Source organism: Actinoplanes subtropicus, from assembly GCF_000721705.1.
GTDB classification, from domain to species: Bacteria; Actinomycetota; Actinomycetes; order Mycobacteriales; family Micromonosporaceae; genus Actinoplanes; species Actinoplanes subtropicus.
Window position 1 is genome coordinate 1 of the sequence record NZ_JOJL01000056.1, and the last position, 57,671, is coordinate 57,671.

51 protein-coding genes and 2 pseudogenes (1 of these 53 running past the window's edge) are annotated in these 57,671 nt (G+C 66.6%); 27 read left to right on the plus strand and 26 right to left on the minus strand.

The window, feature by feature from the left end:
* Positions 1-291: 291 nt before the first annotated feature.
* The 4 genes from IH26_RS0148470 to IH26_RS0148480 all read right to left on the minus strand — a co-directional run bounded on the left by IH26_RS0148470 (position 292) and on the right by IH26_RS0148480 (position 2,270).
* Positions 292-1,047 (minus strand): methyltransferase domain-containing protein, encoded by a 756-nt coding sequence (locus IH26_RS0148470; RefSeq protein WP_030443099.1) that lies wholly within the window; start codon positions 1,045-1,047, stop codon positions 292-294.
* Between the two features lie 213 nt (positions 1,048-1,260).
* A complete protein-coding gene (locus IH26_RS60720) occupies positions 1,261-1,500 on the minus strand; it encodes a hypothetical protein (RefSeq protein ID WP_157437788.1) in 240 nt (79 codons plus the stop codon).
* A 36-nt stretch (positions 1,501-1,536) separates the two neighbouring features.
* Positions 1,537-1,794: a hypothetical protein gene (locus tag IH26_RS0148475; protein ID WP_030443100.1), complete on the minus strand. Its 258-nt coding sequence runs from the start codon at positions 1,792-1,794 to the stop codon at positions 1,537-1,539.
* A 209-nt stretch (positions 1,795-2,003) separates the two neighbouring features.
* Complete coding sequence (locus IH26_RS0148480) at positions 2,004-2,270, minus strand: hypothetical protein (RefSeq protein ID WP_051809892.1); 267 nt, start codon at positions 2,268-2,270, stop codon at positions 2,004-2,006.
* Positions 2,271-2,928: 658 nt separating this feature from the next.
* Here IH26_RS0148480 and IH26_RS0148485 point away from each other — a divergent pair.
* The 8 genes from IH26_RS0148485 (at position 2,929) to IH26_RS0148520 (ending at position 14,648) form a co-directional block, all read left to right on the plus strand.
* Complete coding sequence (locus IH26_RS0148485) at positions 2,929-4,413, plus strand: hypothetical protein (RefSeq protein ID WP_030443102.1); 1,485 nt, start codon at positions 2,929-2,931, stop codon at positions 4,411-4,413.
* A 260-nt stretch (positions 4,414-4,673) separates the two neighbouring features.
* Entirely contained in the window at positions 4,674-6,968 is a 2,295-nt protein-coding gene (locus tag IH26_RS0148490) for an argonaute/piwi family protein (protein WP_030443103.1), read from the plus strand.
* On the plus strand, positions 6,965-8,263 hold the full coding sequence (locus IH26_RS0148495) for a PD-(D/E)XK nuclease domain-containing protein (RefSeq protein ID WP_030443104.1): 1,299 nt from the start codon (positions 6,965-6,967) through the stop codon (positions 8,261-8,263). The genes IH26_RS0148490 and IH26_RS0148495 overlap by 4 nt, the downstream gene beginning before the upstream one ends.
* Positions 8,264-9,258: 995 nt before the next feature.
* Positions 9,259-9,462: a hypothetical protein gene (locus IH26_RS0148500; RefSeq protein ID WP_030443105.1), complete on the plus strand. Its 204-nt coding sequence runs from the start codon at positions 9,259-9,261 to the stop codon at positions 9,460-9,462.
* A 124-nt stretch (positions 9,463-9,586) separates the two neighbouring features.
* Positions 9,587-10,222 carry an RNA polymerase sigma factor gene (locus tag IH26_RS0148505; RefSeq protein ID WP_084599802.1) on the plus strand — a complete coding sequence of 212 codons (636 nt, stop codon included), beginning with the start codon at positions 9,587-9,589 and terminating at the stop codon, positions 10,220-10,222.
* Positions 10,219-12,249: an ATP synthase subunit B family protein gene (locus tag IH26_RS61740; protein ID WP_051809894.1), complete on the plus strand. Its 2,031-nt coding sequence runs from the start codon at positions 10,219-10,221 to the stop codon at positions 12,247-12,249. The genes IH26_RS0148505 and IH26_RS61740 overlap by 4 nt, the downstream gene beginning before the upstream one ends.
* An 88-nt stretch (positions 12,250-12,337) precedes the next feature.
* Entirely contained in the window at positions 12,338-13,447 is a 1,110-nt protein-coding gene (locus IH26_RS0148515; protein WP_245666032.1) for a helix-turn-helix domain-containing protein, read from the plus strand.
* Positions 13,448-13,565: 118 nt separating this feature from the next.
* The gene (locus IH26_RS0148520) at positions 13,566-14,648 is read left to right on the plus strand and encodes a hypothetical protein (RefSeq protein WP_051809898.1); all 1,083 of its coding nucleotides are present in this window, start codon (positions 13,566-13,568) and stop codon (positions 14,646-14,648) included.
* 31 nt (positions 14,649-14,679) lie between these two features.
* Here IH26_RS0148520 and IH26_RS0148525 read toward each other — a convergent pair whose 3' ends face one another.
* Both IH26_RS0148525 and IH26_RS59065 read right to left on the minus strand, forming a co-directional pair.
* Entirely contained in the window at positions 14,680-15,294 is a 615-nt protein-coding gene (locus tag IH26_RS0148525) for a hypothetical protein (RefSeq protein WP_030443110.1), read from the minus strand.
* On the minus strand, positions 15,291-15,623 hold the full coding sequence (locus IH26_RS59065; RefSeq protein WP_084599804.1) for a hypothetical protein: 333 nt from the start codon (positions 15,621-15,623) through the stop codon (positions 15,291-15,293). The genes IH26_RS0148525 and IH26_RS59065 overlap by 4 nt, the downstream gene beginning before the upstream one ends.
* A 323-nt stretch (positions 15,624-15,946) precedes the next feature.
* Here IH26_RS59065 and IH26_RS0148530 point away from each other — a divergent pair, with 323 nt between their 5' ends.
* Positions 15,947-16,507: a DDE-type integrase/transposase/recombinase gene (locus IH26_RS0148530; protein WP_030443111.1), complete on the plus strand. Its 561-nt coding sequence runs from the start codon at positions 15,947-15,949 to the stop codon at positions 16,505-16,507.
* 17 nt (positions 16,508-16,524) lie between these two features.
* On the plus strand, positions 16,525-16,773 hold the full coding sequence (locus tag IH26_RS0148535; protein WP_157437789.1) for a hypothetical protein: 249 nt from the start codon (positions 16,525-16,527) through the stop codon (positions 16,771-16,773).
* Between the two features lie 116 nt (positions 16,774-16,889).
* Here IH26_RS0148535 and IH26_RS0148540 read toward each other — a convergent pair whose 3' ends face one another.
* Together IH26_RS0148540 and IH26_RS0148545 are read right to left on the minus strand one after the other, a co-directional pair.
* Positions 16,890-18,185 (minus strand): hypothetical protein, encoded by a 1,296-nt coding sequence (locus IH26_RS0148540; protein ID WP_030443113.1) that lies wholly within the window; start codon positions 18,183-18,185, stop codon positions 16,890-16,892.
* Between the two features lie 179 nt (positions 18,186-18,364).
* Positions 18,365-18,787: a hypothetical protein gene (locus tag IH26_RS0148545; protein WP_157437790.1), complete on the minus strand. Its 423-nt coding sequence runs from the start codon at positions 18,785-18,787 to the stop codon at positions 18,365-18,367.
* A gap of 1,512 nt (positions 18,788-20,299) precedes the next feature.
* On the opposite strand from IH26_RS0148545, the gene IH26_RS60725 reads away from it, so the two are divergent.
* On the plus strand, positions 20,300-20,503 hold the full coding sequence (locus tag IH26_RS60725; RefSeq protein WP_157437791.1) for a hypothetical protein: 204 nt from the start codon (positions 20,300-20,302) through the stop codon (positions 20,501-20,503).
* Positions 20,504-20,655: 152 nt separating this feature from the next.
* On the opposite strand, the gene IH26_RS56810 is transcribed toward IH26_RS60725, so the two are convergent.
* From IH26_RS56810 to IH26_RS0148565, 4 genes and pseudogenes are all read right to left on the minus strand, one after another.
* Positions 20,656-21,042 (minus strand): hypothetical protein, encoded by a 387-nt coding sequence (locus IH26_RS56810; protein ID WP_157437792.1) that lies wholly within the window; start codon positions 21,040-21,042, stop codon positions 20,656-20,658.
* A 60-nt stretch (positions 21,043-21,102) separates the two neighbouring features.
* Positions 21,103-21,306, minus strand: a pseudogene (locus IH26_RS64845) (DUF6431 domain-containing protein); the annotation flags it as partial.
* Between the two features lie 279 nt (positions 21,307-21,585).
* A complete protein-coding gene (locus IH26_RS56815; RefSeq protein ID WP_051809901.1) occupies positions 21,586-23,190 on the minus strand; it encodes a recombinase family protein in 1,605 nt (534 codons plus the stop codon).
* Between the two features lie 476 nt (positions 23,191-23,666).
* Positions 23,667-24,212, minus strand: a complete 546-nt coding sequence (locus tag IH26_RS0148565) for a peptidase inhibitor family I36 protein (RefSeq protein WP_169789931.1) — start codon at positions 24,210-24,212, stop codon at positions 23,667-23,669.
* Positions 24,213-24,538: 326 nt separating this feature from the next.
* Between IH26_RS0148565 and IH26_RS0148570 the strand changes: the two genes are divergently transcribed.
* Together IH26_RS0148570 and IH26_RS0148575 are read left to right on the plus strand one after the other, a co-directional pair.
* A complete protein-coding gene (locus IH26_RS0148570) occupies positions 24,539-25,108 on the plus strand; it encodes an RNA polymerase sigma factor (RefSeq protein WP_030443119.1) in 570 nt (189 codons plus the stop codon).
* Positions 25,105-26,154 (plus strand): hypothetical protein, encoded by a 1,050-nt coding sequence (locus IH26_RS0148575; RefSeq protein ID WP_030443120.1) that lies wholly within the window; start codon positions 25,105-25,107, stop codon positions 26,152-26,154. The genes IH26_RS0148570 and IH26_RS0148575 overlap by 4 nt, the downstream gene beginning before the upstream one ends.
* Positions 26,155-26,258: 104 nt before the next feature.
* On the opposite strand, the gene IH26_RS0148580 is transcribed toward IH26_RS0148575, so the two are convergent.
* Complete coding sequence (locus tag IH26_RS0148580) at positions 26,259-26,660, minus strand: hypothetical protein (RefSeq protein ID WP_030443121.1); 402 nt, start codon at positions 26,658-26,660, stop codon at positions 26,259-26,261.
* Positions 26,661-27,032: 372 nt separating this feature from the next.
* Here IH26_RS0148580 and IH26_RS0148585 point away from each other — a divergent pair, with 372 nt between their 5' ends.
* From IH26_RS0148585 to IH26_RS0148600, 4 genes are all read left to right on the plus strand, one after another.
* Complete coding sequence (locus tag IH26_RS0148585) at positions 27,033-29,780, plus strand: HD domain-containing protein (RefSeq protein ID WP_169789932.1); 2,748 nt, start codon at positions 27,033-27,035, stop codon at positions 29,778-29,780.
* A gap of 447 nt (positions 29,781-30,227) precedes the next feature.
* Positions 30,228-31,577, plus strand: a complete 1,350-nt coding sequence (locus tag IH26_RS0148590; RefSeq protein ID WP_030443123.1) for a radical SAM protein — start codon at positions 30,228-30,230, stop codon at positions 31,575-31,577.
* Positions 31,574-31,969 carry a hypothetical protein gene (locus tag IH26_RS61745; RefSeq protein WP_030443124.1) on the plus strand — a complete coding sequence of 132 codons (396 nt, stop codon included), beginning with the start codon at positions 31,574-31,576 and terminating at the stop codon, positions 31,967-31,969. Before IH26_RS0148590 ends, IH26_RS61745 begins: the two co-directional genes overlap by 4 nt.
* Entirely contained in the window at positions 31,966-32,601 is a 636-nt protein-coding gene (locus tag IH26_RS0148600) for a hypothetical protein (RefSeq protein ID WP_030443125.1), read from the plus strand. Before IH26_RS61745 ends, IH26_RS0148600 begins: the two co-directional genes overlap by 4 nt.
* Here IH26_RS0148600 and IH26_RS60730 read toward each other — a convergent pair.
* From IH26_RS60730 to IH26_RS0148615, 4 genes are read right to left on the minus strand one after another with little or no spacing between them, the layout of a single operon-like run.
* The gene (locus IH26_RS60730) at positions 32,563-32,988 is read right to left on the minus strand and encodes a hypothetical protein (RefSeq protein ID WP_157437795.1); all 426 of its coding nucleotides are present in this window, start codon (positions 32,986-32,988) and stop codon (positions 32,563-32,565) included. The two genes, IH26_RS0148600 and IH26_RS60730, sit on opposite strands and share 39 nt — an antisense overlap.
* The gene (locus tag IH26_RS0148605) at positions 32,985-33,941 is read right to left on the minus strand and encodes a hypothetical protein (RefSeq protein ID WP_030443126.1); all 957 of its coding nucleotides are present in this window, start codon (positions 33,939-33,941) and stop codon (positions 32,985-32,987) included. The genes IH26_RS60730 and IH26_RS0148605 overlap by 4 nt, the downstream gene beginning before the upstream one ends.
* Positions 33,938-34,558 carry a thymidylate synthase gene (locus tag IH26_RS0148610; RefSeq protein WP_030443127.1) on the minus strand — a complete coding sequence of 207 codons (621 nt, stop codon included), beginning with the start codon at positions 34,556-34,558 and terminating at the stop codon, positions 33,938-33,940. The genes IH26_RS0148605 and IH26_RS0148610 overlap by 4 nt, the downstream gene beginning before the upstream one ends.
* Positions 34,559-34,560: 2 nt before the next feature.
* Positions 34,561-35,133, minus strand: coding sequence for a hypothetical protein (locus IH26_RS0148615; RefSeq protein WP_030443128.1), 573 nt, complete (start codon positions 35,131-35,133; stop codon positions 34,561-34,563).
* Positions 35,134-35,258: 125 nt separating this feature from the next.
* On the opposite strand from IH26_RS0148615, the gene IH26_RS56820 reads away from it, so the two are divergent.
* The 3 genes from IH26_RS56820 to IH26_RS60740 all read left to right on the plus strand — a co-directional run bounded on the left by IH26_RS56820 (position 35,259) and on the right by IH26_RS60740 (position 37,772).
* Positions 35,259-35,678: an NUDIX domain-containing protein gene (locus tag IH26_RS56820; protein WP_169789933.1), complete on the plus strand. Its 420-nt coding sequence runs from the start codon at positions 35,259-35,261 to the stop codon at positions 35,676-35,678.
* A gap of 517 nt (positions 35,679-36,195) precedes the next feature.
* Positions 36,196-36,564, plus strand: coding sequence for a helix-turn-helix domain-containing protein (locus IH26_RS54960; protein ID WP_211268907.1), 369 nt, complete (start codon positions 36,196-36,198; stop codon positions 36,562-36,564).
* Entirely contained in the window at positions 36,564-37,772 is a 1,209-nt protein-coding gene (locus IH26_RS60740; protein ID WP_157437797.1) for a hypothetical protein, read from the plus strand. Before IH26_RS54960 ends, IH26_RS60740 begins: the two co-directional genes overlap by 1 nt.
* Positions 37,773-38,026: 254 nt before the next feature.
* Here IH26_RS60740 and IH26_RS59075 read toward each other — a convergent pair whose 3' ends face one another.
* The 3 genes from IH26_RS59075 to IH26_RS64850 all read right to left on the minus strand — a co-directional run bounded on the left by IH26_RS59075 (position 38,027) and on the right by IH26_RS64850 (position 40,667).
* Positions 38,027-39,412, minus strand: coding sequence for a protein kinase domain-containing protein (locus tag IH26_RS59075; RefSeq protein ID WP_084599810.1), 1,386 nt, complete (start codon positions 39,410-39,412; stop codon positions 38,027-38,029).
* 223 nt (positions 39,413-39,635) lie between these two features.
* Positions 39,636-40,157 (minus strand): hypothetical protein, encoded by a 522-nt coding sequence (locus IH26_RS60745; RefSeq protein ID WP_157437798.1) that lies wholly within the window; start codon positions 40,155-40,157, stop codon positions 39,636-39,638.
* Positions 40,158-40,199: 42 nt separating this feature from the next.
* Positions 40,200-40,667 (minus strand): tetratricopeptide repeat protein, encoded by a 468-nt coding sequence (locus IH26_RS64850; protein WP_157437799.1) that lies wholly within the window; start codon positions 40,665-40,667, stop codon positions 40,200-40,202.
* A 2,591-nt stretch (positions 40,668-43,258) separates the two neighbouring features.
* Between IH26_RS64850 and IH26_RS62440 the strand changes: the two genes are divergently transcribed.
* The 5 genes from IH26_RS62440 to IH26_RS0148685 all read left to right on the plus strand — a co-directional run bounded on the left by IH26_RS62440 (position 43,259) and on the right by IH26_RS0148685 (position 49,507).
* Complete coding sequence (locus IH26_RS62440; RefSeq protein WP_211268908.1) at positions 43,259-44,104, plus strand: restriction endonuclease; 846 nt, start codon at positions 43,259-43,261, stop codon at positions 44,102-44,104.
* 134 nt (positions 44,105-44,238) lie between these two features.
* Positions 44,239-45,078, plus strand: coding sequence for a vWA domain-containing protein (locus IH26_RS0148670; protein ID WP_030443136.1), 840 nt, complete (start codon positions 44,239-44,241; stop codon positions 45,076-45,078).
* Between the two features lie 19 nt (positions 45,079-45,097).
* A complete protein-coding gene (locus tag IH26_RS0148675; protein ID WP_030443137.1) occupies positions 45,098-45,886 on the plus strand; it encodes a hypothetical protein in 789 nt (262 codons plus the stop codon).
* A 155-nt stretch (positions 45,887-46,041) separates the two neighbouring features.
* Positions 46,042-48,075 carry a hypothetical protein gene (locus IH26_RS56830; RefSeq protein WP_157437800.1) on the plus strand — a complete coding sequence of 678 codons (2,034 nt, stop codon included), beginning with the start codon at positions 46,042-46,044 and terminating at the stop codon, positions 48,073-48,075.
* 190 nt (positions 48,076-48,265) lie between these two features.
* Entirely contained in the window at positions 48,266-49,507 is a 1,242-nt protein-coding gene (locus IH26_RS0148685) for an IS701 family transposase (RefSeq protein ID WP_030443139.1), read from the plus strand.
* Between the two features lie 55 nt (positions 49,508-49,562).
* On the opposite strand, the gene IH26_RS0148690 is transcribed toward IH26_RS0148685, so the two are convergent.
* On the minus strand, positions 49,563-50,387 hold the full coding sequence (locus IH26_RS0148690) for a hypothetical protein (RefSeq protein WP_030443140.1): 825 nt from the start codon (positions 50,385-50,387) through the stop codon (positions 49,563-49,565).
* A 226-nt stretch (positions 50,388-50,613) separates the two neighbouring features.
* Between IH26_RS0148690 and IH26_RS0148695 the strand changes: the two genes are divergently transcribed.
* Together IH26_RS0148695 and IH26_RS64355 are read left to right on the plus strand one after the other, a co-directional pair.
* Complete coding sequence (locus tag IH26_RS0148695; RefSeq protein ID WP_063763903.1) at positions 50,614-50,865, plus strand: helix-turn-helix domain-containing protein; 252 nt, start codon at positions 50,614-50,616, stop codon at positions 50,863-50,865.
* 38 nt (positions 50,866-50,903) lie between these two features.
* Positions 50,904-51,995 (plus strand): annotated as a pseudogene (locus IH26_RS64355) (transposase family protein).
* A 49-nt stretch (positions 51,996-52,044) separates the two neighbouring features.
* Here IH26_RS64355 and IH26_RS60755 read toward each other — a convergent pair.
* The 5 genes from IH26_RS60755 to IH26_RS59085 all read right to left on the minus strand — a co-directional run.
* The gene (locus IH26_RS60755; protein WP_157437801.1) at positions 52,045-52,200 is read right to left on the minus strand and encodes a hypothetical protein; all 156 of its coding nucleotides are present in this window, start codon (positions 52,198-52,200) and stop codon (positions 52,045-52,047) included.
* Positions 52,201-52,273: 73 nt separating this feature from the next.
* The gene (locus IH26_RS60760; protein WP_157437802.1) at positions 52,274-52,702 is read right to left on the minus strand and encodes a DUF5930 domain-containing protein; all 429 of its coding nucleotides are present in this window, start codon (positions 52,700-52,702) and stop codon (positions 52,274-52,276) included.
* An 86-nt stretch (positions 52,703-52,788) separates the two neighbouring features.
* On the minus strand, positions 52,789-54,741 hold the full coding sequence (locus IH26_RS60765; RefSeq protein WP_157437803.1) for a hypothetical protein: 1,953 nt from the start codon (positions 54,739-54,741) through the stop codon (positions 52,789-52,791).
* Positions 54,738-56,075 carry a hypothetical protein gene (locus tag IH26_RS60770; RefSeq protein ID WP_157437804.1) on the minus strand — a complete coding sequence of 446 codons (1,338 nt, stop codon included), beginning with the start codon at positions 56,073-56,075 and terminating at the stop codon, positions 54,738-54,740. Before IH26_RS60770 ends, IH26_RS60765 begins: the two co-directional genes overlap by 4 nt.
* Positions 56,076-56,471: 396 nt before the next feature.
* Positions 56,472-57,671: the 3' portion of a tyrosine-type recombinase/integrase gene (locus IH26_RS59085; RefSeq protein WP_084599812.1), read on the minus strand. Its footprint extends 324 nt past the window's final position; the window shows 1,200 of its 1,524 coding nt (coding positions 325-1,524); its start codon lies off the right edge, out of view; it ends in the stop codon at positions 56,472-56,474.

Here is a 57,671-nt window from a genome sequence, read left to right on the forward strand (position 1 = left end):
GCAGGAATACCAGCGCACCCACACCAGCCGCTACCAGCATCAATACGACCTCGCCGCCTGACCAAGATCGAGAAAGTCACTCAGCGCAAAACGCACCCCTAGCTGTGTTGGGTCAGGAGGTCGTATGCACGAACCCCTGACGCGGCGGGCATCCTCGCACGCCGAGGTCGATCAGTCCGGAGGCTGAGGATGAGCGACACGACCGCCCCTGACACCGACGGACGTGATGCTGGCGCTGCGAGATCCGACCATGAGGCTGTTGGCGGATGCTCGATGGCACAGCCGGCCACTTCAAGGCTTGGTTCCACGGGCCAGAAGATGGATCGACGCTTCAGCCATGGCTATCTCCGTGGCTCGGGCGATTTCGAGGACATGTGCATTGAGTGCCGGGTCACGACGAGCCCAGGCGCCAACGGGGCCTTCGACACCAACGACCTGCACCTGACGCAGCCCGGCGTCATGGAGTTCCGTCTCGAGTTCCCGCGTGTCGTGAAGGTACGCCGCGTCGTCCCAAGCATTCCCGCCGTGGACCCGTCCGTCGCGCATGGTCGCCATGGTGTGCTCGTGCCATGCCCGGTCGCCCAGATGGTCGGCGGCGGCACGCACGAGTACCCGTCCCCACCGCGACAACGCCGCCACAACGGCAACTCCTCCGGGGCGCAGCAGCCGGACCGCTTCAGCGAGCGCCAGCGCGCGGCTGGTCGCCTCCGACAGGTGGTACAGCGGCCCTAACAGCAACACGGAATCGGCGGTCAGGTCGTCCTCGGGCAGCTTGAGGGCATCGCCTACGAATGCCGGAACACCGCGCGCTCTGGCCTGGTCCACATGCTTCGGGACGAGGTCGTACAACGTCACATCGTAACCGCAGTCGAGCAAGTGCCGGGCCTGTCGGCCCGGCCCACCGCCAACATCGAAGACCCTGGCTGGCGGAAGTGGGAGCCACCGTTGCAGTAACTCGCATGTCCGTATCCACTCGACCTGATTGCGATCGAGAGTCATACGGACGTCTTCATCACCGGCGGTGTAGATGTCCAATACGTTTCCCATAGCATGGATTGTCGACAAGGACGAGCGTTGCGGACAACGAAATTTCGCCAAGATTCGCGATCGTTAGATCAGCGTGCACCGTCATCGAACTCATCCCGGTGTCGCCCGTGCCGGACCTCTAAGACACGCCCGGTGCCACGCACCCGGTCTTCAACCGGGTCCGCGCCGAAGAGCGCAGAGATGACGTTGCGCCAGTTCAGCAATGCTTGTGCCTCACGTATTTGCGCCGCCTATCGATCCGCTCCGACCTCGGTTGAAGCGGAGCAGCCGCGACAGACGAGCGCGTAGATCTTCGGGCATCGGAGGAGCGGAGGCAGCCAGCTCCTGGATCCACTCCTCGATCGCTGGATCGGTCAGGATTCGCGCCATCGGTAAGGTGCCCTCCGCCAATGGATGTCCTGGGATCTTGGCATACTCGAGGTTCTCGCCGGCGTCTGTCATCTCAATCTCCATGTTCGCCATTGTCTTTACGCTGGCGGGTCTGCCGGGTCAACACGTCCGCGATCTGCGGTAGCCGTCAGCGGGGTATCGACCGGTGCTGCCTGAGACGGCGGCGCGGGCGTTGTCGGCGCGGGTGACCCGGCCGTCGTAGATGGTCAGCGCGGTGTAAATGTCGGAGGCGGTGACCGGCTTACCGTCGTCGGGATCGTCGATGCCGTACCGCTCGCTGAACCAGCGGGCGTCGGTTTCGGACATCTTGGCGTGCACGCCGAGCCAGCCGTCGGGCTCTTGGTAGAGCGCGGCCACGGTGCCGTTGGGCCAGCGCTTCTCCCACCCGTACCTTCTGCTTGGCGAACTTCTTGTTCGCCGTCCGTGTCACCGGGGGCGTATGGCGTCCAGCCGTGCTCGCATAACGCGTCGGCCACGCCGTGGACCTGGCCGGCGACGGCCTCGGTGTGGCTGCGCTTGGCGAGGTTGCCGAGCACCTGGGTCAGCGCGTCCCCGGTGGCCGGAGTTCAGGGTGCGGTGCCGCGTCGCCCGAGGATCTCGGCGACCTGTTCGACGTCGCGGTGGTCGTACGCGCCGCGCACGGCCGACGGTGAACCGCCCGGGCTCGGCGCCAGGAACTCACGCGGGCACGGCCGAGGTCCCGCGAACTCGCGGCCGTAGGCGACCAGGTGCCGGATTTTCCGTTCGGCGTCGGCGTCGGCGCGGAGTCGGTGCTGTTCCTCGATCGCCTCCAGCAGGGGGTCAAGGTCGGCGTCCTCCCACAGCCCGTGCAACCGGGCCGCGGCCGCGCGGACGCGCTCAATGCTCGAGCCTCGTCATATCCCACGCCGGGGTCCGAGGAGCGGCGCAAGCCCGCCCGTTCGCCACGCCAGGCAGTCCTTGATGGCTGTGATGTAGACGACACGCCGCGAATCCCTCGGACCCGAGTATGTGAGCAAATGGACCAACGTTCTCGGCCGACGTTATCCACAGCCTGTCCCCAAGGTGCTGTCCACCAGATGGCGCACCTGACTCCGCCCACCTGGGACTACAGATAGTCACATCGACGACCTGTCGACGGAGGGCGGCGGAGTATACGACGAGGGTCCGACAAAACTGAGGCGTCACCAATATCCTGTGGATATCCAGCTTGTTTTCCACAACATGGTCCCCAACGCCGCCACGTGAACGAGTGCCAAGGTCCATCGGCGTCGTTGACTACACTGCGCAGCCGTACTACCGTGCGTGTTGGTCCAAACGCGAAAGACCCCGGCACAGGATGTCCGAGGTCGACATCCCGCCCGGGGTCTCAAGCTGCTTGGTAGGCGCTTTGAACCCTAACGGAAGCTCCACGGCCCTGACCAGGGTCCCGTGGACTTTCTCATCGTGGGAAGAGATCGCGCTGGTCCGCCGTACCCGGGCGAGGGTCTCGGGGCGGAGGAAGGCACCCCCATGCGCTTCGGCGCCCACTACAACATCGTCCGCACCCCGGCCGACGACTGGTACGACCCGCTGCTCGAGGCAGACACGCCGCTCTGCCTGGACCCGTTCACGGTCTGGGCGGACGCCGACGATCTCTGGTTCGGCGCACACGACCACGTGCTCGACTTTTTCGAGATGGTCTTCGCGCTTGTCCGTGAATCCGGCGGCGACCCGGGCACCCTTGCCTGGCGCAAAGCGCAGGCTTTGATGCTGTTCCCGGAGCCCGCCGAGTTCTGCCTCGGCGTCGCGACCGGCTCCCCGAACGGTAACGGCGCCGGCAAGATCCTGCAGGAAGGCATGCTCGACGGGGTCAAGACCGCGGTCGGGCTCGGCTTCGACAACGTGCCGCACATGGAGATGCTGGGCCTGTTCCAGGGTGGTATGGGCTTCGACCGAATCAGCGACGCGGTCTGCAACATCGCGAAGAGCTACTTCATCACGTACACCCAGCAGGTCGCGGTGCGGCACGACCTGCCGATGGAGACGTTCCGGGTCCGCAACGCGTCCTGGGATCGCGAGAACGCCATGTGGCGCGACGGGCAGGTCGAGCTGCCGGCCAACCCGTGTCTGGCCAGGCGGGCGCCGGTACTGCTGGTGCCGCAGCGGTTCCTGCGGGACATGCCGGTGGTGACGGCCAACGGTTTCTGGAAGTTCGCCTGGAACAACCACTCGGCCGAGCTGCGCACTCACTTCAACTACGACATCGCCCGCAATGTCGACCGGCGGGAGAAGGCGAAGCTGGCCCGGCAGAACCCGGCGATCGTCGCGGAGTACCTGACCGCTCTCGAGCGGGAGGAGCACCCGCCTTACGACATCGCGAAGGATCCGAAGCTGGCCACCAGCTGGTGGGAGAAGGGCGGGGCGATCGCCGCCACCGCGACGACGTCGTTCGTGCCCGAGGACCCGTCGCAGTTTCCTGAGTTCGTCGGCACGGTCATCGACGTCTTCAAGCGCGGCGTGGAGCGCGAGGGCGAATGGCAGCAGCTATGGCACGGCAACTTCCCGTACGCGGAACCGAAGGTGCAGCGGGTCTTCCGGTCCTGCGTCAAGCACTACTGCAAGGCCAACGATGTCGCGGTCGCCGGTGAGGCCAACGCGGGCCGTGGCCCGGTTGACTTCGAGTTCGCCCAGGGCTGGATGGCCCGCTGCGTGGTCGAGCTGAAGCTGATCGCCAACGGCCGGTTCTGGGACGGCATCCTCGCCCAGACCCCGGAGTACGCCTTGGCCGCCGATGTGAACGTGGCGTACTTCGTCGCTATCGGCTTCACTGACGCCGAGCTGAGCGACGGCTTGATCGCCAAGGTGGACAAGGCTGCTCGGATCGCCTCCCAGCGGCATAACGTCGAGGTACGGGCGGTGATCGTCGACGCTCGGCAGCGGCCGTCGGCATCCAAGCTCAAGCCGCCGCAGGACCTGCGCGACGAACTGCACCGCGGCGAGGACCCCGCGGCGTAACTCGACCCGTGCCGGGACGGCGGCAACTCCGCCGTCCCGGCAAACGGAGCCGGCTGACCCGGCGTACAGGGACCGGAATCAGCGCAGACAGGACCTGGACCGGGCCGACACCTGCCCGGCGACGGTGGACAGGTCGATAGCTGCACCCGAGTTTTGTCACACCCCTTCGGCACGCTGGAACCGAGGAGCGTGCCTGCCGTGTGCCAGGCGAATGACGGCCACGGATGACTTCCCATCGAGGTAGATGCCCAGTGAGTCCTATGCAGCAGGCGAGCTCGCCCCAGCTGGCCTTCAACTACCTGCCGGTCCGCTTCAGTGCCGGCAGCTTCGACGGTGGCGTGGTTGCGTTCAACTCCGCCGAACAGCTCACGGAGATGCGTACCGCGCTGGCCAGCAGCCACGTCGTCGCCAGGGACCGGGCGTCGATTGCCTGTATCCCGATCCGCGACGACGCCGACCCGGTCGGTACGCCCACGACGTTCGCCCGGCGCGAGTACAAGGCGCTGACCATGCGCCTGGTCCAAGAGGCGCTGCTGCGCTCGGTGCTGGGCTGGGACTACCAGCTGCGCAAACGCCAACCGCCGGTGTTCGTGTCGCGGCGCCCAGGCAAGGACCTGTTCGGATCGGTGCTGCGGCACCCGTACCCCCCGGCCCTCGACCGGCTGCACGTCTACCCCGAGTACCGGCTGGACGCACGGATCATCGGGCCCTGCGACCGGCCGGGCATCATCGTCGGGCTCAAGACCCGCTACGAGATCGACATGACCGTCGCCCAGCTGCTGCCGCTCGGCTTGGACGTCACTGGCCGGTACGTGCTGACCACCGACGACACGGCCGTCCCGGACCCGGACATGGAGGCGGGCGCGCTGCGCCACGTCGTGGGCGCGGTGGACCAGGTGCACGACGGGAAGCTGCTGCTGCGCGACGCGCCCGCGGTGAGCACCGTGCCGACGGACCGCGCCTGGCTGGAGAGCCGACTGGACGTCTTCCAGGACGTGCTCACCGCAATCGCCGGGACGGACATCGCCCGGCTGCTGCGTGAGCTCGACCAGGCGTCGTTCGACCTGCTCGGCGGGTACGGCCGCTACGAGAAGACGGTCGAGATCGCTGGACGTCTCATCCAACGCGGGCCGCTGCACCTGGCCGTCGGGCTGACCGCCGCGATCGAGGAGCCGGTCGGCTCCAGCCGCGGCCGGCAGGTGTCCGGGAACCGCTACAAGGCGCCGATCTTCAAGTTCGACCAGGCCGGCGACAAGACCGACACCTCCGCCGACCGGGGCCTGGACACCAACGGCCCGTTCGACACGGAGTTCTTCCGTACGAAGCGCCCGCGTATCGCGGTCATCACGCCGCGCGCGCACCGAGGTGTGGTCGAGACGTTCATGACCAAGCTGCTCGACGGGGTGCCCGGTGCCCCGGTCTTCAGCCTCGGCTTCATCCGCAAGTACCACCTGTCCGGCTACGACGTGCAGATGCATCCGTTCGACGGCGCTACCGACGACGCCGACGCCTACCGCGACACGTGCCGGGCCGCGCTGACCGCCGACCCGAAGCCCGACCTGGCCATCGTGATCACCAGCGAGACCCAGGAACATCTGGCCGGCGATGACAGCCCCTACCTGGTGGCGAAGTCGACCTTCATGGGCCAGGGCGTGCCGGTGCAGGAGGTGCAGATCGAAACGGTCCGGCTGGCGAAGCCAGAGTACGCACTCAACAGCATCGCGCTGGCCTGCTACGCCAAGCTGGGCGGCATCCCGTTCGTGATCGCCGCACCCCGGGCGCTGACCCAGGAACTGGTCATCGGCATCGGCACCGCCCACGTCAAAGCCAGCCGGCTCACCGCGCCCGAACGGGTCGTCGGCATCACCACGATCTTCAGCGCGGACGGCAACTACCTGCTGTCGAACACCTCCCGCGAAGCCGACTACGACGACTACCCCCGCGAACTGCTGCGCTCACTCACCGCCTGCATCAACGACATCGCGGCCCGCCAGGCCTGGCAGCGCGGCGACGAGCTACGCCTGATCTTCCACGTCTTCAAGCCGCTCAAGGACACCGAAGCGATCGCCGTCAAGCAGCTCGTGGAAAGCCTCACCCGCCAGTACACGAAGGTCGAGTTCGCCTTCGTCTCGGTCGCCAACGACCATGGCCTGGTGATGTTCGACCGAGCCGGCACCGGTGTCACGACCTACGGCAACGGCCCAGTCAAAGGCCGCTTCGTCCCGCAGCGCGGACACGCCGTCGCGATCGGCGAGCGGGAGATGCTGCTGGCCGTCGGTGGCCCGTACGACCTCAAGAGCGCCACCCACGCGATCCCCAAGCCGCTGCTGATCAAGCTGCACCGCGAGTCGACCTTCACCGACGTGGAGTATCTGGCCCGGCAGCTGTTCCGATTTACCTCGATGTCATGGCGCACCATGTACCCGTCCCGGCTGCCGGTCACGATCCTGTACTCCAGCCTGATCGCCGACCTGCTCGGCCATCTGCGCCACGTGCGCAACTGGAACGCCGACGCGATCACCACCCAGCTGAGCCAGAGCAGGTGGTTCCTGTGACCGCCATCGACACGCACGATCCCGACGCGATCCTCGGCGGCCAACTGTCCACACAGCTGACCGCCCTGCACGAGCCGATCCAGCGGGCGAACCGGCCCGGCAACCTCGACGGCCTACTCGCCCACCATCTGCTCGGCGGCCGGCGGCTCGGCTTCACCTGGAACCTCGACCCGATGACCGAGGACTGGCTGCGCGACAACAAGCACCGCCTCACCCAGCCCGCCGGCCTAGCCATCCTCGGCTACGGCCTGACCGCCTTCCCCTCCCACATGGCACAACCAGCCCGGGAACACCTGCTCGCCGGTCTCAGCCTGCTGATGCGCCGCAACCCATTCCCGCGTGACGGCGTCACCTTCGTCAACGACCCCGCCCAGCTCGTCGGCCTGGCGCTGGCCGCGAACGCCGTCGCCGCCGACGCACCCCGGCCGCGCGTCTGGCTGCGCGGCGTCCTGCAAGACGATCGGCTACGCCCACCCGCCACCCTGCTGCACCTACTGCAGGAACACGCCCGGCGCCTGCTCGGCCTCGACACCACCCTCAGGCTGAACCCCGCCACCCTCGACGACCCCGTCGACCTCGCCGCCCTGCACTGGCTGACCGGCACCGCCACCCGGCCGCAGGCCCTTGATCCGGGCGAGCTGCGACAACTGCGGGCTCGGCTGCTCGAAGCGGTCCTGCTGCGCCCGCCCGCCCAACCCGCCGCGTTCCGGGCCGCGCTGCTGATCGAGGCCGTCACCCGGATCGCGACCACCAGCATCGACGAACACCTGCTCAACCCCAGCCACGTCGGCATCCTGCTCAACCGCTTCCCCGACGTCATGCGCCGATGGCGCTACGACACCGGCGGCCAGAAGCCGATCCGCTGGCCCGTCACCGCCGAACGCGAAATCCAGGACATCCTCTGGTTCATGCTGCGCCCGGTCTTCGACGACCTCGTCGACGAGGAAACCCTGCGCAAGATCGGCCATAACTCCTATCGGGCCGACTTCGGCATCCCGTCGCTCGGCCTGCTGATCGAGGCCAAGTACGCACGCAAGGCCAGCGACCTCAAAGAGTTCGAGCAGCAGATCTCCGTCGACTACGTCGCCTACCTGTCCGGCAACGAGCCCTACCGGCAGATGGCCGTGTTCATCTACGACGAGTCGTGCTCGGTGCAGCATCACGGCACTACCCGCAACGCCCTGCTGGCGCTGCCCGGCATCACCGATGTGATCATCGTGTCCCGCCCCAGCCACGTCCCTGCTCCGTCACGGCCCGCTCGGAACCGCCGATCGCTTGGCAGCTCGACCATGTGAACTGCCGTCACAGATGTGGCGCCCAGGATCGTTGATCGCCGCCCGGGGATGCCTCATGAACGCGCATCCGATCTCCAGCCGCCATCCTGTACCCCTCCGACGATTTGCGGGAGTCTTCTCGTGGCACTCACGAAAGTGGGGCCAAAGCGAGATTGGCTTGGCGAATAGATCCGAAGATCACTCGGGAGTCACGGCGCGAGCAGGACGGACCAGATCCTGCCTGCGGCTGCCCCCGGAGGGGTGCCCAGTCGCCGGGGATTGCGGGGACCGGCGACAAACGTGTTGACCAGTCCGGCAGACTGAGGTTCGTCAAGTAGTCAGCGTCCGGAGCAGCCCGTCCCTCTCAACCTCAACGCCATCAACCCCAATCCCGGCAAGGCCCTCACCGAGCCCCGGGACATCTCGCGGGCCTCGGAGAGCCTACGCCGACGGCAGCGTCAAAGACGGCAAATCCGACTGGTCCCTTAGGGAATGACTGACCGTATTCTGCGGAACGCGGCTTCCGGGCAGTAGCTGTAAGACCGCGAACGCATTCCTCATAGCGAACCTGCGGGTGTAACGGTCCGAGGTTGTCCTCATCGCAGTGATCGACGCCCGCGACCAACTGCAGTGCCTCATGAAGCCAACCGACTTCGTCGGGGTGGGTCACGACGGTGGCCCCGCGACTGGAGGGCGGCGCAGCCGTCAAGATCGCCGGCGCCTTCGCAGTCTCCAGACAGCCGGACTGTGATCCAGGCCTCCTCGTCGAGCACTTCGGCCGCAAAGCGACTGCGGACCACGTCGGGCTGGGAGTGAGTCCGCGGCCGTCGCCGAGTCCGTCCAGGTCGACGCGGTGCTCGGCGTCCTAGTCGTGCGCGCACCGCCAGGTACGCCGCAGGCCAGACTCACCCATTCGGGTGAGTCTGGCCTGCGGTTTTCACACCGGAACTGCAATCCGGTCCTCGTTGGCAGAACGCGCCTGCCCGGGCGCGAGGACCAAAGAAAGGCGGTGCGGCATGGCCCGCAACGAACGCAGCCGACGCCGGTCGCAACAGGATGGCGGCGGCCACCGTAAGGTGTTGTGGCTGGTCAACGGCGTGCTGGCCGGGGTCGGCGGTGTGTTTGTGACCACCGCCTCAGCGGCGGTGACCGCGATTGCCGCGGCGGCCGCCGTGGTCGTCGCCGTGTCGGTGATCGTGGTGACCCGCCGGCTGCCTTAAAGAATCTTGGGCGTGGACTTCACAACACGCCGCTGGGCCGGTCCTACCCAGTAGGGCCGGCCACACGCCAGCCCCCGCCGACTGGCCCGGCCCTCGGGTCCCGCAGGCTGTCACAACGTCAACGATGACGAGATCGGAGGGGCCGTCGGTGGTCCACGCGAAGAAGGGGCTGGCCCCTGCGGCGCCCGAGCCACGCTCCAGCCGACGGCCCGCTCCGCTGGCACCGTCGGCCGAGGAGGAATTCGAGGCCTTCTTCAACGAGCACTATGAGTCGTTGCTCTCCTTCGCCACCTGGTGGGGCAAGGACCCGCACGACGCGGACGACGCCCTGGCCCGGGTCATGGTCGACATCGGCCGGAACTGGAGCACGGTCCGCGATCCGGTCGCGTACGCGCGGAAGTCAGTCACCTGGGCAATCCTCAATCTGCGCCGGGACCGCGGCGACGGCCGGTACGTCCCAGTACCCGCCGACCAATTGCCCGAGCAGGCGCAGGATGCCTGCGAGCTCGATCTTCTGGAAGGCCAGGAGTGGGTCGACGGCATGCTCGGCAAACTGCCCGCCACTCAACGGGCGGTTCTGAGCCTGTTCCTCGACGGCCTGGGGATGAGCGAGATCGCCGCCGAGCTGCGGAAGGGCGAGTCTGCAATCCGGCAGAACCTGAAGCTGGCCCGCGACCGGCTGAGGCCGTTCGTCGCGGAGTACGACCGAAGAAGGCCATGCCCGTCCGGCGAGCAGAGGACGAGGGAGGACAACCGATGAACCACGACGATTTCGACCGCGACCCGGTGACGGACGACGAGTTCTTCGGCGAACTGGCCGACACGATCGAGCTGGTCGACAGGATGACCCGGGAGCGGCTCAGCCACGGTGAGCTGGACCGGCGACGCAAGAACATCATGGACCAGGTCCGCGGCCGCGCCGCGGGGGAGCCGGCCGGTGACCCCGCGCCGGCTCCGACCCCGCGCCTGGCTGTGGACGCCGCCGACCTCGGCCGATGCATGCTGGAGGACGACAACCGCATCACTGTGCGGCTGACCGACTGGCGCGTGCGGTACCCGAACAGGCAAACACTTCGTGAGGCGGGGACCCAAAGCCCGTGGCGATCCCCGTCCCACGGCCACCAACTCGATGACCTGCACAGCGTCAGCCTGGTCGACGGCGGCGTCGTGTCTCACCTCGGACCGGCCGTGGCGGCAGCCATGGCCGACGCCGAGCGCTACCGCGACGGCGCGCTGCGCCGGGCCGCCGACATCGTCAGCAAGGCTCAACGGGAGGCCGACGAGCTGCTGGCCGAAGCCCGACGGACTCTGGATGAGGCTCGCCGGACGGCTGCGGGATCCGCAACCACAGGTGAGCCCAGCGCCCACCGCGTCGAGATCCCACGCGAGCGGCATTCTCTGATCCCCATGCCGGTGCCCCCTTCCACAAGCTGGAACGTGTGCAAGGTGACCAAGCCTGTCATTCCGGCCGGGTCCGGCTGGCTGCAGCCGAAGGTCCTCGTTGTCGATGTCGGCGGAGGTACGGCCGACGTCCTGCCATGTCTGGCCGAGGAGGTCATGCCGCTGCTCGCCGAACCGGTCGCCATGCGCCCGGCTCCCTATCTCATGACACTGCTGTCGAGCGTCCGTGATGGACCTGGGCGCGGGACCTGGCAGACGGTCCTTCGCGACCAGTCTGTCTCACCGGCCTGGACAACGTCCTGGCTGACCCCCCACGAGGTGGCGGATGCGGGCGTCGACCTGGTTGGGCTCGGAGCCCTGCCGGGTGCTCTGCTCTTCGCGCAATGCAAGAGCCGCTCCCGGCCGAGCACGCTCTGGGGGAAGTTCGGGCGGCCGCGGCCAGTACGGCATCCCTTGGAGCAGTTCTTGCGGGCAACCGACCATCACATGCTGGCGGCCGCGCTGCCGGAAACCTGCCGCGACACGGTCGCCGCAGCCGTTCTCGCCGGGTTGATCAGCGCCTGGGAGAGAGGTAGCCGCTTGGCCGACCCACACCCGGGAACGCGCCGGTCTGGGTTCTGGCCGGCGTGGATCGCTGCGGGGACCGACAACATGCTGGGTGGGTTCATGCCGGAGTTGCTGCACCTTGAGGGTGCGACAGCTCGGGCCGATGGCTGGCTGCCGATTCTGTCGCCAGCGCAACGCCTGCTACTGGCGTGCGATGTCGAGGGTTTCGGCCGGGCAGATGCGAGCCTGCAATCGCGCTGGCAGCACGCGGTCCGTCAGATTCTCGGTGAAGCAGCAAGCCAAGTCGGCCTCGACAGCCACTGCTGGCAACGGCAACGTGCTGGCGACGGTGAGCTGGCGATCCTGCCGCCGGGAACATCGTGGCAGGGCATGTTCGAGCAGCTGATGGGGGCCGTTGATCAGCACCTGCACGAGTACAACCGGTACGCCACCGACGACGCGCGGCTACGGCTTCGCGTTGCCGTGCACGAAGGAACCGTCGCCGGCACCAGCAGTGGCTTCGCTGGACAGGCGGCCAGCACCGTCACACGTCTGGTTGACGCATCACCACTTAAGCAGGCCCTCGACGAGCACCCGAAGGCCAGCATGGCGGTGGCCGTTTCGGACCCGGTGTTCCACAAGGTGACGCACGGCTGGGCACCTGAGCGGAATCCATACGTGCGGATCAGCATCCCGCAGAGCAAGGGCTCGCCCGAAGATGCGTGGGTGTTCGTGCCCGACGGCGCCACGCGATACCCGGACTGGACGGCACCCGGCGGTCGCCGGCCATCGCCACGGCAACGACCGCAAGGCGAACCGCGGCAAACGGCCCCGGCATGATCGGGACACCGCGGAAATCACCCCACGAATCATCGCGGGAATATTTTCGCGCATTTCTGTCGGCATGATGTATGGTCTGCGAGTGGACATGCTCTTCCCGCTCGACGAGCCAGCAGCGAACCCTCAGCTGCTGGTCGCCGCGCGGGAAGCGCTCGGGCTGACTCAGGCCGAGCTCGCCGACCGGCTCAGCAAGTTGTCCGGCAGCTCGGCAAAGACCAATCAGAGCTACGTCTCCCGGGTGGAGAAGGGGACTCTTCCGCTCGCCGTCGACCGGCTGCAGCAGTTCGCTGCGGCCTTGGAGTCGACCCCGGAGTTCCTGATCGCCGAGGCGAAGTTGTGGTCGCTGGGCGAGGGCTGCCTCTACCACCGCAACAGGCGTTCGACGAAAGCATCGACCTTGCGGCGTTTGCATGCCCAGATCAATCTCGTCCGGCTGTATCTGGCCCGGTTGGCGGACGCCTCCGGGACGCCGTTGCCCACGTTCGCGGTGTCGCCGACCAGGGTGGAGGGCGTGGTCGGTCCGCAGACCGTCGCTGCCCAGCTGCGTGCGCAGCTGGGCTTAGCCGACGGAGCGATCACTTCGGTCACGGCCGTTGCCGAGCGACTCGGCGCGCTCGTGGTGCCGATGCCTCTCGGCGGCCGCGAGGTGGACGCGACCAGCCTGCATCCGCCAGGTGAACCCCCCGTCTTCGTGGTCAACACCGACGCGCCCATCGACCGGCAGCGGTTCACCTTGACGCACGAACTCGGGCACTGCGTGTGCACGCCGGGCGCCGGAGCCGACGCGGAGGAGATGGCGCAGGCGTTCGCCGCGGAGTTCCTCGCCCCTCGTGCCCTGATCTATCCCGACCTCACGGCGAGTGCGGTCACGCCGGCACGGCTACTGCAGCTGAAGGCCAAGTGGCGGATCTCCGCTGCCGCGGTGCTGCGCCGCTCCGCCGATCTGGCGGTGATCACTGACTCCCGCTATCGGACGATCAGCGCGCAGATCTCGGCGCTGGGCTGGCGCACCGAGGAGCCGGACCCGCTGCCGGCCGAAACGCCGCAGCTGGTCCCGGCGATCGTCAGGGCGGCGGTACAGGCCACGGGTTCAGTCGAGGCCGCGGCATCAGCGGCGGGGACGACGCCGGCCCGATTGAGAAGCCTGTTCGGTGACGCCGTCACCGACGAGAACTCCAGCAGGACGGGAAATGACTGAGCCTGGAAACAAGGCGACAGCCCGCGCGACGCCGCCTCGTGGCGATCTCACCGTCGAGACGACCCAACAGTTGCTGTGGCTGGGCCGTCAGCCTCGGCCGATGGCCCCGCGGGGAGCCGTGGGCGCGCTGTCCGATCGGGTCCTTGTGTACGCGCGGCGCAGCCATGTTCCGGCCGTGCTGCGTGTCCTCGGCACCGACGGCACGGGACTGATGGTGATCGGCCCGCGCCCCGGCCAGCCCATGCCCAAGGCCACGGACTTCGACTACGAAGGCCCGATAGCGCTGGACCCCGACGCGTACGGCTACCACATGGCCACCCCGGACAAGCCATTCCTGCTGCCGGAGGACGGATTCGCAGGCACCAACCCCACGCTCGGCGATGTCCTGGACGCCCAGTTGAGGGCCGGGTACACCGTGGCGTGCACACCGACCGGCTATATCGGCGCCGGCGACACGGCGAGTCTTTGCGCGGCGGCGCAGCAGGTCAAGGCGCTCAACCGGACCGACACGCTCTTCGTGGCAGCCCTCGATGTCTCCCTGGTGGACCGGGCTTTCTTCTCCCAGACCCGGGCGATCCTGCAGGACGCCGGCTGCCCGATCGCGCTCGTGCTGGGCAAACAGGGCGACCCGCTCACCCATTCGACGCGCATCATCCCCAACCTGCGGCTGCTGGCCGCCACCGTGCCGCTCATGCCGATTTGTACGGACTTCAACGCCCTGGACCTGGTGGCGCACGGAGCGTTCGCTGCCGCGATCGGCACTGGCGGCAGCATCCGCCATGCCGTTCCCCCACCGCGCAAGCCCATGGCGTTCGTCCGCGACAAGTCTCCTAGCGTTCTGGTGCCGGAGCTGATGTGCTGGTGGAAAGGCGCCAAGATCAGCATGCTGTGTGGTGCCGCGCCTAGCCGGTCCCCGCGCTGTAGCTGCGCCATCTGCGAGAACCAGCCGCTGACCCGGTTCAAGTACGAGGAGGACCAGCCCGAGGCGATCGCACACGCGGCCGCGACCTGGCTGGACATCGCGGCGGGGCTTCTCGACCAGCCAACCCTGCGCGACCGTGCCGAGTACTGGCGCAACATCTGCAAGGGCGCGGTCGACGAGCACGAGATGCTCGCCAAGCGAGTGCGCCGGATCGATCCGCTGCCGGTCCAGAAGCCGTTGAAGCAGTGGGCTGATCTGCCGGCCTGGCTCACCGACTAACCCGCCACCGGCCGTAGCTGGGCAGGCATTCCTACTCGCCGAGTTCGGCGCCGCGGTAGACCTCTTCGGTGAACCACCACCACGCTGCAGTCGGCTGCCAGTCGGTGAACTCCTCCGGCTCGAGCACCATCGTCAACGTCTCCCCACGGCGCAGCGCGACCCCGATGCCGTAGAACGACGCCTCGGCCAGCGCGACCTGCTCACCGGCGGGCAACTCGGAGACAACCAGCAGACGCCGGCAGTACATCGCGAACCTGGAGGCCGCCCGAAGACCCCGCGCCCAATCCGAACCCTGCACCATCGCCAGCAATGGCGTCACCGGCGGGGCGAACCGGCGGGTCGCGGTCGTCGACGACCACGTGACCATCCCCTCCGGCAGGCGCCGCAGGCGCCGCTGCGAAGCCGGAGCCACCGTGTGTACCGGGACGGGCTGCCCGAGGGGCAGACACATCAGCGTGTCGAGGAGATCAAGAGGAGGAATCGACCCGACCGGATGCGCCTGGCGTAGCCGTCGCTGGTCATGGTCCGGCCGGTACGCCACCCACGCCCGGGTGCCGAACAACCGCACCCGCGCGACGCCGATCTCGTCCTCTGCGGCGCGGGGCATCGTGGCCGCGAAACGCTCCAGCGTGGCCGCAACGCTCATGACTCTGTCCCCCCGCCGGCGCGGTGCGCCGAGATCCGTGAGTCAAGATCGTGCACCAGCCGTCGAAGTCCTGTCCATGCACGCACGTCGGTAAACGCGTAAAGAACCCGGCGGTTGTGCCCCAACGTCGGCAGACGCCTGACCAAACCAGCAGCCATCAGAGCAGCCAGTGGGGGCCGGAACACGCTGGTCGGAGCGCCGCGCGAGTCGGCCAAATCCTTCACGCAGACACCTCCCTCACCCGCAGCGAACAGCGCGAGCAGCAGCTCAAGCCGATGCTTGTTGCCGAAGACAGCCGAAGAGACATGCCTCGTCAGGTCCTCCGCCACACCCCAAGAATAGTGAAACGCGATTCGCTATTCAAATCCCGATACGGACCGGGTGTCACGCTTTCGAGGCACTCGATCTGCTCGATCGCGACGCAGCCTGCCGCTCGACGCCGAGGCTGCGGGTAGGCGCCTGCTCCAGGTTCATCGCAACGTCGGAAGGTACGCCCGTTGGCGCATCTGCTGCCCGGGGCGCCGCGGGTAGCCGCCGGAAGGTCAGGCGGTTGGGGCATGGCGAGCACGACGCGGCTGCACGCGATGATCGGCCGGCGACACCGTCGGGGATTGCGGCATGCAGGCGACGATCGGCATCGAGACTGGGGCTTGTGGGTGCAGGTGCCCGGGAGACCGGGCTGCACCGGCGGACCGTGCGCAAGTACTTGAACGCCGAGCTGGGGCAGGCTCCGCCGCGGCCGCCGCGGCCGCGGCGGCCGCTGGCGGTGGACGCGTTCGCGCACGTGATCGACGCGTGGCTGCGGGCGGAGTTGTTGCTCAAAGGCACCGTGATCCACGAACGCCTGGTTGAGCAGTACGGATTCGCCGGCAACTACCAGCGGGTGAAGCTGTATCTGCAGGAGGCCCGGCCGCGGATCGCCGCCGAGCTCGGGATCGCCCCCGACCAGTTGGCCGGGCTGCACCGCCGGTTCGAGGTCGTTCCGGGCGCACAGGCCCAGGTGGACTGGGGCGACGAGGGGGCCGTGCTGGCTCATGTCGGGATCGGCAAGGTCTACTCGTTCCACATGGTGCTCTCGTACTCGCGGGATCCGTTCTGCTGCTTCACCACCAGCCAGGATCTGGCCGCGTTCTGGGACTGCCACCGGCGGGCGTTCGCGCACTTCGGCGGGATGCCCAGCTTGCAGGCGCGTTCGCCTGGAACGCCGAGGTGAACGGGTCCGATGCCTGCGTGCCGGTGCTTGTCGCGAAGAGCGCACGTCTCCACCCGCTCGCCAGCGCTCCTCCGGGAACCCGCGTCATCACCGCGGCGACGCTGAGCACGCTCAAGGACCACGTGCGCGCCTTCACCGCCGAGATCTCCAAGGACCGGGCCTGGGAACGCCCCGAAGCCGTCGTGGCCGCGCTTCAGCGCCACGATCTGACGCCTGACCGCGTAATCACCAAGCACAGCACGAAGGTCGAGCCTGCCGGGTCCTAACTGGTTGTCGAACGCCGCTACCCCGATCGCCCGGGCCGGCGCAGTGCGGTGGCGCGTTTGCGACTCGCCTTTGAGGGCGGGCCATCCGCGCACCTCGAACTCAATCGACTAGTGCATCAGTGCACCCAGATGCCTTGGGGTGAGAGGCTGCGGGCCAACCGCTGTCCCGACTCGCTGACCGGTGTCGACCATGACACGTCGGTCGCTGGGCACCCGAAGTCCTCGGCCAGTGCGTGGACGAGGGCGTTTCCAAGGCCTCGTGCCCGGTGGATCGCGGCAACCCAGATGAGGTCGATGGAGGGACGCGTGCCGGTGTCGTCACCGGTGTATGGGGTGTCGGGATCGAGGTTCCAGCGCTGGTGCCGGTCGAGGTCCGCGGCGACCAGGTAGCCGATCACGTACTCGACGGAGCGCAGGAGGTACGCACGTCGGTTCGTGCTGCTGGGTTCCGGCCGGTTGCCGGCCTCCCAACTGGTGAAGTCGTAGCGGTTCTCCCGTTTGGGAGCCATCGCGACCTTCGCCGCGAGCCGGCGCCACGCCACGCTGGACTGCGTCGTCACGACGGCGACGTTCCCACGTCCCCAGGAGATGTTCTTCGGAAGCCGCAGGCCGATCGACCACAGCTGGTGTTGTTGCTCGTGCCGGCCGACGCCGAACTCACCGAACGCGTTCTGAAAGCCACAGGGGCAGTCCGATAGCGGCCGCGCGGCGACGTTGCGGAACGCCACGGGTACAGCCGCTCGCCCACCGTCCTGATCACGGATGCGTTCATCGAACGGCCGCCACGGACGTTCGTCTTGCGGTGCGTCGGTCCACCGGTCAGGACGATCTCGATACTCCTCGGGGAAGGCGGCACGGCTCAGCCTTTCCGCCGGCGACAGCTGCGGCCGCACCCAGACTCCGGCCGCCGTTGCCCGCCCGTTGAGACGGAGCCCCTGGCGGCGTGCCGCGTGACGAAGGAATCGAAGGAACGTCGTCGGCCGGGCGTCGAAGTCGGCGCCGCGCCTGAGTAGCCGTTCGCCCGGGGCCAGCCACTCGTCCAGGGGCAACGCCAACCTGCCGACCATGGCTTCCAGGCCGGAGAGATCCGCGTCGAGCTCGACGGCGCGCAGGACCTCGACGACGTCGTCGACGTACGGGTACGGCACATACAGCGTGATCCATCGATCGCCGCCCCAGACGAAGCTCGCCGAGTCGCCGTCGAGGGAAAGCCGGTCGATGAACACCATCCTGAGCTTGTCCACCGCGTCGTGGAACTCAGGCGGCCAGGCGGCGTTCTCTTCGCCGTGGGCGTCGACGTAGTCGTCCCTGTCCAGCACGACCACCGCGTGCCGCCGCGCCGGCCGGATCACAATCTTCCGGCTACGATACGAATGCGGCTCCGGATCAAGGAAGAGAACCTGCTCGGTCATCGCACCCCGGTTTGGTTTGTGTCCGACGGGAGCAATCGTCCTTGATCACCGCGACCGCCCTGCTGGACAGGTGAGAGGTTCGTTCGCACCTCGTGTAACGAGTGGCATCAGTGCATGCTGGCGCCGTCATCCTCAAAGGACACGCCGGCGAACTTGTGAGGAGATCTGGGAGCCTCGTCTCATGCCGTCCACGGCTCCTTGTACGTCGACAGGAGGCGGCCGTCTCCGGCACCGAGGGCATTGGCGATCAGGTCGTCCCAGTCGGTGTGCTGGAGCCAGTTCTTGCCCATGAGGTGGGCCGTCCAGCCGACCAGATCGCGGAAGGTCTGAATTCGCGTCAGCTCAATGGAATACCCGCTGCTGCGCGGAACCGCGTCGCAGGTGGTGTGCGTGACGTGCCAGCGAGCGGGCTGTGGGCGGGTGACGAGGTTACTGACCTGTATGGGCTCGGCATCGGGATGTTCGGCCTCCCACGCCGCTGTCAGGCGCTGCACCTGCGCGAGGTCGCGATCGTCCACCCAGAGGTGGCCGTCGCTCGGCGCGACGGTCCGGGCGCACAGGTCGCATACCCCGGAAAAATCCGGTTCCGGGTTCTCAGCCACGACACTCCTCATGCCGACGACGTCCGCTCCATCGACGATGCTAACCGTGTGAACGCCGTCATCACGTGCGTCCGGTCGGAAGCTGGGAACGACGAGGGGCATCGTGGCTGGCCCTGCTCGTAATTTCATGCGCGCTGCGCTCGCTGTCGACGATCTCGGCGGGCATCGTTGGCCGGGTTGGCGCTCAGGTGACCGGTGAGCGCCAACAGGGTCCGCTCGCGCTGAATGGTCTGCTCGGGCTAACTCCCCGCGAACGCGGGGAGGACCCCGATCGAGTACGAGGCCCGGGAGGACGCCGGATGACCCCCGCGTACTCGAGGTCATCCGGGTCAGGCTGCGTCTGAGTCACCGCGCCATTGTCTCCATCCCCGCGCCTCGGTTACGCGTGAGGCGGCATGATGACGGCTGCGACTCCGCGCGCCTTCGGCCAGAGGACCGATGACCGACCAGAGCGGGCGCCACTCCGTGAGTGTGGCCGCCGTTGTGACCGATGACGCGGCCGGATCCTCGTCATCCAGCGACGCGACAACGGCCCTTGGGAGATCCGGCGGCTTCCTCGAACTGCAGGAGTCGACTCCGGATGGCGTGCGCCGCGAGATCGCGGAGAAGACCGGCCTGGTCGTGAAGGTCGACCGGCCGACCAGCGTCTACAAAGAACGCGAATCTTGGCGTCGTTGCGCTCGTCTTCCGGGCTGCGGTGGTCGGCGACCGGGAACAGCCCACCGAAGAGAGCGCCACGGTCGACTGGTGGACGCCCGACCGGTGGCCGGGGAGATGCAGGAGACGTTCGCCGTCCGCGTCCTCGTGACCGCATCTGCGCCACTGATCGCCGGCACGTGCAAAAGACCGGAAGAACGCCCGCGTACGCGCGGAGAACTGTGCCGGCGAACTGGACGAACTGCCCTATCTGGGTCACCCTTAGCCATTCAACGGTGATTCACACCCGCGCGTAGGAGCGGTCGTACCCGTCCTCTACCCGCCAGCCTCGTGGGGGCACTGCGCGCGGTGCGCTGCCTCACCGGCGGCTGGTAGTCGTGTTGCCCAGCATGAGCACTCGTCATACCCGATGGCGACCGCTCGCCGGCGCTGCCTTGGCCGCAGAGCCACCCGGTGCTGGATTACGAGCTGGCCGGAAAGGTGAGGGTCTCCCGGTGGTTGAGGTGCCCTGCGTGGCCCACTTGAGGTCTTCTTGGCGCCCGCGACAGGATCTTGGTCGGCTGACGAGGGGAGGATCCCTTGGATGGTGGCGCGGAGCGCGTTTGCTGTGTTCCCGGTGATCGTGACCTGTAGGTCCAGCTCCTCGGTGAGGTCGTCATACCGCAGCTCGAGGTGGAAGACGTCGAAGAGACGCCGTTGCTGCTTTTCGGTCAGCCGGCTGATCGTGAGATTGGTCCGAGGGACGACCTCCAACAACGCCGGATTGCTATTGGCCGGGATCTGACGCTGCCGCGTAAGTTCCGCGAGTAGATCCCTTTTCTGCCTCAGGGCGGCGAGCATGTCCCGGAACCTTGCTTGAATGCAGGATCGCCAAGCCTGATCGAAGTCGTGGTCTCCGGACGGCTCGAACTGGTCGAGTTCGGTGAGCAGGTTGTTTTGGCGGCGCTGCAATACCGCGATGTCCTCGGTAACCGCGGCCGTGTGTTGTCCGTCACTGAAGATGCCGACCAAGCCGTCACTGAAAATTCTGACGCGGAAAGCCGTATTTCGGGCGGCTGAGATCGAAGCTTGTCTGCGAGGTGACGCCTTGGTCTGCGAGGTGATGCCGGGATCGGCGTGGTGATTGGTCGTAGGCGACGCTCGCCGGGGTGACGCGTCACCGTGCCGAGGAGAAAGTCCGTCACCGCACCGAGGACAGGCACCGACGGGCATCAGGCTGTCGAGGAGATCAACAACCGGCCCGCGGTGACCATGACGACCTGATCCCAGGGACGGGCCATCCCGGCGTTGGCGGGGTCACCCAGCCGCAGCCGAGCGAACAGGTCACGTCGATGCCGCTGGGCGATCAGGGCCGGGTAGTCCACACCGGTCAGCGGCTTCGGCCGCGTGGCCGGCTCCAGCCCGGCGGCGTGGGCCAACGACCGAGCCGCGACACCCAGCGCGCGCAGTGCGGCGCCGACCGGGCGGTCCGGGGACGGCCCAGGTGCCCAGCAGCCGCCGGTGTCCCCGCCCATACTCCGGGTCACCGCCACCGCGGCGGCGGTCAGCGCCGCGGCGCCACGCGCCACGGCCCGCAGCCACGCCTTCACGGTGCTCACCGGCGCTCCGGCGGCAGCCGCGGCCCGCCGGTACCCAGCCCCCTGAGCCGCAGCGGACAACGCGGCGCCGACGACCTCGACGCCGTAGGCCCGCCGCGGCAGACACCACGCCGGCAACAGGACATGAGTCACCCGGCATGAACGGCACCGGGCCCGGCCCGGTGCCAGCCGCACCCGGACCCCGCCAGCCGTGGCCACCGTCCGCGGCCGAGCCGCCGACCAGGGCCGCAGAACTCCCGAACAACCAGCCTGCGGACAGCGCATCGCGCCCGCGGCCAACGCGACCCGGGCGGCCTCAAGGTCGACCACTGTGATCACCGACGTCAGCTCCCAGCATGCATCCCAGGCTCGCCGGGAAACCACCCGAACGGAAAGGGGTCGACTCGTGTTGCGGCCCGGTCCCGGCACACCCAACCGTGCCGAGCCCTCGCCACGCAACCACTTCCGTCCTACCCGCCCCGCCACTGCGCCGAGCAACTCCGGCCACCCGTCGATTGCCGCCTCACCCCGCCCAGCAGCACCCCGCCGACCGCCGCGACCGTTTCACCGGCCTCGTCGGCACGGTGCCGACGCCGACGAACAACCTCTCCCCGACCCCGGCGGGAGTCGGCTCATCCGCACGCCCGATGACGCCCCAGGCTCCTCACGACGGCATCCACGGTGACGGTCAACAGCCGTGCTTCCGGTGCCCTCGTTGTCGCGTTCTGGCTGGTCGATCGACTCGGCGAGGAGGTGCGCACGCGCTTCACCGAATATCCGTCGCTCAAAGAACCGGTCCAGCACGGCGATGATCTTGTCTTCCCGGACGGTCACGTGCGCCCGGTGGGTGTCGAACCACGGCCGGTTCGCGTGGTGGCGCGGATCCGGGGTGCACCGATAGTAGGCGTTTCGGCGCACGTTGTGGCCCCACATGCGTCGATCGCACAGAGCGTGGCGCAGGTAGGTTCGTAGAAGGCAGGTCCGATTCGCTTGCGGGTTTCGCGTGGGTTCGGATCGTGAGCCTTGGCGGTATCTGCCCACCGTACTGGCCGCCTCGAAGATCTCGCGGGTGACCAGGGGTTCGTGGGTCGGACGGGCCGACCACACCCATGCCGTCGGCGGGTTGACCTTGCCGCGGATGCCGCGTTCCGGGCGGGCACGTTTGCGGCGGTTCCACACCATGTACCCGGTGTGTTTCGGGTTGTCGAGGACCTCTCGGACGTTGCTCGCCGTCCACGCGCCGACCCGACGCCGCCGTCCTCCTCCGATGATCGGATCCGGTGGCGGGTAGCGTCCGGGTTCCCGGTTGAGTCGGTCGGCGATCGCCTGGTAGCCGATCCGGTCCAGAGCCCGAAAGAGAAAGATCTGGGTGACGACCGGCCCGCGGACGGGGTCCGGGACGAGACGGTGCTTGGTCTTGCCCAGTTCGGCCTTGTTCTTGACCGGGTGGCGCGTCTTGACGGCGAGGTACCCGTACGGGGGCTTGCCGATGTTGAAGCCCTGGTGGGTGTGAGTCTTGGTACCACCCCAGGACAGCTCGGGCATGTTGAGCACATACCACTCAGAGATCGCCTGCTTGATCCGTCGAGTCAGGGTGGGTGTCGCCCTGCGGAACGGTGCGGCGCTGTCGCCGGCCCCCGGAACCGCGGCCGGGTCGATGCCCTCATCGGCGGCTAGCAGAGCAACGCCAGCTTGTTCCAACTCGAATTCGATCTTGGTGCTGGAGTAGGTGGTTCGAGCGACCCGTTCGATCGACTCGCACACCACCGCGACGAAACGGCGATCCGCCCCTTGTGCCTCTGCAAGCAGATCCGCGATCCCGCCGTCGCGGGCGATGGGGATGTCGAATTGCTGGTGTGCCGTGCCGTTACCTCGGCGTTCGATGTTCGCGCGACCGGACTCGATGTCGTAGAACTTCGCCACGATCACGAACCCTGCCGGCAAGGCATTGCGGGAATTCTCCAGCTGCCGCGGGAGTGACAGCGTGGGGTCTTGTGCGTCGTCGGTCGAGGTACGTCCTATCCAGGCGACCGGCACCACTGCCTGTTGGTAGGTCTCGGGCATGTTCTGGTCGCCGACGACACGAAGCCAATCAAGGAGGCCGGCCTCGCTACTGTCCCCGTTGGTCTGCGAAACGTCGGACGGTTGCGTGTTCATCTCGTACTCCATCTTGATCCGCGGTGGCTTCCTGAACAGCGAAAATGCGCGGGCGCGCCTCCGCCCTTTCCCACCCGCCGGACCCGCCGGATCGATGGTTGGCGAACTACTCCAGGGGCCCGCCGAACCCAGGGGCCAAAGGCTGCCGGCGAACGCTCATGGCAGACGTCCGTTCCTGTCATCAGGTCGATCAAGGTTCCGAGACTTCGTCGGCTTCAACATCAACATCGGCGAGGTCCGCCGATTCTGCGCCATCGTCGTCGACCACCTCAGCGCCTCGCTGTGCCCGCTCGGCACGAGAGGGTTGCGCAGCAGCGGTGCAAGCCCAGCCAGCCATACAACGGTCTTCTCGATGACCAGGTCGCGGCTTGTGCCGGCGCGAAGAGGAACAGGCGAGGCTGCGTCGATGCGGGAGCAGGTCGGTGCCGTGCGTTGAATGCCTGAAACGCGTGTGGACGCTCACGTGAGCGTCCACAGCGGGAGTGGCGTCAGCAGCCGGTGCGGCTGACGTAGTCGGCCTTGTTGCGGTTGGTGCCGACGTCGGCGATGGTGCGGTGGTTGGTTCCGGCGGTGAACAGCACGGTGTCGGTGGTTCCGGTTTCGTTGAGGAATGCGACGGTGCCGGTGCTCATGTTGTAGTGCACGGATTCGATGCGGTTCTGCCAGGCCCAGGTGGCGAGGTTTTGCCAGCCGCAGCTGGAGAGTTTGCCGCGGGGGTAGGTGTAGTTGACGCCGTCGTAGAAGCAGAACCAGCCGGAGGGGCAGTCGGCGGCGGCGCGCACGTTCGGGTCGCGGGCCAGGGTGACGATCAGTGCGCCGCCAGCGTAGGACAGATCCCGGGCGCCGATTTGTGTTCCCCCTGGGTGCTGATGTAGCCAGGCGTCGATCTTGGCTTGGTCGTCGGTAGTCGCCCCAGCTGCGGAAGTGCCGGTTGCCCGTGCGGCCAGCGCGGGTTGCGCGTACAGAGCGATGCCGAAGGCGAACAGAGTCGGCAGGAGCACGGCGAGTATCCGGCAGGTTCGGAAGTGGTCCACGGTAGACCCCCGTAGTAGTGATGGCCCTCCCCGAAGACTACTAAGAGTCATCAAGCAACTACTCATGGTCAAATCATGCTGCTCGGTCCGCAGCGCCGGGCTATCGCCCGCCGGTTCCTGCTCAGGCGAGGAGTGGCCGGTGCAGGCCCTTAAAGCCACGTCCGTTTCCTCACTATTGGCGGGCCTTTCCGCGACGTGGCCGGTGTCGATTTGATCACGAACGGGGATCTTGGTCTGGGTTCGCCGGGAGTCCGCAGAGATGTATGCGGAAGTGTTTTCCGGCTGGAAGGCGGCCAGACATCGTCACCGTCGACGAGGGAGACCGTTTGGACGAGAAAGAGGCTGATCAGGCGTTGGCCGACCTGATCGCCGATCACAACTCGGTTTTACGGCGGTACGCGTATCGCCTGCTCGGCGGGGAGGAGGACGCGGAGGAGGCGGTCAACGATGTTTGGTATGCGGCGCATCGGCAGCTACGTCGAGGTGGTCACGTCGAGCACTGGCTTAGCTGGCTGCTGAAGGTCACCGGGTACAAGGCCGCGGATGTGAGGAAGAAGCGCGGCAAGCAGGCGGTGCCTGTCGCGTTCGAGACGGGATGGCCGGGAGGGGCGGGAGCCGAGCTCGACGCGGTGGAAGACCGTGCCCTGCTCCGGGCCGCCGTGGACAAGGTCCTGCGGGACAAACAGACGACCGCCGCCGGCCTGTACACCGTATGGGCGCGGGTCGAAGGGCTGTCGGACGCGCAGATAGCCGAACAACTCGGGATATGCGTGAGCACGGTGGACAAGACCCGCCGCCGTACGTATCGGGCGTTGCGCGAGGCGATTAACGCGTTGTCGGCGGAGCAGACGAATCGGCCGGTCACCGTCCGGCCGGAGCAGGAGAGGGGGCAATGATCATGTCCAGCCACAAGCCGGAATCGCCCGCCAGCAGACTCAGCGACGATGACCTCGGACGCCTGGTGTACGAGGCGGTCAGCCCGCACGCCGGCGAGCGGGCGCCGACCGCGGCACCGACCCCGCAGCAGATTTTGCAGCGAGCGTGGCGACGTCGCCGTGCCCGGCGGCTGCGGCTGCTGGCAGCGGTGACCCGGTGCGCCGCCGTGGTCGTCGCCGTCCTGATCATCACCGCGGGGATCGTCGTGGCCAAACGGGCTGCCCCGGCCGGTCGGGCCGCGGCCCGACCGGCGGTAGCGCTGCTGCCGCTGCCCCGGCCGTCGACATGGCGACCGGCCCGGGTTGGCCTGACCCGGCTGTCGCAAACGGTTGCCCGGCTGCACGAGACACCAGCCGCCGGCCGCTACACCTACACCCGTACCAGGTTGTGGGCACGCGACGCGACCGCTGCCTCGCCCGCGAATGCGGTTACGGTGTTCGACGAACAACGCTGGTGGAGCGCCGAGCGCGCCGGGCGCCAGACCCGCGCCACCGTCACCGGGTGGTCCCCGGGGCAAGATCCCGGACCGGTCCGGCGACCGGACGCCGGCGGCGACGAGTCCTACCGGACCGGCCAGATGCCCGTCGTGGTTCCCGATCTGTCGAGCAACGTCTTCGTGGTTTCCAGCCAGCTCGCCGAGCAGCAGGATCCTGCCGACGGGCCGCAGGCGACCCTGCGCGCCGTACGCGAGGTGTACCGCTTCCACGATCCCGTCCCCGCACAGCGGGCCGCGCTCCTGCAGGCTCTCGCCGACACCGATGGGCTGCTGATCGCGGGCACGGTCGACGGCGGTATCGGCCGGCGGGGCCTGGCCGTGCTCGTCGACAGCGACCACGGCGCCACCCGCGACATCGCGATATTCGATCCCGTGACCGGGCGGATGCTGGCCTACGACACCGTCTGGCTACGCGCTCCCGCGGCCGTCACTATCGCGACGCCGGCCCTGGCCGACTCGTTGCTGCTGATCACGGCGACCCGCACGAGCAGCATCCGGCACGCGCCTTGACCCCGGGGCAAGGAGGTCGTCTGTGCCCACGGGCCAGCCCGGCAAGGTCGGTTGGCCCGGACGGGCTGTGCCGATCCGGGACGCTCGCGCCACAGCGAACGGTGTCAGGCGGTCGCGAAGCGGTAGCTACCCAGAAAAGCCTTGGCGAGCCTGCCGTAGAGACCCGCAGCGCCGGGCAGCCCGTTGAGCAGGCCCTCGGCCTGATCGCGGTCGAGCTTGATGCGCAGGTCACGGTAATCGGCATTGTCCAATGTGGCAACGTCGCGCAGGACCGCCCCGCTGATAGCTTCCCGAATGGATGCACTGTCGCCGTAGACGGGATCGAGAAATATGGCGAACCGGGGGTCGACACCATAGTCGGAGGCGAGCTTCTCCAGCGCGTTGTAGGTCTTCTCGACGGCTTGGTAGAAGTCTTCGCCACGCACGGTCAGGGCTGCGACCCCCTCGTCGGAGAGCGCGGCGAGAAGTCCGATGAAGAAGTCGTCAAGACTGAGATCCTGGTGCATGGTCCCCCTCTGCTCATGCCGGCGCTTCGAGCGCCCGGGCGATGCTGTCGTCCTTGCGACACGTCGACTTGATCGACCGGAGTCTTTGCTAGGTAACGGGGGCGAGTAGCCAAGTTGACGGACTCGTCGTGCGGCGCGCTCCGATGATCTCTGCTTAGGGTCATGATCGGCAGCGCACTCGCGCATGTCGATCCGACAAACGTCTATATCCCCTGTTCACGGCTCGATGGACGCCGGTTCCAGCGCGCTCTACTTGAATGCTTTCCCCATCATAGGTGCAACGGGCACCAAACGGACACCACTCTGGGGAGTGTTTTGACTACCCGAAGCGACATTTCGGCCTCTGGTGGAGGTCCGCACTCCCTCAGCGCCATGCGTCCCGCCCCCCTCGCCGAACACCAGGAACGGCTTGAGCAATGGGCCGCGTCCCTGCTTGATCCGTACCTGCGGCGACTGGAACGACACCGCGACCCCGACGGGGACGTGCAACGGCACCGCCGCCCTTACGAAACTGCGAAGGAATTCAACGATCCCGTGTGGGGCACGCTGCAGCTGCGCCCTTGGGAAGTAGTCATCGTCGACTCCCCATTGCTGCAACGCCTGCGGCGGATCCGGCAGCTCGGTGTCGTGCACTTCGTGTACCCGTCCGCCGTACACACCCGGCTGGAACACAGCCTCGGCACCGTGCACCAGGTACAACGGCTGATCACCAGCATCAACGAGCACGGCCTCGTTGGGCAGGGCGAGGAACGCAGCACGGAGAAGCCCATCTCCGAAACCCAGGAACGCCTCCTGCGGCTTGCCGCCCTCTGCCACGACGTCGGTCACGGCGCCATGTCCCACGTCTCGGAGTACTCGATCGAGGAAACGCGGCCGTGCGAAGACATCCGGCTCGCCTTCCAGAAGCTGCACCAGCGATCCTCGCCGAACCAATTGTCCGAGATCGCCGCCTACTATCTGATCGGCTCGCCCGCCTTCAAGAAGCTCCTCGATGCGGCATTCAACCTTTGCCCGGCACCCAGCACCATCCGGGACCTGGCCGCCAAACTGCAGTCCATCGTCATCGGCAAGAGCATCGGCGGTGACGTCCTGCTGCTCCACGAACTGATCAGCGGGCCATTCGACGCCGACAAACTCGACTACCTGGCCCGCGACGCCTGGATGTGCGGCGTCCCGAATGCCGCCGACATACCGCGGCTCATCCAGAAGGTTCGGGCGGTCCGCAAAAGCCAGCCGGCGCTGCCGAAGAACCTCAAACGACTCGCCGCCGACGACAGCGACTCATACCTGGTCACCGGGATCGCACGCAGCGGCGCCCGGACCCTTGACGAGGTCTCCCTGGCCCGAACCATGATGTTCGACAAGGTCTACCGCCACCAGAAGGTCCGCGCGACCGAGGCGATGGTCTTCAGCCTGATGACGCAGTTGCAGACGGTATGGCCGCACCACCCCGCCATGCTGCCGTTCGCGCTGACCGACGAGGACCTACTGGCACTGACCGAAGACCAGGTCCTAGCCCTGTCGGGCAAACCCGCCGACCAGCTCAGCGAACAGGCGCGCAACGCGGCGCTAGCCGTCGACTACATCTCCCAGCGGTTGCGTGACCGGCGCCTGTTCACCCGCGGCTTCGCGTTCGCACCACACATGCCCGCGGACCCGTACCTGCACGAGCTCGACCACAGCACCGGGCTGAAACAGCTGATCTCGGACTGCTGCAACAACGGCGAACGGGCCCGCATCACCTCCGGGATCGCCGACCTAGTCCGAGAGATCTGTACCGCGCTTGGCCATCTCGATCTGCTGCAGGTGCCCGGAGGGCAACTGGAACCGTTCATCTGGGTCAGCCCGCCGAAAGCACCACCCAAGTCGACCGGCGCTGAGACCGGTCACGCCTACCTTATCGACGAGAGCGGTGAGCTGTTGCAGGCCGAGGACGACACCTCGGAATCGGCGGGATGGTCTGAGACAGCGATCATGACCCGCGAGATCGGCTACATCTTCACCTTGCGCCGCCTGTCACCGATCCTCTACCTCGCCGCCGAGGCGTACGTGCGCCTGCGGTACAAGGTCAAGATTCCGGAGTCGATGCTGGCGGACGCCAAACAGAACCGCGTGGTGATCGACGAATACCGCCGGCGGCTGCACACGATCGGCTGGTACCGCGACAAGCCGCTCGACCTGCGACCGCTGCCGAACGTCCTGCGGCAGGGCGACGCCGCGGATCGTGTCGACGAGGTGGTCGGCCGGCTGCGTGGCTACTCCGGGCCGCACCAGGACCCGGCCAAGGGCTTGCCGACACCCCCGTCCACGATCACCCGCGAGCGGGTAATCGCGTTCGTCCGGCAGTTTGATGATGACCTGGTCGACACTGCCCTGCGCGTGCTGGCTCACATCAAGGTCATCGGCCGGGCCGACGCCAACCAGGCAGTCGAAGCGTTCTTGACCGATAACCCGGACTTCAGCCCAGCCAGCTACTGCGCGCTTGGCGAAGTCAGGGACTCGTCGGCGCTGCTCACGTACTACGTCGGCGACGTCGCGCAACGGCACGTGCTCACGCAGCGGCGGCTTACCGAGGCCCTTGCCCTAAAAGAACCCATCATCTTCGTGGATGACCTCGTCGGGCGAGGAAGTCAATCCATCTCCATCATCGAAAGCTGGCTCGGCCGTGAGCCAAGCGTCGACCTGAAAGAACGCCGCACCGACAAACTCGACCGGCACCACGCCGAACTGTTCCGCGCTCATCGCCTCGCCTTCGTTTTCATCGCCGGTCTCGACGCAGGCGCCCAGGCGCTGAAACAACGGATCGCCGAACTCGGCTTGAACGCCGAGGTGTACATCTACCTGAAGGAAGAGTCGTTACCGTTTCTCGACGAGGTGATTACGGACCTGGACAATCGCAACAAATTCGTCGATTTCTGCCGCGAGGCAGGCTCACGTCTGCTGGCGTGCCCGGACCGGTCCACGCGCTGGGTTCAGGACCGCGCATTGGGTTACGGAAACCGGGGGCTCCTGCTGGTCAGCACCTACAACACGCCAACGGCCACCCTGACCTGCCTTTGGGGCTCCGCCGACGGGCATTTCCATTGGACCCCGTTGCTGCCCAGGCGCAAGAAGAACTGATCTCCCACCTCAGGAAGATCACGCCACAAACGCCCCTCCATTCTGCGCCCGCCTGTATCGCACGACTGCCCAGCCCGGCGCCGATGCCGCCAGTCCAACGCGGCACGGCCGGCGCCTGGCGCCCATCGAGTTGCCGCGGATCAGGCACACCAGCACGCTCGCCGAGTGGACGACGCCGACGGTGCGACACCGACCTGCACGATCATCGGGATCCGATCCTGGCCGAGGTTCGAGGACCCGGGAACCCGCCTCAGGCGAGGTCGAAAGCGAATGCATTGTTCACCACGACGACGGGATGCGGGGGCTCATCGGCGTCGGCAGACTACGCCGCCCTACTCGAGGAGGCTCCACGCTTCAACGCGGAGCAAGACACCGGCGCTACCTGGACGTTGGAGTGGGGTAACGGTCCCGCGGTCGACGCCGCCGCGGCCAAGACCGACCTCGGCGGTGCCACCCTGGCGTTACCACCGCGGCTTCGGGCAGAAGGCGCTGGCGATCACCGCGATCCGGCTCGCCCGGGCCGGCCAGTTCAACCCGGACGCCGGCGGCTGGCAGCGGGCGGACACCCAGGTCGAGGACGCAATGCTCACCATCGAGCATCCGCAGCGACCCGACGACGATGTCCACGAGATCCTTGCCGCGGTCCCAGACCCCCACGCCCCGATCCTCGCCCACCCGGTGCGTCGGGCGGTCATATGGACAGGTAGCCACACCGCGGGAGACCATCGATGCTGGTCTCATTCCTGGCCGCATAGCCGGACCGCAGGGACAGGTGGGTCGATGACAACCCCTTCAGCGAACCGCGCCATCCAGCGTGCTTACACGCAGGTACGCACATCCACCGGACAGATCCTGCTGACTGACCTGACGAAGACCCGGCTCGGGGCTGTCCAGAACCGCTTCTTCCGGCTGTTCGTCCCGGTGAAGCGGAGTCGGTTGAGGCTGCCGACCGGTCTTCCGGAGTTCAGCGGCATGCGGCACCTGGCGACGCTGTCGGACAGCCCGGTGCTAGCGGCTGCCCGGCTCGGCGGGCACTGGAGCGATCACAATCTCGCGGCCATCTGCCACGTCGCCGCCTGCAACCTGCGCTGCCCGTACTGCTACGTGGAGTTCCGGCATCTGAGCGCCCAGGACAGTTTTCAGGCCAGCGCCGCCGATCTGATAAGCGCGTTCGTGGCTCTGCGCCGCGAACGGCAGCAGGCCGGAGAACAGTTGTCCATCCTGCGCATCAGTGGCGGAGAGCCCCTGCTCGTTCCCGAATTCATCGCCGACGTGCACGACGAACTGCGACGACACGACCTCGCCGAGGTCTGCCTGCTCAAGGTTGAGAGCAACATGACCGCCTTCGCGTACGCCTTGGAGTCCGCCCCTGTTGGGACCGCCGCCCGGTTGCATTCGATCGGCGGATTGGCGGTCCACGTCACCATCCATCCGACGCCCGATGACGCCGACTGGCCACGGGTCCTCATGGGTCTGCGCCGGGCTCTCGAACTCGGCATCGACGTCTACCCGGCGATCGGCGGCGCCGGCTGGAGTGACGCCCATCTGTCCAGTTTGTATACGGCATTGGCCGAGCTGGCACCCGATCTGCCGTTGCGTCTCGCCGTACGTCCGTTCAACCTCTCGTACGACGCGCTGACCAACCGCCGCGGCCTCGACCGGTATGCCGTGCCGGCCGGTCCCTCCCCCTCGATGCGCTGGGAGCAGTTGACGAGCGCGAAGCGGGGCAGGCGGTATCTTCAGTGCCCACGGCATCTGGTCTCGCTAGGAGATCCTGCGAAGGGAGCGGCATCGTGAAGGCGCGCGAGCTGACCATCTGCAGCAGTTCCAAGTACTACGACGTAGTGCGGACCGTCACTGGCCAACTCGCCGAACGCGGGATCACTGTCAACACCCCGCGGTTCGACTTCAACGAGCAACTCGTTGAGGTAACACCGGAGCAGAAGCGGGAGCTCACCCACGAGTTTCTCGACAAGATTCGGCGCTCGGCCGCAATCTACATCGTCGCTGCCGACGGCTACACGGGCCGCAGCGTCTGCATCGAGACGGGTTTCGCGGCCGCGCTGGGCCTGCCCGTCTACATCTCGGAGCCACCGGCCGAAGCGGCCATCGCCGCGCTGGTCACGGACATCGTCAGCACCGCGGACGCACCGGACTTCCTCGCCAAGGCGCTGACGGACGGCAGGTGAGAATCTGCGCGCCGTCGCTATCAAGCCGCCTGCACAAACCGGCCTACGCCCATCTCCGGACCACGTTCGGGCTGACCGAGGAGATCGAGCAGCACCGGCAACTGCGGTTGTGGGCCGGGGACCACGACATCCTGCTATGCCGGGGCAGCGACGTCCCGCAGGTCGTGGCACTGGATGTCGCGGACGTCGGCCTTACCGGCTATGACGTTGCCGTCGAGTGGGCACTCGCCAACGATCGGGAACTGGACATTCGCGATCTGGGCCCGAGCCGTGCGTCCTTCGTGTGCTTCGTGACCGTCCCCGGCCGCCGGGTGGGCCGGATCTACTCCGAATATCCCGCGATCACCACCCGCTGGCTAACGGAGTCGCGGCAGTACGGCCAGCTACCGATCGTGTCCATGCACGGCTCCTCCGAGGCGGTAATCGCTGCGGACCCACTGGGCGGCGGGGTCCTGCTGGTCACCAGCGGCGACACGCTGCGCGCCAACGGCCTCAGCGACGCCTTCCCGCTGCTGTCCACCGACCTGTGCCTTGTGTCGCTGCCTGGCCGGATGCCGGAACGCTGGGGTGACCGGCCGACCGCGGATTTGCCCTCATTGCCCGTGCCAGGAAAACCGCCGATCGACCGCTGACAACGCCCGTCTCATCCGCCGCAGATCCCGCGCACACTGCCGCGGCATCGCCGCCCGCAGCCACCAGAGCAGAAGGTCGGTGGGATTCGGCGAACTACGCTCCCGAGCGGCCACCGAAACGGCCCAAACGTACTGAAATGCGAGGGCGTGGCGCGCGCCGTCGATCGCGAACGAGAGCCGGAACCAATCGCCGGCCTCGGGCGGCAACAGGAAAACCTGGTCGCGCCGACGGTGTTCGCTCAGACTCCGTGCCAGGGCCGGCAAGGTGAGGTCGCCCGGCGGCGTGGCGACGGTCCAGTAGATGCGGCCGCTCAGCGACAGATTGGCGGCGCTCTCAATGATGCCCAGGCAGCAGGGCGAAGAGATTTGCCGTGAGCGCATCGTCACCGCGGCGGCGGGAGGGCCTGCTGCCCAAGCCGACGTTCCAGGTGCAGCAGCATCAGGTAGGGCTGAGCCTCCTTTACCCGCCTGCGCCAGGTGAACGCATTCAGGGCGTACTTCACCAGGACGCTCGGCGGCATCACCATGCCGAGCACGTCGAACGCGACGTCGGCGGCGAGCGCACCGGTCTCCGAGCGCAGGTTCATCCGGGTGGTGGTCTCGCGGTACCGGTTGACGATCTCCTGCGCCGCCGCCTCGGGCGTGATGAGCGGGTCCATGCCTTGGGATACTGCGAGAAGGGAATCGTCCAGCAGCCGACGGAACCCGGCGTTGTGCCGGCGGGCGACAGCAATCTCGTCAGGGGTGAGCATGCTCAGAGGGCCCAGCCGCAGCCGACCGACGACCTCCTGCGCCACTGCCTCGCGGAACGTGGCCGGGCGGTCAGCTCCACTGGGCTGGAGCAGAATGCTACGGGTGGCAGGGTTCCCGAGTAGGCCGTCCTGGCCGAGCTCAGCGGAGATGACCAGGGAGCTCAGTTGGTTGCGCAGGCTGACGACCTCGGCGACGCCCTGGCGCAGCAGGCGGCCGGGATGGCGGCGGTAAGCCTCTTCCCTGCTCACCCGCAGCATGTCGTTCATCTCCGAAAGCCGCTCGGCAAGTCCCGCCGCTTCGACGACGACGTCGGCGGTGCGGCGGTCGGAACCCGGCAAGAACGGGGCGCGCACCCTGCCCGCGTCATCGACCTCGTACTCGTGCGCCCAGAGGGAGATGAGCTTCTGTTCGTGCAGGTCGGTTAGCCGCCGGTCGATCTGCCGGGCTCGGGGCTTGTCCAGGCCGGCGACTTTGTACGAGGCCCGCACGGCGACCGCGTCAGCGAAGAACACCACCGACTGCAGCACCCGGTCGATTGTCTTGAGGTCGACCGTACCGCTATCCAACAGGGTGAGCACCCGGCTCATCGGGGCCCCCGCATCGGCAACAGGAAGTCAATCTCGTAGAGATGGGCGCTCCAGCAATGCAGCTGCAGGCGCGCGTCCGTTAGGCCCAAGTCCAGCGCCATGTCAGTCGCCACACGCGCGAAGGCCAGCAGCTCCGGCACCAGGCCGAGCATCACGTCCACGCTGCGAACAGTGAGGAACAGCCAAAGTACGTCATCAATGACGCGGAAACACCCGCCGACGGGCGAGACCGGGAACTCGGCGCCCAGGTCGTCGCCGACATCCCAGAGGTCGAACACCGCGCCGCGCGTGCTTTCCTCGGCCCGGAGCAGGCTGCGGATCTCGTCGAGCTGATCCCGGTCCGTGCCACCGGCCGTACTCCTGCGTCGCAGCCGCCGGTCCAGCAGGGAGTCGACTCTTCCCTCGCCGAAGAGGCGACTGGCGTAGTCGGTGATGAGCTCTGGAAACGCGAAATCGGCGGGCGGTCGCCGGTCATGCGGATCGAGCACGACGATACTGAGACCGGGTAAGTCGAAGGAAATGCCGTGCCGGGTCGAAATGCGGGTGGCCTGCTCGCCACGGCAGGCGGCCACGATCTGCGGCCAGCCGGTGGCCACGTTCTCCATGACGATCTCCACTGTCACCCCTCCGCCGCCCGGGCCAGCAGGAACTTGTTGGACTGGTAGAAGCTCTCCACCGAGCCCGGCAACCACCAGCCGGTCAGCTCAGGCCGGACGAGCAGGTCCGGCCGGTGGAACGGCAGCCGGTGCGGGCTGAGCTGCGACCGCAGCCATTCGGGATCGGGATCCTTGTCCACCCCGCCGAGCCGGACGAGTTGGTCACCGTGGAACCACGTACCGAGGCGCACCAGGCAGCGCCGGATCGCGATGTCCTCGAGATGGTGACCGGGCGCATCCTGTCGCCGATAGTCGAGTCCCGCTGCAGTGTCGGACGGGTCGTGCACGTAGATGTCGCGTGCGGTGCTCACCAGCGCTTCGCGCGTCTCCGCGCTGCCATACAGGAGACGGAAGTAGGCATCTTCGTACAGGCTGAGCGACGCATTGCCGTCATGATATTGACCGGCGATGAGCCAGGCCAGACGCCACGATCCCGGCCCGTACGTGTCATCCCATTCAGCGACGCGCTGCGGCCGGCCGCTGCCGAGCCGGCCCGGACGTTCCACGATGCGCCATCCGTCCACGTCGTCCTCCACAGCGCGGCGGCGTGAAGCTTCACGATAGCGACAATCATCGAACTTCGCGCTTGCGAACCGTCTCCGGCGCGCCCTCGACGGCGTGATTGCCCAGTTCTCGCGGCCGCAGTGCTGACCATGACCGGGTGCGAGACACGAGCGTGGCGGTGGTGGTCGTCCGCGACCGGGCGGGGTGGTACTTCATCAACCGCCGCACCCCCTGGCGGACCCGTTACCCCGGGCGGTTCGGCATCGGTGCAGGCGGGAAAGTCAACGACGCGGAGACCGCCGAGGCCGCCGCCAGGCGAGAGCTGCGGGAGGAGACGGGGCTCGACGGCCGCCCCAGCCCGATTCTCGCTTTCCTCTACGACGACGGGACGGTCCGGCACACCGTCCATCTGTTTGACATCGTCATCGACCGCGTGCCCATCCCGAACTGCGCGGCAGAATGGAGCGCTTCCGGCTGGGTGCCGCCCAGCGTCGTCGACCGCCTGCATCGCGCCGGTCTCCTCAGCCCCGATACCGCCGCCCTGTGGGACCGCTACCGGGACGTACAGCCGGTCTAAGTCGGTCTTTACTCGAACCAGAAGTTCCAGATCGAGTTCAGCCGGTAGTAACCCTTGACCGGCTTGCCGCCGCGTTCGTGCGGCTTGACGAACGGCATGACTCACTCCTCCGCGCGAAGATCACTGCGATCGGGAGGCCCGCGCCGCCCCCGGCATCTGATCGAGGTCCCTGCGGACACCACCTCATCCACGAGCACGAGGCCACCCTGGGCGTGCTCGGCCAGGCCTTCGCCGCCGCACCGGAGACGATCCGGTTCAACACGTTCGCCCGCCAGATGGCCAATGAACCGCCGGCCACCCAAACCCCGCACCACTGCCGATGACCTGCAAGACAAGCATGACGAACTGCGGGAGCACTGCGCCGGCCTCGAGGCCCTCCTCCAGACCTATGCCAACGTGATCATCGAACTCGTGCGCGAAAACGAGGCTCTGCGCGCAGCGCCCGGCCGAGAGAACGTCACGCCCTTCAGACGCCCAACTGCTGGACCCGACGTCGAGAGCCGGTCACGATGAGGTGATGGGCGAGGTGAGTCCCCGGTGGGTGAAGCGGCTGGACGGCGCCGCCGCAGCGCAGCAGCAGGATAGGCAGCTGGTTGTCGTCGAGCTCCCATACCTGGTTGCGCGGTGTCCACGGCGGTTGCAGGTCCACGTCGCTGCCCGGCCGACCGGCCTCGCCGACCGCACTACCGCCGGCCTGGAAGCCACCGCCTCGCGCCACGCCCGCGGCCGCCGAGGCGGCAGGCCCCGCAAAATGACCCCGGAAAAGACCGCCGTCGCCCGGCAGATGTACGCCTCGCAGACCTTCACCGTCGACCAGATCGCCCGGGACCTGGGCGTACCGCGTGGAACGGGCTACGCCCACCTCGATCAAGGTCGTGCAGCCTGATGACAACTCAGTCGTCGGCCGACAAGCCTTCAACCAGCGAACGGGAACAGTTCCTGGATTGGCTCTACGAGCACCCGAACGAGGCCCTGTCTCTGTTCTGGCATCGCCCGATACCGGCTCAGCCTGCTCGGCGTTCGTACCTACCTCCTCCGCGCGAAATCGCGCCTTGGGCCGGGATCTACGCTCCAGACCCGCAGGACTTTTTCCGGGGGGTACAGCGGAAGCAGCGCAACCCCCTTGAAGTACCAGACCCGGACGAGTGGCTTCGCAAGATCGCGTACGCCGCGGCGGACCCTGGTGACCCATGGACTTGGCGTTCCACCGGGCGCTTCGAGGCAGACCGAGTCATCTGGAAATACCGCTATATGGAGCTGCAAGATGCGGGTCTGATCATCTACACCGAGGGTGAGAGCCGCCAAGACCGACAGCCTGAGGGCGGTCCCCGAGGAACACTCACCGATGCCGGAAGGAGAGGTGCCGAGCGACGAGCCGAACAACGTCGGATCCGTGACCAGGCGCAGCGGGAGTTGCGCCGCCTGACCGCCGCCATGGACGGCCTGCTGCATTGGCTGAGCGAGCAAGACCCCATCGGCGAACGGCGAAGTCACGTCGACGGAGTGCTGCACAGCGGGCATGCGATCTTCGAAGACAGGCCCCTTCCTGCGAGCTTGTTTCGCCTCGCTGCAGAACACCTCCAACGGAGAGGGCTGATACGGCTTTTCCGCGAATACGCCGGTGGTGTCGAAGTGCCGGGTGTTCTGTTCGTACAGATCACCATCAAGGGGCAAGAATGTGTTGTATCCGGAGGAAGCGTGGCTGACTACCCGAACCAGAGAGATGACCGCTCGATCATCAACAACAACATCGGATCCGTGACCGGGAACGTCTCGCTACAAGGCAAACACGTCTCTCAGCACTTCACTCTGACGACTGGCCTTGCCGGCGACGAGATCGCTAGCCTGATAAGAGCGATCGTCGAGGCGCTCCCAGTCCTCGGGCTGTCCGAGGAACAGGCCGCCGCAGTCCGCCGCAACGCCGCCGTCATCGAGGGTGAACTTGAGCGCGGCGAGCCAAACTCGGGACTCGTCGCCACGATGATGAGCCGCACGCTGGAGGTTCTGACCGGCGCAACTAGCAGCACGCTTGGGCTGCTCCTGACGGGCTACGCCAAGGAACTCATGAAAAACGTCGGCCTCCCCATCGGCTAGCCGGCAGCTCCTTGGACATTTGATCGGCACCTGCACGAACAGCTAATTGCCGGACTCCGAGATCAACAAGTTCAGACCGACGAGAGAACCGTGAGGTGGAGTGAGACGCGCAACCTGAGCTGATCACTGCGCCGCGTCGCTGGCCCACGTATCCGCTTGGAAAGCGTGTTGGGGACCCCCTCTGGGCCGGGCGAATCGCGGGAGATGAAACGAGCCCCAGGCCGCGCGGTCTCCCGGAGTACTGAGGACCTTTGCTAGCGCTCAAGTTCCTCAATCCACCGTTCGACATCAGTGGACAGATGCTCACGCATCGCCGTTACGAGGTTGTCCATCGCCGATGCTTCACTTGGCCCTCCAGCGATAAATTGTTCCCGCTCGCTCCAGATGCTCATTCTACGACCACCGGGAAAAACGAGAGCGGCGCCGACAAGCATGACAGTCTCCGGATCAACGCGGGGCATAGAAGACACTGCGATCCATAGCTTGAGACCGACTGCATCCTCATGCGCCTGTAAAAGCATTCCTGCTGATCGCGATACAGGCGGATCCTCTCCTCCCATCTGAGTGGTTGCGACTATATCGAGCTCCTCGATCATATGTTCGGTAGCGTCGGTACTAAAGGGATACGGTGAGTGGTAGGCGTGACCTCGAAATACCGCCATCCCACTATCGACACATGCGTCGGCGATAGTGGTGGCCCGGTCGGACAACTCAGAGAAGAGACGGTCGACGGTTTCCCGCCGCAGCTTCGTTCGATCGGCAGCCGCTCGCTCGTGCGCTACTGCGTTGTTAGCCCGACGCGCGAGGATTGCCAGGTCTAGTTTGACCTCTGACTTGGCAGACGCTGGCGCGAGCCAGTCGTCCAATTCGGTGACGACACGAGACATCAATGGCCGACGGCCTGGGTCGTGCTGGGTCATCGACTCAAGAAGTGGTTCCAGGGTTCTGAGTCGGCGCTCAGTCCGGTACGCCGTCAAGCCCATAGCTTCTATTTCGAGCCGATGTTCACCGGGCAGGGGAAAAGCTTGGCCGGTGAGCAAGACCCAGATTGTCTTAGCCAGTGAGTAGACATCGGCGGGGGCACCGTCAGCGCCAGCAGGATTCAAGATCATCTCGGGAGCTATATAGTGACGCGGCCCGACGTTCTGTGCACCGTCTGTCAATGGATCGACACCTGGAGCGTCCACTAAGCCAAAGTCGCCGATCGCCCATGAATCTCGATACCTATACAGGTTGGCCGGCTTGATGTCGCGATGACTGACGCCGCGACCATGCAGAATATTCAGGGTTCTGGCGAAGGCCAGAACTGCCGACACAACCACTTCTGTTGACGCCTCATGGCCGAGGGCCCCGAGCAACGGCTCAGCGATCGGCATCGCCAGCCAAGCTGGATCCTGTCGGGTGGGTTCCTCCGGAAGATGAGCGTCGAGCAGCGGCAAGACCCCCTGCACGTCATTCGCTTGGCGGAGCTGGTCGACCTCGCGGCGGAATCGCCCGTACGGTTCAGGTTTGTGGCTTCTGAGGACTTTGACTGCCACTTCACCAGTCGAGCTTGCGGAACGCCAGACGTCAGCATTTCCGCCGCCCCCGAGGCGGCTCAGGAGTCGATATTGTCCGAGAGTCCTTCCCTCATCGGCCATTCTTGCCACTCACAGCCTAATCGTGGTCGTCGTCGAGCCCCGATTCGCCCGATCCGCTGTCCACACGCTACATCTTGGGCGAGGCGCCCAAGCCTCCGGCCGCTCGCAGAGGGCGGCTTACCGGGTGCCTACCGAAGAGGCGTTGCGATAATCGCTCTCCCCTGCTCTGAGCAGGGCGGAGGTGCCCAGTTAGCGTCGCCCTCCGGAGGTGGCAGCGTCGAGGTCAAGGTCGGGATCCGTCTTGCCGGGCACGGCGTTCCGGCGGTCCTTTCCGCTCGCTGGTGTCTCGTCGTTGTGGCGGTAGTCCAAGTCCGGCGGCTTGCTCCTCCTGGCCGTGACGGACGTACTCGGTTTGGAGTTTGGCGACGGCGCGCTCGTAGTCGGCGCCGTGGAGGTCTGCGTCCCGTTCCGCCGACATTTCGTACAGCTTGAGTGCCTCAAGTCGGCGACGAAATTCGTTGTCGTGCTCGCCGAGATCACACAGGTTATTGCCGAGGTTGTCCAGGGCGGCGGCGAGGTTGGGCTGGTGGGCGGGGTTGTCGGCGGCCAGGGCCCGCCAGAGGGTGATCGCTTCGCTGGTGGCTTCGTGAGCCGGCCGATCCTCACCCAGCGCCGCCAGGCGGTTGCCGAGGTTGGTCAGGGCGGCGGCGAGGTTGGGCTGGTGGGCGGGGTTGTCGGCGGCCAGGGCCCGCCACAGGGCGACCGCTTCGCTGGTGGCTTCGTGAGCCGGCCGATCCTCACCCACAGGGCGACCGCTTCGCTGGTGGCTTCGTGAGCCGGCCGATCCTCACCCAGCTTCGCTGGTGGCTTCGTGAGCCGACCGATACTCACCCAGCTCCGCCAGGCGGTTGCCGAGGTTGGTCAGGGCCTGGGCGAGGTTGGGCTGGTGGGCGGGGTCGTCGGCGGCCAGGGCCCGCCACAGGGCGACCGCTTCGCTGGTGGCTTCGTGAGCCGGCCGATACTCACCCAGCTCCGCCAGGCGGATTCCGAGATTGTCCAGGGCGGCGGCGAGGTTGGGCTTGTTGAGGGCGATAGCGAGGTTGCGTTGGCGGGCGGGGTCGTCGGCGGCCAGGGCCCGCCAGAGGGCGACCGCTTCGCTGGTGGCTTCGTGAGCCGGCCGATACTCACCCAGCTCCGCCAGGCGGATTCCGAGATTGTCCAGGGCGGCGGCGAGGTTGGGCCGAGCTGTGCTGTGTGGTACAGAACGAGCGATCGGATCGCCATCTCGATGGCGTCGCGATCGAGTGCCTGCCATGCTTGGGTCAGGACCGAAAGCACCGTCGGAAACGCCCCCGCCGCGCGGGTCAACACCGCTAATGCCCACCGCAACTCAGTCGCGTCCATGTCGGACAGCAGGGACGTGGCCAACGCCGGGTGCCGGGTCAGCCGGTCGGCGACGAACCAATCGCCGAACATATCCGGCTTGATGCGGACCCCAGCGCCGCCCGATGGATACCGGCCTGACACCCACCGCGCCAAGTTGCGAACCTGCACCTCGGGCGCGTCCGCCAGATCGGGTACCCGCCGTAGCACCCGCACCGCGGCGTCCTCATCCGCCGCACCGCGAACCGCCAGCGCCAGGATGCCTCGCTCCCGCGTCTCGGCCCCCAGCCCGGACAACTCCCACCGGTCGACCGACGCGGACGCCTCCCACCACGCCTGCTCGTGGCTGAACAACTCCTCGATCACCTGGTCGACCGGTAACCGCCGCACCGCGCCGGAGCGCTGCGAAGCGGCCAGCACCGTCAACAACGCCCGTGCCTGCAGCGCCAGCATCGGTTCGTCGCCTGCGCCCACCGCCCCGGCCAGACTCGCCGCCGATGGCGCAAGAACCCCACGCTCGCGGGCGAAGTGGCCCACCGCCAACGCATACCAGCGTTCCCGATCCCCGGCGCCACCGTGCACCCCGAGCTGAAGCACCCGGGCGTCCTGCACGAGCCACCGCGCCGAATCCGCCACCCGCGGGCGCAACCCGAACAGCAGCCCGGCGCCGTCCCGGGTGATCAGCAGCAGCCGCACCCGCGGCTGCCCGCTGTGACCGGCCAGCGCGTTCAGCAACCGCGGCACCTCGGACCGGGCATCCGCATCATCGATCACGATCAACGCGGGATCACCACAGTCGACGATTGCCGGCAACGCCGCCTCGGCCTGGCCGGGCCGCAGCCAGCCGGCCGCCCACGGCGAGGGCAACTCCAGCCCCGACTCCAAACCCAACCGTGTCTTGCCTACCCCCGCCGGCCCGGACAGCACTAGCACGCCGGCCGGAGCCTCGCTGTCGCACCACTCCCGCAGGATCTCCAACTCGGTGCGGCGGCCCTGCAACGGCACCATCCGGCGATCCGCCACCAGCAGGTCGAACGCCCCGCCCTCGCCGGACCCCTCGCGTACCAGCGGAGTCAGCACCCGATCCCGCACCTGCACCGCCGCCGCCCGCTGCTCCCGGGCTCGTAGCCGGATCTCCCAGATCGTCCAACACCCGACCGCCACCATCAGGCCGATCCACAAACCCCATGACCATCCCGCGGTCGCCAGGTTCGTCAACGCCCCGACCAACACACCCAGCAGGGTGGACACGCCGGCTGGCAACCCGTGACGCTCCCACCGGCGACTCATCCCGACCTCTTTCTGACCACCCCGAACCACACTCAGGTTCCCAACTGGGTGGCCTACCGACGAATCGGCCAGAAAGCCAGAAACAACGAGCGGTCGCCGAATATCGACGGAGTGCCCGGCAAGGCGGCAAGCGGGCCCAACCGCAGGCTGTAAAGAAGATGTACGGAGACGCGCTGCCCACTACGGCCTTCCGCCGTAGGTCAGTGACGGCTACATGCACGGGCTGTAAATCCTGGGAGCCTGCCCGTCCGGCGAGGACGAAGTCTTGCCGCCGCCACTCCATCACCGACCTGGACGAGCAGGCGCGGACGTTGGCCAGCCTGGCTGCGGCGGTCGCGGCCGCCGGTGATCACGACCGGGCCGCGCGGTTGGCCACCAGGGCCAAGCAGATCGCCCGCTCCCTCACCAACCCGAGCTGGCAGGCGCGGGCCCTGGCCGATTTGGCCGGTCGCACTCTCCCTGCTCGAACCGCTCGGCAACCATGCGACAACCGGCCTTGTTGACCTTTTGCAGATCAACAGTTTCGAACCGGCGAGAGAACCGTGAGGTGGAGCGAGACCAGAAACCTCAGCTGACCGGCGGCGCTGGTGCCGGAGGTGGCAAGCATACGGAACATAGGTCGACTTCCGGCGCTCTGGTGCTCACGCGCTCAACATTGGAACAGACCAGGACCCGTTGGCGGCGTTGAACACGCCACGTTCGACCGGAATCTCAGCCGAGAACAAAGCTGCTGCTCAGAGCATGTGTTAGATTCCAGATGTCCTGTCTTTCAAGCAAGGACTAGGAAGCCAGCCTCATCGGGGCTGGAAGTGGAGCCGGGAACCCCCGCCGAGCCGGGAGCCCGGCTCGGCGCTTTCTAGCGCCGGCCCACTGGCCATCCACCGCCACGAGTTCGGTGTGCGCCCGATAGAACGCCGACCAGTTGCTCTGGTGCTCGGCCAACTCCCGGCGCCACGCCGCGGCGGCCCGCTACGGACGGCCGACGTCGCCGCATTCACGTATGACAATCTCGCCGCACCGGCGTGGGCACAGTGCTCCCGCGTGGTGCGGTCGAGCTGACCGACACGGCGATCCGGCGAGGACGCTGCGCAAGGCCGGGGCCGTAAGCGTTGGTGTCGGGTTTTTGACAGGTCAGCCATAGATCAACTTCAACGGAAGTGTCAGATCCTCCCTCTACAGTCGGCAAGCAGTTGCCCACGCAGGGCTACGACCGACGGCACGAGGAAGATGTTCATGGCCAGGCGCAGAAGCAGACGCACAACCCGGCGTACCAGCTCGGACACGGTCTGGTGGCTGGCAGGCGCGACGTTGCTGGGCATCAGCATCGTCGTGCAGCTGGTGCAACAGCACCCCCTGGTGGCTTCCCTGACCGCGGTGGCCGTGCTGGCGGCGGCGTGCGGGGGTTGGTGGTGGTGGGTGCAACGGTCGCGGCGGCTGGCCCAGCAGGAGCGCACCGTCGCTGTCACCGACGTCATGTCCGGCTCGCAGTTCGAGCACTGGGTGGCCCGCCTAATGCGGGCCAGCGGATGCCGGCGGGTGCGAGTATCCGGCGGTGCCGGCGACATGGGTGCCGACGTAACCGGATACACCCCGGACGGACGGCGGCTGGTCGTGCAATGCAAGCGGTACAGCGCGAAAGTCGGCAGCCCCGAGGTGCAACGCTTCGCCGGAACCGCCCGGCACATCCACGACGCGGACGTGGCGTTGCTGGTCACGAACAACTACCTCACCGCTCAGGCCGCTGACGTGGCCCGACGGTGCCACATCAGCGTCATCGACCGCGACGCGCTCGGCCGGTGGGCGGATTCGCTGACGGTGCCGATCGCCACGATCCCGGGCCAGCCCGTCATGTCCGCGCGGGCGCGGTTGACGCGCCTTCCCGCAGCCCGGCGCTTCCACCACTTGAGGACGGTGTGGTCATCGAGACGGGCACGGCGACATTCACGGCCCATCGCCCCTGCCGCCGGACAGCCTGCGCCGGCGTCGCCCGCGGCTCCCGCCAGCGCCGCACCGGCGAACACCACCACGCCGCCGGTCGCTGCCCCGGCCAACACGGATTGGTGGAACGAGGCGCCGTAAAACCGCTGCCACGACTGAGGAGTGCCCGACCTGGCGAAGCCATCCCTCGATAGGCCTTCGCCCCGCCCGCCGACCGTCACGCCCTACCGGGACGTGACTGCCCATTGCACGACCCGAATCCGGGAGGAACCAGCGTGGCGTACACCGCCGAGATCAGCCGCTCGAACCCCAGCTGCTTCATCTTCCTGCTCGACCAGTCCGCGTCCATGCTCGACGAGATCACCGAAGGCGAGCTGGTGCGCCGCAAGGCGGACATCGTCGCCGACGCGCTGAACCGGCTGCTGCGCGAACTGGCCATCAAGTGCGCCAAGGAAGGCGGCGTCCGCGACTACTTCCACGTTGCCGTCATCGGCTACGGCGTACGCGTCGGATCGCTGTTCGAAGGCGAGCTCAGTGGGCGTGACCTGGTGCCGCTGTCGCAAGTCGCGAAGTACCCGGCCCGGGTCGAAGAGCGGATGAAGAAGGTCCCCGACGGCGCCGGCGGGCTGGTCGAGCAGCCGACCAAGTTCCCGGTCTGGGTGGAACCGGTCGGCAACCACGGCACCCCGATGGTCGAAGCCCTTCGCCAGGCCACCGTCCTGGCCAACACGTTCCTGGCGACCAACGAGAACTGCTTCCCGCCGGTGGTGCTGAACCTGACCGACGGCCAGTCCACCGACGGAGATCCCCGCCCTGCCGCGGAAGCGTTGCGGGAGCTGGCGTCCACCGACGGCAACGTCCTGCTGTTCAACCTGCACGTGTCCAGCGAGGGCGGCAAGCCGACCGTCTTCCCGGGAGCTTCGGCCGATCTGAACGACGAGTACGCCCGCACCTTGTTCTCGATGAGTTCCCCGCTGCCGCCGCACATGCGCGCCTACGCCGCGCAGCAGGGCATCGCCGTCGACGACACCAGCCGCGGCTTCGTCTACAACGCCGACATGATCACCATCGTGCAGTTCCTCGACATCGGCACCCGCGCCACGGACCTGCGCTGAGCCGGGGACCGCACTGCTCATGCGCGCATTCATCAGTACGTTCGCGGTAGCCAAGGCCGGCTCCACGGATCAGGAGTACGAGGACGCCAGCGACGTGCGACCCGCGGCCGGCGACGACACGGAGGTCACCGGGCCGTGGCTGGCCGCCGCGGTCGCGGACGGCGCCAGCGAGGCCATGCTCGCCGGACACTGGGCCCGACACCTCACCACCACGTTCACGGCCGCGCCCGCCGGGCACGACCTGGCCTCGACGATCCTCGCGGCGGCGGCCGGCTGGGACGCCGTGGAAGCCGAGTACCGGCATGCCCGCGACGAGGCCGGCGAGCCGATCGCCTGGTACGAGGAGGACGGGCTACGTCGCGGCGCCTACGCCACCCTCGTCGGCGCGCACCTGCTGGACGGCCCGACCGACCGGCAGGGTCCGCTGCTGGTGGCCGCTCTGGGCGACGCCTGCCTGTTCCAGGTACGCGACGACAAGCTGATCACCGCGTTCCCGATCGACGACCCCGACGAGTTCGACAGCCTGCCCGGTCTGGCCCCGTCCCGGCCGCTCGACCCCGCCAAGATCGGCGAACACGTGGTGGCGCTGGCCACCGAGTGGCGGCAAGGCGATCAGCTGTTGCTGGCCAGCGACGCGCTGGCCCAGTGGTTCCTGGCCCAGGCCCGGGCCGGCGGGACACCGTGGCGCACCCTGTCCGATCTCGGCACCGACGCTGAGATCGGCGGCTTCGCCGCCCTCGTCGACGGCTGCCGCGCCAACGGGTCGCTGAAAAACGACGACACCACGCTGCTGCGCATCGACCTGTGAACCGCTGACGAGCGAGGACGATCACCGTGACCCAGCAGAGATCACCGGCCCGGTACCCGACCGGCGGCGATTACGTCGACGCGCTGCAAGCGCCCGGCCTAGCCTTCACCGACCCGCAGCTGCGGGCCGGCACGGTCAAAGCCGACGACCTCGGCATGCCGGAGCCGGTGTCGGGCAACTTCGCCTCCGTCTTCCACGTCTACGGGACCGCGGGCGAGCAGTGGGCGATCAAGTGCTTCGTCCGGCCCGACCCGGACCGGCACCGCCGGTACCACGCGATCGCCACCGCCCTGCGGGCGTTGCACCATCCGGCTCTGGTGGACTTCGACTACCAGGTCGACGGGGTCATGGTGGCCGGCGTGCGATACCCGCTGCTGAAGATGCGCTGGGTCCAAGCCCAAGGGCTCATGCCATGGCTGGAAACGCACCTCTCACATCCGGAACGGCTGCTCACCGTGGCCGAGCGGTTCGCCGACGTCGTCACCACGCTGGAGAAGGCCGGGATCGCCCACGGCGACCTGCAGCACGGCAACATGCTGATCACCGGCCAGGACAAACTGAAACTGATCGACTACGACGGCATGTACGTCCCGGAGATCGCCGGGCTGCCACCGAACGAGAAAGGCCTCGTCAACTACCAGCATCCCCGCCGCGGCGACAGCGACTACGGGCCCGGCCTCGACCGATTCTCCGCCTGGGTGATCTACACCAGCTTGATCGCGCTCGCCGCCCGGCCGGACCTTTGGCGACGCCTGCGCACGACTGACGACGACACCAAACTGCTGTTCGCCGCCGACGACTACCTCGACCCGGCGGCCTCCGGCGCCTTCCAAACGCTCCGCGCCGCCGGGCCGCCCCATCTGGCCGCTCTCGCCGACCAGCTCGCCACCTTCACCCGCCTGACCCCGTCACAGGTACCCGCGCTGGAGACCGTGCCCGCGGGCACGGTGTCGGTGCCGGCAGCACGCGCTGCTTCCGCGACAGAGACACCAGATTGGCTGGCCGACCACCTACCGGGAACAGCACCGGTCAGCCCGGCCACACCCGCCGAGACACCGGCCAGCACCTCGGTGCACTCGTTTGCCGGAAGGCATCTGGCCGCCGCTCGCCTCGCTGCCGCAGGTCTGCTGCTCGGCGTTGCCGGTGGCATCGCGGCCGGTGTCGGCGTGGCCGCGCTGGCCGCCATGCCCGCCTTCGCCTGGGTTCTCACTGTCCTTACCGCCGTGGTCGTGATCGCCGGCAGTTACCTGGCTCATCCGCTGGTCGCGGCTCGCCGCAAGGCTCGCGACGCCTACGCCGCCGCGCGGCAAGAACTGACCGCTGCCCAAGCTCAGGCTCAGGCCGTCCGGGAGACGCGGACCCAACTGGAGGCCACCATAGCCACCCAGGAGCAGGCGCTGCGCGGCCGGCGGGACGCCGCCATCCGGCAGCGTGACGCCGCGACCGCGCAGGCGCAACAGGTCTTGCAGCAAAGCTTGCAAGGCATCGCGCAGCGGCGTTCCGAGTGGAGCAACAGCCAGCAGGCCCGAGAGCAGAAACGACTTGCCGAGATCGCCGCGGAGTACGTTGCGCGCGCACTGAGCAACGCCGTCATCGCCAAGAACCCACCGCGCGGCATCGAGGCCAAAATCGCCGGAGCGCTGGCCGACCAGGGCTTCCGGACGGCGGCCGACTTCGTCGATTACCGCACCGTGTCCGGGCACGGGCGTTACGACAAGACGTTCATCAAGCGGAGCCGAACCGACTATGGGACGTATGTGGAGAACGTCGGAGAAAAGCGCGCCAAGGCCCTGCTGCAGTGGCGACAGAACATCATCAGCCGGGCGGAGAATCAAGCGCCCAAGACTCTCACGCCGCAGCAACGCCACGAGGTGAGCGTGCAGGTCCAGCAATTCCAGGCTGCTCTCAACGCTGAAGAGAACGCGGCCAAGCAGCAGGCCCGCACCGCGGTGGAACAGGCTCGAGCTGCGGAAGGGGCGGCACAGGTGGCCTTAGACGCGCAGGAGAAACAGCTGGAAGCTGAGGCCCAGGCCAAGCGCGCGAACCTTGATCGCCGCATCGTCGGAGCCGACGTGGCGGTCAACGCCGCCCGTCGCAACGCCGGGTACATGAGCGACGCGCTGGCGCCCCTGACAGGAGTTTCCGCGGGCACCTACCTGCTGGCCATCGTGGGAGTCACCTCGCCGTAGACCCGTTCACTGAGGTGCCTAATACTCCAGCCGGGGATGTTGACCTTGACTGCGCTGGAGCGTGGGGCGGGGAGAAGACGGAGGCAGCCACCGTCGATCATGGACGGTTGTGTGGACTGACCATGACGCAGCGGTGGCTGCCGGATACAGGGTAGACGCCCAACGATGGCGGGTGTTGTTCGACGACCTGATACTCACGATCGGAAGGCGTTTCCGCAGGCCGGAGCCCAGGCGGCGAGTGCGTGACTTCGTCCGGGGTCTGCTGGCGCCGCTGCCGCGCAAGAACTGCTGGACGATCGCCGAGCATGCCGGGGATGCCAGCCCGGACGGGATGCAGGACCTGCTGACCCGGGTGTCGTGGGACGACGCCGAGGTCCGCGCCGACGTCCGCGAGTTCGTCGGTGAGCAGCTCGGCGATACCGAGGCGGTGCTGGTGATCGATGAGACAGGCGATCTGAAGAAGGGCCGGCACACCGTCGGGGTTCAACGGCAGTACTCCGGCACCGCCGGGAAGATCGAGAACTGCCAGCTCGCGGTGCATCTCATCTACGCAACCGAGACCACCCATGCGATGCTCGACGCGGCTCTCTACCTGCCGAAATCGTGGTGTGACGACCCCGCGCGCCGGGCTGAGGCCGGCGTTCCTGAGCAGGTACGGTTCGCGACCAAGCCGCAGCTGGCATCCCGGATGATCGAGGCCGCGGTCACCGCCGGGCTGCCCTGTCGGTGGGTCGCCGGTGACGAGGCCTACGGCGGTGACCCTCGCCTGGCCACCCGGCTGCGCGCGCTGCGGCTGGGCTACGTGCTGGCGGTGGCTTGCTCGCATCAGGTGACCACCGGGCTCGGCGTCTACCGTGCCGACGTGCTGGCCGCAGGCCTGCCCGCGGCTGCCTGGCAGCGGATGTCCGCCGGCCAAGGGGCGAAAGGCCACCGCTACTACGACTGGTCCTTCACCGCACTGCCACACGCCGCCGACGCCCACGGCGGGCACCACTGGCTGCTGATCCGCCGCAACCGCAGCACCGGCGAGCTGGCCTTCTACCGCTGCTGGTCACCCGAGCCCGTCGCGCTGCGCACCCTGGTCATGGTGGCCGGGCGTCGGTGGAAGATCGAGGAGTCGTTCCAGGCCGCGAAGACCGGTCTCGGCCTGGACCAGCATCAGCACCGCCGCTGGACGTCCTGGCACCGGTGGACCACCTTGGCGATCCTCGCTCATGCCTTCCTCGCCGCAGCCACCGCGCACCGCGAGCAGCCCGACCCGGCCGGGTTGATCCCCCTGACCGTCAACGAACTCCGTCACCTGTTCAACGTCCTGGTCATCGAGCCCACCCGCCGCTACACCGACGCCCTGCTCTGGTCGGTCCGCCGACGCCGCCACCAAGCCCGAGCCATGAACAGCCACTACGCCCGACAAGCCCTCATAGAACCGTGATCACGATCCCCGGCTGGAGTACTAAGCCACGCTGGACAGATCGCCGTGACAGTGGTCAGCCGGCGAGCAGTTCGCCCGGATTTCCCGCTGGACTGCCCGCGCTGGTTTTGGACCGGTGCATCTGGAACCGCTTGCGGCGACTGACCAAAAGACAGTCGGCGTGGTACCAGCGACGGCGCCCGACAGGACGACCCGCGCCGACCAGGTCCCCGAAGTCCATAGGTGTCGCGCATTCCGCGCACAGCCCACCGAACTGCGCAGCGACGGTTTGCCGGGCCAGCCGGTAGGCGGCGAGGATCTGCGGGGCGTTGGAACGTTCATTGCTATCGCGGATCGGATCACCGTGGCCGCACGCGAGACGGTCCGCCCGACCCGCGTGTTCCGCTCCGACGTAACCGCATTCCGGGCAGGCCGTCCACTGGTACCCGCTGTCGTGCGCGGTCTCCATGGATCCGGAGCAGTCCCATCTCGGACCCTCGGCCTCCATGTGCTCTGCCACAGGTAAGCCGCCCATGCTGTACAGCACCTCCCTGGCTCGCCACTGTTCGGGTAGCGGCGGGCCCGAATGCATCTCGTGGATCTCGCACGCCTTCCCGGGCACGAAGTGGCTGTGCGCCTCGCACGGCTCACCGTCCGCGGCTGCCGCGAACTCCTGCCACTGCCGGAGGTCTTCCTCGGAGCCGGCGTCGGCTCCGACCTGGAACCACAGTTCATGCCGGGGAAGCCAGAAGTCGGGTTCATACCGCACGCCGCTGCCAAGGGTGAACGTCTCAGGCCGGAACTGCCACGGCATGAACAGATCCTCGAAGAACAGAGCCCACTGTGCGTGCCGCAGCGTGGGGAACCGGACACCGGAGAACTGCACCTCGGTCGCGTTCAACGCCAGACCTCCCTGCCTCGACTACGCGGTCTGCCATTCCCTGGCCGGGGAGAGATGCCATGTCCCTGGCCGGGGAGATGACGCCCCCTAACGAGGGAGCGTCCGTAAAACTGCACGAGCGACGGGAACCAGTCAGGACTCAGCGGCAGTCGTTCCGCACCTTAACGCCGAGAAAGTGCGCTCCGGCGCACTGACACGCTGATGACCTCCACGTTCGCTTAAACGCGTGATCGAACCGCCGCCACCGTACGACGTGACGGCACTCGGACTCTCGATCGCGAAAGCCCGGCAGGCGGCAAGACTCACACTGGAGCAACTCGCCGAGCGAAGCGGCATCTCCCGGCGCCAGCTCATCGACATCGAGCAGGCAAACAAGACGCCGCTGATCACCACGTTGCACGCCATCGCGCATGGTCTAGGCATCCCGGTGGGTGACCTTGCTCAGCGCGGTTGCACTCATGACGATGGCTCCCCCTAAGCATTGCATCAAACAGGTATCGACCATTAAGAACTGAACTGCACGTCAGATCGTCAGCTGAGAGGCACGTTTCCACTCGGCAGGATCGGACATCCGTCCCGTTGCCCAGCCGCACCCTGAACCACCTCGCCGATCGCATCCGCGGCCACCGCCAGCAGCGCAGGTCCCGGTGACGGCGCCTCGAACCCGGCCGCCAAGCCCTACTCGCCATGAGCCACCTGGCGCAATGGCGACACCTATACATGGCTCGCGCCCGGCTTCCAGATCGGCGTCGCCACTGCGTGGCGCTACGTCCAAGAAGCATCGCCCTGCTCAGCACTGCCGTCGACGATTTGGACACGGCGATGCGGCGCATCCGGCTGCTGGCGTACGGGATCCTGGATGGCACGCTGATACCGATCGAACGGGTCGCCGACCGGAAGCCTTACTACTCCGGCAAACACCAACGCCACGGCGGGAACGTGCAGGTCATCGCCGACGCCGCCGGCCGATTCATCCGGGCATCACCTGCCCGGCTCGGCGCACGACCTGACCTGCCCGCCGCCCGCACCCACAGCATCATCGACGCCCTGACCAGTGAGAAGGTGATGACCTTCGCTGACAAGGGGTATCAGGGCGCCCGCGGCAGCGTGCGGACCCCGTTCAAGCGGCGCTTCCGGCCCAAGCTGTCCCGCCGGCAGAAGGCCGTCAACCGCGCCCACTCCCAATGCTCGACCCGAAACAATCGGGTAGCACGTCGGCGAGTCCATCCCTCCGGACGGCGGTCAGGCGCTAGCCGGCCGTCACAGTCCGTGCGATCGTCCGTCCCGACCCTGTCAGGATGGGCCGGCGGGCGGTTGCGGTTTGAGCGCCCGCCGACCCGGATCAAGACTGGGACGCGGCAGCTGGCAACGCGGATCCGCTGGTCGCGCTATGCCGAAGATGCGCCGCGCGGCCCGGGGCTTCCTAGCTCTCAGCCGACTCAGCGAACTCAGCCGCAGCGATCATTCGAGGCCAGCACGACGAACCCGCTGCACTCTCCAGGAATCAGTTCGACCGCAAGCGCAGCCAAGGGTAGAACGTATGTCGGCGCCCGTCGGCGGAACAGCAAGAAACATGTCTTGAGCAGGCTAAACCTTGCTGGTGATTAGGTGTTACTACTGGTGGAGCAGTGTCCGTACTGGTGGAAATCCTGGCAACCTACACCGAGTGAGAGGTTAGCGCCGGGCAGGCCGTGGCGGCGATCTCAGCGATGCACTCGACCGTGCCCTCCTCGCCGCGGAAGCCGGCCACGAATTTCTGCAGCACCGACTGCGCCAACACCGCGTCCAGCCCGGCGGCGCAGAGCGAGGCCATGTGGGGCGGGTCAGGCCCCCATATGACGACGGAGCGGTCCGTAGACTTGCTTCGACTCCGGCACTTCTGAGAGTCAATTCCGTCGTCCTCTGTAGCTATCCAAAGTCCTGACGACGGTGCTCGGGGTAGCCGCTGACGTCGCCCTCTCCAACCTCCTGGCTAGTCGCTCTGCACGCCTCTGAGCCTGAACAGTCTCCTCTTGGAGGACTGCTGTCGCTCGAACAGCCATCTCCGCGAGTGCCTTCCAATTGTCCCGCTCTAAGGCGGTTTCCGATAGTGACTTCCTGAGTCGGTCTATCTCAGCTTTGAACTCCTCGATCCGGGCTCCAAGTTGGGCTTCTTTCTCCGAAGGCCGATTGGCGCGGTCACGAAGGAACTCGAAGCGGTCGCGAAGATCGGGATGCTTTTGGTAAAGGTGGAAGCGTCCGATCTGGGCCTCCGCGGCGAGATCCTTCACTGTCAGCGAACCTACCGGGACACTCTTTGGCTGTCCGAGCAGCATGCGTTGCATTGCTTCAAGAATGGCTCGGCGGACAGAATCCGATTCGCGGAGAATCTCCTCATTCGTAGGCAGGCGAGCCGGTTCTGTCACGACCGGGTTCCTTCGCCGTCGGTGGGCGCCTTCGCGATAGTGGCCCTCGTCGCGAGGAATTTGGCGTCAGCGGCTTCGAGCTGCTCCGCCTTCGCGATCATCGATCGTGCGATCGGTGTTGGAAGCAGAACCGCGTTCGCCCGTAGGCGACCGGCCTTGCAGCGCTGAGCCTGGACCTGTGCGTCGGTGCGAGCACAGTTGGGGCACTCGTCCGGTCGGCAGTCGAGCAAGTTCGGGCCTCTATCACCACCGACTCGCCTGATCTTCTCGCAAAGAGCCATTTCTTCGTCGAAGACGCACAGAGCCAGCGCCGTCGGGTTGTCGTAGATTGCGAACTCTTTGCGTTTTCGCAGTCGGCGTTCTTCGGCTGGTGTCAGATGGGGCGGTAGAAGAAGGGTCGCCGCGATGGCGCGGTTCGCTGCTGGACCCGAGATGCCACCACCATCCTGCAGGTCGTGTCGCAGATTTTCCACAACGGATCGGCGGTGTTCCCAGTCGGCCTCAAGCAGTAGATCAGGCATGCCTGACTCTTTCGTGCCGGCATAGCCTTCCCCTACCCGAAGGCTGACGTGCTGATACTGGACTGCCTCGGTGATGTAGCCGTTGGGCTGATTGCGGATGAACCAGGCAAGCGTGCGGCGGAAGCGACCTAGATACAACGGGCCATCGGGGTCCTCAGGAATGAAGAAGCCGTCCTGCTTCTCGGTCAGCGGGGCAAGCCTGCCGTTGATGAAACGGACGAAGTCCTTGATGCTGTTCGACGCAGTGGAAATCGTTATTGGGTTCCCGTCTCCGCCGACCAGTAGCGGCCCGCCGGTGGTACCCATGGCCTTGCCGAGGCACTCCAACACATGGACGGCGTCTGCGCCGGCTTTGATCGTGGCCCAGGTCGCAGAAACGCTCTTGCGGGGTTTCCCTTCGACACTTGCCACGCCCTTGCGTACAGTGCCATGAATCAGGTGAATGAGATTTCCTTGCTCCGTCAGCATCGGTTCCGGTGCGCAGCCGTGCTTCCACTCCCATATCTCCTCGGGCCGCGCCCCAGTGGCGTAAGCCAGCACGATGACAGCAGCCGTCCGAAGTCGGTTGAGTAACGGCGGCATGCGGCCGAAATGTGAGTGTACGTCGAAAACCGTGATCTGATCGATCCAGGGCCGCCCGTGAAACTTGGCCGTGACCGGACTGCCTACGGCCCGGTTCTTGTCTCTTTTGGGCCCAAGAGTGCTGTTGAGATAACTCTGGTGCGCGGTAAGTATATCGTCAGCGAATACGGAGACCATGGAGACAGCCCACTCGATCAAGGGACCCATCGTTTCCTGCGATATACGCTTGGTCTTGTTCTCGCGTGCTTTCCTTGACGGCCTCCACTGCGTGTGCCGCCAGGTCGGCTCAGGCCATTGGCAATCCTCGGGAAGCCACGGGTTGAGGTGCCACGTTCGCACCAGCACTTCCAGGCGCTGGTATCTGCTGCTAGCGACTAGATTCGACTGATCCACCCATGTCTTGAGATCGTCGAGATGGCCGCTATCAAGATCCCCTATGTGATTCGCCGGCGTGTCGATATGTCGGGGTAGTGCTGACCATTCTCCCGCCAGCCATGCTATAGAGATATGCAGTGCACTAACGGCTGTATTGATGCTGCCGGCCGTCGGCCACTCCACGTAGTTCGATCGTCGTTCCGTGACGAGGCTCTCAGGATGTCCGTAGTTGATGAGTGCGTAGGCGACATGCTTGGCGAACTCACGGAATCCCTCGGGCCAGTCCGTGAAGTGCAGCGTTGGTGGGTCGAGATCGTGTGGGTCCAGCGCATGGAGCGGCCACCGGCTTTCCCCAAACATCGCTACCGTGGCTGCAGGGTCGTGCATGCGATGCGGTTGGATAGTCGGGCTATTCGCTGATGGAAAGGTGATGTCACTACGACGTTGCGGGACGTAGGTTGGGGCGGTCACTGCGGCACCTCGTGAGTTAGCGCGGCACGGATAAGCGGCAAAAACGGCGAGACATGATCCGCCGCCTGAAGGCGTTCGTCGTCCGTGTAGTACGTGTCGACCATCGCCCGAAGCATGATGTACCGGGTTGCGAATCGCCGCTCCCATGTGTCCGCCGACAACGTGTTCCGGAGGCTGTCGAGCATTTGCAGCGCAGCGAGTTGGCGTGGCAAGTGCCGCGGTGCTGTAGCAGCGTTAGGACAGGCCAGGCACGACAAGAAGTCGGTGTACCCATCGAGGCAAGGTGCGTTCGTAGCGGGATGGCGGTCAGGGTCTTCGCAGCTTGCAAGAACGGAGTCCTGGTTAGGCGGCGGCGCCTGGTCGTCTCTCAATAGTCGCACATTAAGGGCTTCCTTCGCGCGGACGAAGGCTCGTTCTAGTCCCTCTACCGCCTTTGCCTGGTGCTCCCGGACGAGTTCCGAGTCTGTGCGCACATAGTGCAGATACGTTTCAGGGTCGTGGTCGCTGGCCTGCTTTTGGACGCCTTCATCAGGGACGCTCCTTCTCAGGCGCTGGAAGTCAACGGTCAGTCCTCGGGGAACCCATTTCGACCGTCGCCGTTGAGGATTCGGCGGTAGACCGGTCCGGAACCCTTTGCCGCCTTGCAGTGCGCGGATGAGTAGCCGATCGGTAGGCTGGCCCAAAAGGGCCAGTCGATGGCGGGCCGGTTCAGTGATTTCCTCGATCATCGTGACGAGGCGGGCAGATTTCGCGTCGTCGGTATCGGAGATGATTTCTGGCCAGAACCGCGACCTAGGGCCACGGCGCGGTTTGTCTAAGTCCAATTGGACTATGCCCGGTTCGTGAGTGGTGGGCATCGGTGCAGCTTCGATCGGAGCGAGGTTGAGTCCGCGCTGGCATGCGAGCATTACGGCGCAGGCGTAGATCTCGTCCGGTTTCGGGTAAAGCGCATACGTGATGACGTTGTAAAGGGTCGCCCGGTTGTAGTTCGACCTGACGACGAAGGCGTTTAGGGCGAGCATGGCTGCTGTCGATTGCAGTGATCCCGTAGTCAGCAGCTCGCGGAGTGCTCGTGCGCGTTCGGGGTTCTCTGTGCTGTCCGGATGTTGAAGTGCCATGAGGTACGCAGGGTGAATACGGGCATGAGCCTCTTGGACGACCTTGCGTGCCGCATTGCGGATCAGCCGGAACTCGTCGGGTGTATAACGTTCGATCTTCCGCTGTTTCTTGACCGACCCCAGTCGTTGCCGAAGGACGGTTCGTGTGGCCGACTGAAGTTGGGAATAATAGCGTATTACTGCCCTCACCCGAGACGAGAACATGAAGGCCCCCATCTCCGTTAGCGTGGCACTAAGATGCTCCCGCCACCGAAGCCAATGGAAAGGCGTAAATTCTGACAGCGACGTAAAGCCGGCATTTTCCTCCGTGGGACATTCCGTAGTCAGTTCGTCGGCCCAACGCAGGAAGTTTGTAATCGCAGTAACTGTAGACCTCACGGTAGCGCTTCGTCGCCCACCGGAACTGCTGGCAGTCCACCCTTGGATCGCTTCTGCGACGTCGCGCCTGAGGGTTTCGCACCCGGGCATCCCGGTCAAGTCGAACTGGTAGAACGGATTGTCCTCCAAGGTTAGTCGGACGACTAGTGGACGTGCGTCCTGTGCTGGATTGGGTGCCGCCCGATCGGCTCTTTGGCGAGGAAGTATGGCTCGTCTGCCACGGCTCATTGCGCTCTACCTAGTAAATCCGACAAGAGGACTCTTTCCCATCAGCTCATTCCACATCTCGTCGAAGTTTCGCGTGCGGAGCAGGGGTGCCCGGCGCAATCCCTTGACAGGTTCCAGGTAGATTTCTCGTGTCGTCTGGACGCTGGCATGGCCGAGCAGGTCTCTAACCTCATCGAATGCTGACATGTAGGCTCTAAGGTCGAATGGGTCGGTGGGTCTCATGCCGAGTCGATCGTCGATTGCGCGGATTGACGCAAGAAGCACCAGTAGCGCAAAAGTGAACCGTAGGGAGTGTGGTGTTACGTGCACCCAAGGGTTTCTAACGCCGAGAGCCTTGCGAGCCGATGAGACCCGCTTATTGGCACCGAGGAATACCGCTTCCCACGATTGATGAGGCATCGGCGTTCCGGTCTCGGTGAGCCAGAGCCATGCGGGCTGCCAGCCGCTTGTGTCTTGAATGAAAAGACGACGTCGCTGATCCGCTGGCATGGTTAGCACGTCGAGCGTTTGGCCGTCGATCAGGCGCACGCGGCTGCCTGAGCGTCCGGACAACAACTCCGCCACGTCGAGCCGCCCTGGAATATCATCGTAGGCGCCAGACCTCTGTGCCCGCAGTATGCAGCTGCGGCGTTCTCGTATCTGGTAGGTATGCAGGCTCTGAAGCGCAAGGTGATGCATGACGCGATAGTGGCGCTTTACGTTACCCTTGCCGATGATCGGAACATCAACATCGACCTGAGATGGCAGTTCCACGGACAGCAGCGAGCCAACCTCGCTTAGACGCAACCCGGTCAGTAGTGCATAGTCCACGAAGGCTGTGTTCCGGCCGATATTGCGGACGCGAGTCGTTTCGTCCTGTTGTGACGCCACTACCCCCTTCTGCGAATCCAGCGCTGCGCCGTATCCCCGAAGACCGATGTTCCGCCACATCGAGTACTCTGAGGGGGCTAGCCATCGATCCCGGGATGCGCGGGCGTTCTTCTCTCGGAATCCGCCTGCTCGTGCCGGGCCACGAAGCCGCTGATCCTCACTGACTGGGCTGACGTCCAGATAACCGACTCGTACCGCCCAGCGATAGAAGTGGTTGAGGGCTGCCCATGCCTTGTTCCAGGTGGCCGGTTGGATGCGGCCCTCGCTCTGTTCGGGGTATACGCGAGCTATCTGGAACTGGCGAACGTCCCGGGCGTCGGCCTCGTCCCAATAGGT

What these genes read in the sequence shown, in the direction of transcription:
- IH26_RS0148470 (WP_030443099.1), bottom strand. Translation starts at nt 1,047, where the DNA reads ATGGGAAACGTATTGGACATCTACACCGCCGGTGATGAAGACGTCCGT.
- IH26_RS60720 (WP_157437788.1), bottom strand. Translation starts at nt 1,500, where the DNA reads ATGGAGATTGAGATGACAGACGCCGGCGAGAACCTCGAGTATGCCAAG.
- IH26_RS0148485 (WP_030443102.1), top strand. Translation starts at nt 2,929, where the DNA reads ATGCGCTTCGGCGCCCACTACAACATCGTCCGCACCCCGGCCGACGAC.
- IH26_RS0148490 (WP_030443103.1), top strand. Translation starts at nt 4,674, where the DNA reads ATGCAGCAGGCGAGCTCGCCCCAGCTGGCCTTCAACTACCTGCCGGTC.
- IH26_RS0148500 (WP_030443105.1), top strand. Translation starts at nt 9,259, where the DNA reads ATGGCCCGCAACGAACGCAGCCGACGCCGGTCGCAACAGGATGGCGGC.
- IH26_RS0148505 (WP_084599802.1), top strand. Translation starts at nt 9,587, where the DNA reads ATGACGAGATCGGAGGGGCCGTCGGTGGTCCACGCGAAGAAGGGGCTG.
- IH26_RS61740 (WP_051809894.1), top strand. Translation starts at nt 10,219, where the DNA reads ATGAACCACGACGATTTCGACCGCGACCCGGTGACGGACGACGAGTTC.
- IH26_RS0148515 (WP_245666032.1), top strand. Translation starts at nt 12,338, where the DNA reads ATGCTCTTCCCGCTCGACGAGCCAGCAGCGAACCCTCAGCTGCTGGTC.
- IH26_RS0148525 (WP_030443110.1), bottom strand. Translation starts at nt 15,294, where the DNA reads ATGAGCGTTGCGGCCACGCTGGAGCGTTTCGCGGCCACGATGCCCCGC.
- IH26_RS0148540 (WP_030443113.1), bottom strand. Translation starts at nt 18,185, where the DNA reads ATGACCGAGCAGGTTCTCTTCCTTGATCCGGAGCCGCATTCGTATCGT.
- IH26_RS56815 (WP_051809901.1), bottom strand. Translation starts at nt 23,190, where the DNA reads ATGGAGTACGAGATGAACACGCAACCGTCCGACGTTTCGCAGACCAAC.
- IH26_RS0148575 (WP_030443120.1), top strand. Translation starts at nt 25,105, where the DNA reads ATGATCATGTCCAGCCACAAGCCGGAATCGCCCGCCAGCAGACTCAGC.
- IH26_RS0148580 (WP_030443121.1), bottom strand. Translation starts at nt 26,660, where the DNA reads ATGCACCAGGATCTCAGTCTTGACGACTTCTTCATCGGACTTCTCGCC.
- IH26_RS0148585 (WP_169789932.1), top strand. Translation starts at nt 27,033, where the DNA reads ATGCGTCCCGCCCCCCTCGCCGAACACCAGGAACGGCTTGAGCAATGG.
- IH26_RS0148605 (WP_030443126.1), bottom strand. Translation starts at nt 33,941, where the DNA reads ATGAGCCGGGTGCTCACCCTGTTGGATAGCGGTACGGTCGACCTCAAG.
- IH26_RS54960 (WP_211268907.1), top strand. Translation starts at nt 36,196, where the DNA reads ATGGGCGAGGTGAGTCCCCGGTGGGTGAAGCGGCTGGACGGCGCCGCC.
- IH26_RS60740 (WP_157437797.1), top strand. Translation starts at nt 36,564, where the DNA reads ATGACAACTCAGTCGTCGGCCGACAAGCCTTCAACCAGCGAACGGGAA.
- IH26_RS59075 (WP_084599810.1), bottom strand. Translation starts at nt 39,412, where the DNA reads ATGGCCGATGAGGGAAGGACTCTCGGACAATATCGACTCCTGAGCCGC.
- IH26_RS64850 (WP_157437799.1), bottom strand. Translation starts at nt 40,667, where the DNA reads ATGGCAGGCACTCGATCGCGACGCCATCGAGATGGCGATCCGATCGCT.
- IH26_RS62440 (WP_211268908.1), top strand. Translation starts at nt 43,259, where the DNA reads ATGGCCAGGCGCAGAAGCAGACGCACAACCCGGCGTACCAGCTCGGAC.
- IH26_RS0148675 (WP_030443137.1), top strand. Translation starts at nt 45,098, where the DNA reads ATGCGCGCATTCATCAGTACGTTCGCGGTAGCCAAGGCCGGCTCCACG.
- IH26_RS56830 (WP_157437800.1), top strand. Translation starts at nt 46,042, where the DNA reads ATGCCGGAGCCGGTGTCGGGCAACTTCGCCTCCGTCTTCCACGTCTAC.
- IH26_RS60755 (WP_157437801.1), bottom strand. Translation starts at nt 52,200, where the DNA reads ATGGCCTCGCTCTGCGCCGCCGGGCTGGACGCGGTGTTGGCGCAGTCG.
- IH26_RS60760 (WP_157437802.1), bottom strand. Translation starts at nt 52,702, where the DNA reads ATGCTGCTCGGACAGCCAAAGAGTGTCCCGGTAGGTTCGCTGACAGTG.
- IH26_RS60770 (WP_157437804.1), bottom strand. Translation starts at nt 56,075, where the DNA reads ATGGGGGCCTTCATGTTCTCGTCTCGGGTGAGGGCAGTAATACGCTAT.